This is a genomic window from Tychonema sp. LEGE 06208, assembly GCF_015207505.1.
Classification (GTDB): Bacteria; Cyanobacteriota; Cyanobacteriia; order Cyanobacteriales; family Microcoleaceae; genus Microcoleus.
This window is the reverse complement of record NZ_JADEWT010000005.1, coordinates 57,672-108,615: the sequence shown is the minus strand read 5'-3', so window position 1 is coordinate 108,615 and position 50,944 is coordinate 57,672. Positions and strand designations below refer to the sequence as shown.

Sequence of the window (50,944 nt, the reverse complement as noted above, 5' to 3'; positions counted from 1 at the left end):
TACCGAAAGCTCCGAGGCGACAGCACTGATGACGTTGGACTAATGACTGATGACGTTGGACTTCTTCCCTCGGACCTCTTCCCTCGGACTGATGACGTTGTACCGAAAGCTCCGAGGCGACAGCACTAATGACGTTGGACTAATGACTGATGACGTTGGACTTCTTCCCTCGGACCTCTTCCCTCGGACTGATGACGTTGTACCGAAAGCTCCGAGGCGACAGCACTGATGACGTTGGACTAATGACTGATGACGTTGGACTTCTTCCCTCTTCCTTCGTAAAGAAAAGTTGCTTTTTAAATGACATCCTGTTACATTTGTTTATATAAATTGGATAAAACAAAAATCGCAATAACTTCAGTGGGCTAAAACCGCTAAGGTATTGCGTAAAAATTGTCAACCTCCCAACACAGCAAGTTTAGCCAGCCGCTTGTCGGCTGTTTTTTTAGACTGGCAATTTTGCTGTGGGCGATGAATTCAGAAAAATGATTCAGATTGTTGTTTTCATCAAATTCGCCTGAAATATACCTAAATAGCTAGCTCTGTCACCCAGGTTGTGATACCTTTAAAGAATGGTCGGACGCTGCCGAGCCCGATTTAAGGGAGACCGGGTAAGCGAGCAGTTTTTAGGATTAGGAGCGAGATGAGGAGCGAGGTAAGATTACTGGGCCAAAAAATGTTAGCAATTTTATCCATCACTGTATTAAACTGAATACTGGCATTCCGATCGCTTGAAATGACATCCTTGGACATAAATTTCTACACGGCTCTGGCTACAAACATTCTGAATCAAAACCGCAAGCAAGAAATACAGAATAGCCAATAGCCTCAACATTTGAGTGATGACTAAAAGTTTACACAACAACCTGAGATTTCAAGGCTCTCTGCATCGGCGGTTAAGTTCCGGCCCGATCGGAATAAATCACCTTTTTTTTCTAAAAGGTGGGAGAATCTGTCAAGGTTGGTGGGAGGAATGTGCAAATTATGCGGTTATGCGGTCTTTCCCTGAAGTCAACATTCAGTTGACAGCAGGTAATTCGGTTCGAGCAAATTAATTAGAATCCTATTCTGGAGGAATTTTTCATGTCTATTCGTCTTTATGTTGGCAACCTACCCAAGGAACTCGATCGCCTAGAATTGCAAGAAGTTTTTGCACCCGAGGGCGAATCTGTTACCACAAAGGTAATTACAGACCGCAAAACAGGTAAATGTAGAGGATTTGGTTTTGTGACGGTGCTAACCGACGAACAAGCCGACCAAGTTATTGAGAAATATAACGGCTTGATGTTCAAAGAAAACCCGCTAAAAATAGAGAAGGCACTCCCCCGCTCTAAGGGTAAATCGGAGAAGGGCGAAGAAGATCAGCAGCAGTCATCGTCGCCTGCTTCACCGCAGTTGGCATCCGCATCAACAGCGATGCCGGTGCCCGCGCCGCAGCAACAGCAGCGCTCGGCTCCCCCAACTCAAGGTGGAGGCGGTTCTAGTAAAAGCAATCGCCGTCGGAGTGACAACAACAAGTCTCGCCGCAATCAGTCAACAACCACAGTGTCGAGCGCTGATTCTGGCTCGGTACAGCCAGATCCACGCTGGGCGAGCGCTCTGGAAGAACTTAAGCAACGATTGGTGGAAGCTCAAACGACTAATTAATCGAAAATGGCGGCGAATTGCTGCTGTCTTCCGACTGAGGTTGACTGACTCTGAAAGTGCGATCGAGAACCGACTACAAAGCCTGTTCTCGATCGCACTATTTTATTCCAACAACCTCTAATATCAATTCCGGCTGCACTCATACATGATGTTAACGGTTAACAGTCAACAGTCAACAGCCAACAGCTAACAGTGAATTTACAATTCCGATGAAGAGAGGATTTGATATAATATCTAGCACCCCGCTAAAATAATCGTCACCGTATCGTAGCGCTGTTAACTGCTTTAATATCCTGTCCCGTCAATTGACAACTATAAGATTGGATCGCAGAAGCTAAAAGTAGTGTTTATTTCTCCCCAGAGAATTGGATCGTCTGAATAAAATCAAAAATCTTATTCATAAGATTCTCAACCTCCGACTCAATAGAACCCAATTCCTCCTGCTTCTCATAAATTCGCTGACAACTCACCGTATAGCAAAAATCGTCAACGATCAAAGCCATAAATCCCCGGTAAGCATCCATCAAAGTAAGTTGACCGTCATTTTGTGGTACGCTGACATTAGCACTCCCAGGCAAATCGGTCACTACAAAATAAGCATTTTCCTCTTCTAAATATTCACTGTAAAGTAACTGAGAATTAGCAAATTTAGCCAAAACCGTGTCATCAATAAACTTGTTAAGAAACAAAGTAAGATAAGCCCATTCCCCCGCTGATTCGATTAATTTTTTCACATCACCAGAAAGCGGGAAATAATCAATTTTCAGCAAAACACCAAAATCGTCAGAAAAAGCAACAAAGCTTTTGTCATCCTCAATTTTACCGCCTCGTTGCCTCTCAACAGGAATCGAAACCACAAAATTGCCTAGAGCAGAAAAATACAACGCCTCATCTGTCTCGATATCGTAATCTTCGAGTTTTAGTTCCGAGTATCCAGCAATTACATCCTCAATAATTGCCTTAGCTTCCTTATCGCCTACACCTAATACTTCTTGAAATTCCTTGAGAAAAGCCCGATGCTTCTGAGACACTTCGCCCTCTGCGACAAACATTGCTGCGGTAATCGTAAAAGTATCCAACACCAACTCATTTGGGAGTGATTCACAAGCCGTATTAAATAATCCTCCTAAACCGTCTTTGGCAAGAATACCCGCGAGTTTTTGAAGAGTTGCTGACATATCATCCTCCGAGTATTCAGCAAATATTTCTGAATCCCAAATTCTGCTTATCAAGATATCGGCACTCACATCAGGGTAATTTGCCTCCGCTGCGACAAGTGCTACCGCCGCGACGGATTCCTCTACACGCAACTGCATTGATGATTTATCTTTGGACTTGAATATTTTAGTAAAATTGCCCACAGGTTTTGCTCCATTACAGTAGTTGGCAAAGAACAGTTTATAACTCAATACGGTTCACTTAAGACGATCTCCCTGGCACACCCCTTAAAAAGGGGGGGATCAGAATGCCCTCAAAGTCCCCCGACTATCCGGGGGATTTAGGGGGAGCTCCGGGGCATAAATATGTTAAGTGAACCGTATTGTTCTATATATAGCGGTTCTCACAAAAGTGAGGATAGCCCTATTCCCCATACCCTATTCCCTATGCCCCATACCCTATTCCCTATGCCCTATTCCCTATTCCCTATCCCGGATAGTACCTCATACCAGAGCACAGAAAGGCTATAGCAATCCTAAATGATTTGTAGAACTACTCGTTACAAGTTCGAGCGAAAGTACGCTTCTGGGGCGAACCAATCTTATTGTTAAAATTAGATGCGCGCCAGTTTATTACCAAGGACTGCCAACCATTGTAAATCCTGCCCAAAATTTTGGATGAGATAAATCTGAATTTGCTATTTGTTCGACTTTGGTAAGATCGATCGCCCTTTGAGTTCCCACCAACTTACCATCTTTAAATACTACCTGTTTGCGAATCATCGCCAGTTGAGCTTGTCTCAGGGCTTCAGCTTTAATCGGAGCCGATCGCAAATTAGCATAAAACTCCGTCATCAGCGCCAAAGTCGTAACATCCTTAACCTTCCACAAACTCGCCAAAGCTGATTTTACACCGCTGCCGACTGCCAGCCCAGCAAAACCCATTTCCGCTGTCGGATCGCCGATCGCAGTTTCGCACGCACTCAGCACCAATAACTGTACTTGTCGGGGATAGTACCACTTAGCCAACCGAAATTCATCCAGCGGCAAAGAGCGCTTCCAAAAATCAATTTCAGCTTCCCTGCGCCCGTATTGATTTTGCGGAAAACTCGCGTGAGTAGCCAAGTGAATAATATCAAAAGATTCTTGCTGGCGCTGTTTTATGAGATTTTCTACCGTAAAATCTTGATTGAGAAAAAAGCGGCCAGGCCACAAGGGCAATTCCGCAGGATTTTGCCCCTTACCGATTGTACCGGCGATCGCAGCTAATTCGATCGGCACTGCCGGCAAAGCAAGTTTATCGATAAATACCGAAGCACCCATTGCCAAAACTTTCGCGTTTTTCAAACTTTGATAACTCGTGCTAGTCAAGCTAACACTGGGAATTGAGCCGAGGCTGTACTTTTCTACTAAAAATTGCTTGCCGTCGTGCAAAGCAGCTAGCGGCAACTGGCGCAAACCCGCATCGAAAGAAAACACTAACGTATCGACATTTAACGCTTCTATATCTGAACTAATCGGCGCAATTAACCACTGGTAAAGTTTCTGAGCAATTGGCAAATATCTTGTATCTGCTGCATCATTTGGCTTAGCCAAAAAGTGGTGAAACTCTTTCACTGTTTTTAGCAAAGTTTCGCTGTTGACAGGAATTTTTTTGATAATCGGAGGGCCGTCGGGAACTACTAATACTAGCCACAATGCTTCAAAACGGACTAGCGCGTAAACAATAACCGCTTGCTTCCCGGTTTCCTCTTTGATTGTTTTGAGAGTTTCTTTCAGATATTCAATAGTTACTTGTTGGTCGGTCAAATCTTCGCCATAATAATTTTCATAATCTTGTTCAAACAGTTTATCAATTAGACCAACAGCATCATTACCATTACCTTGGTCTAATGTTTGTTCGACGCTCAACCTGCTAATTTCTAAGGGAAAAAGATTAGGGATGGCTGCGGGTGCGGTTGTTGGTGCGGGTGCGGGAGTTGGGGCGGGTGTTGGTGCGGGCGCGGGAGTTGGCACGGGTGCGGGTGCGGGAGTTGGTGCTGGAGTTGGTGCGGGGGCGGGAGTTGGCGCGGGTGCTGGAGTTGGTGCGGGAGTTGGCGAAAAAGTGATTTGGGGAATGTTGGCCAACCAATCAGGCTCTATTTGAGCAACTGGCGGCTCAATAGGCGCAGGATCGGGAGTTGAGACTATCCATCCGTCCGGTTGTTCTGTAGCAGAAGAACCAAGTTCTGGCGGATTTTCTGGCGGCTTTTCCGAAGGCGGTATAAAAGTAAGATTGGGTGCTTTCTCAAGGGGCGGTGGTGTGAGCGAAAAGTTGTTCTTTGAGTCAGAAAATGCCCATTCAAAAGTGTTGCCTCCGGTTTCAGGATTTGGGGTGATGGTGGTTTTTGCTGCTAATAAATCGCCAATTAACAAGCCTAATTGCTGTTGCGGAGTTTGGCTTTGAGTGGGTGCGAGAATCGGTGCGGGAATCGGTGCGGGAACGGGTGAAACAGAAGGTGCAGGTACGGGTTGAATTTGTCCTACAGGCGGGTTGTAAGGGGCTTGAAGGGTTGCGGAGGCTGGATTTTGCCCGATCGCACTTGGAGAAGCGATCGCACTTGGAGGAGCGATCGCACTTGGAGAAGCGACGGGGGCGGTGAGTTGGGCGATCGAGGGAATTGTCGGCGTGACGGATATTCGGGCGGCTGCGCCCGGTGTGGTTGGTGTAGAAGGCTGGGTGGGAAGCCTGCGGGGCGGCAGTGTAAAGAAATTGGTGTTTAGCAATTCTTCGAGTTCGGGAAAATTCTCGAATACGGGCGCGGGTGCGGGTGTTGGTGAAGGAGTGGAAGATGGAGTTTGGTCGATCGGGCGATCGGGTATTGGGGATGCAGTCGCCGTCGGTGAGGCCGTTTCAGTTGCCGGCGACGGCGACGCAACAGCCGTCGGTGCGGTTCTTGTAGCTAGGGTTATTGGCGACGGAACAGCCCTCGGCGCGGGTGTGGCGGCGGCTGTTGGAGATGGAGTCGCTGTCGGTGCGGGTGTGGCGGCGGCTGTTGGAGATGGAGTCGCTGTCGGTGCGGGTGTGGCGGCGGCTGTTGGAGATGGAGTCGCCGTCGGTGCGGGTGTGGCGGCGGGTGTGGCGGCGACTGTTGGAGATGGAGTCGCCGTCGGCGCGGGTGTTGGTACGGGCGTAATGGGTGAGGGAACCGAGTTAATTTGAATGCGCTCGCGATTGGATGCGAGACTGGGGTCTTGTCTGTGAGTGTAGGGATAACCGATCTCGGGCAAAATCGTTTGTTTGGGATTGCTATTTCCTCTAGTAATTGCACCAGCAGTTCCATTTTTCTCGGAATTGCCGACAATAAAAGGCGTGATTCCCGCGCCCCCGTGGTTGATAATTATGAAGCCGCCGCGATCGTCTCCTGGACTGGCGGCCGTAGAGATGCTAGCATTGATGCTGTTTCTGTCTGAGAACGAATTGGGCGATCGAAAAAACCTTTGAGTCAAAATCACAACATCTCCGCCCCTACCGCTTTCCATACTTTCAGCGTTAATTAAACTCAGAACAATGTCGCCCGCGCTGCTGCGGTTAATGGCGCTGACATTGCCAGCATTTCCATTGGCCGAAGAGTCAACTTCTCCAGCATTAATATTACCATTGGCATCGAGAAATATATTGCCGCCATTACCAGCGGCCGAAGTGTTGATATTGCCTGCTGTGATATTAGTTCCCGCATTCAAATCAATATTGCTGCCATTATTTTGGGAAGTCGAGTCAAGATTTCCTGTTTTAATTTCTCCCTGTTCGCTATACAAAGAAATCCCGGCTTCCGAAGTAATTTTTTGAGCGGTAATGTTATTAGTTGCAGTAATATCGACCTTCACCGTATTGCTGGGAATATCATCTTGAATATTGACGCTGTTGAGAGGAGTCAGGCTGCCGATCGCACCGCCAAACTGAACAACTCCCGCATTTGGCTTGACCGCGAGATTGTACGGCCCGTCAATTGTAGAATTAAAAGTAATGTCGCCCATCTCCAGAATGTTAACAGAGAGGTTCTCAGACAATGTTACCGGAGCAGCAAATGTAATATTGTTGCGGTTAGTTTCGATAATTCCGCCCGCAGTAATACTATTTGCCTGAATATCTATATTGCCGCCATTCACAGTGGTGCTGGGAGCAAAAGTGCGGGAATTAATACTAGATGTCGCCACATTTTCTTTAGCATTTATGACAACATTTCCGCCTTTGCCATTGGCCGCGGCAGTAATCAGCGGGCCAGCAGTTGTGTCAATATTACCGCCGCTTTGAATGCGAAGATTGCCGCTATTTGCATTGAAGCCACTCAATAATAGGGCGCTACCAATTCCTGCTGTACTGATGTTGGTTCCAGCTTCTAGGGAAATATTGCCGCCGCTGTTGCCGCCGATCGCGTTGAGAAGTCCTGCCCTAGTATCGATCGCCCCGCCGCTTTTGAAGGTAATCGAACCGCCGTCTAGTATTCCGATCGCGCGGATGTCGCTGGTAGTAATATTTCCCCCAGCATTTAAATTAACAGTGCCGCCTGTGTTAGTTTTTTGATTGGCAGATAAACCGTCATAACTTGTCAGTAGCTGACCTGTTGTAATGTTGCCGCTGCTATTAGTAAAATTGAGATTTCCTCCCCGAATTCCCGATACTAATACATTGCCTGTATTAATGTCACCGCTAGTGGTAGATAAAGTAATGTTGCTGCCATTCCCCTTAACGGAATTACCTGCGATTGCAGTTCCTTCTGTCGGGGTTTTGATGCCGGTGCTGGCTTGAATGGTAATATTGCCAGCCGCGCGATCGCCCGTGGTGTCGATCGCCCCGGTATCTATGGAACCGGCGGTGCTCGTAAGGGCGATCGGGCCGCCGTCTTGATTTGCCATTACGCTGAGATTGCCCGTCGTAATATTGCGATCGGCTTTTAAAGTAATTGATCCACCATTTTCTGGGTTAAAAATAGTAGCATTTCCTGAATCCTGAGAGCTAGTTGCATTTAATTTTCCAGTAGTGATACTGCCATTCGTGCTAGTAAAATTAATGCTACCACCTCGCAATATCCCGTAGTTTAATACGTTACCTGTTCTAATATTCCCACTGGTAGAGATGGTAACATTGCCACCCTTACCGCCATCTGAAGAATTATTTATATCGCCAAGCTGAATATTGCCATTGATGCTCGTAATATTGATATTTGCACCATCTACTGTAGATTCACCTAGGCTCTCTGCACCTATATAAGCTACGTTAATGTTACGATTTGCCTGTAACGTTACAGAACCAGGACTGCTCGACAAAGCGCTATTTCCAGTGGTTATATGTACGCCGCTGGGAGGAAAAATAATAGATCCTTGTTCGCTGATGATGGTAACATTACCACTACTGCCAGTAGGTATTACGTCAGTAACTCCTCCTGCAAAACTCTCTATGCAAAAACTAGGGGAATCACAGTCTAAAGTAATATCGTTTTTTGCTTTGAGAGTAATATCACCCGCTCCACGGGTTCCGAAAGAATGTATATCGGCAGTAGTAATGCTGCCACCTGCATTCACATTAATATCACCGCCACTGCCATTGGCATTTGTATTTATAGTAGTAAGTCTGCCTGTAAAAATGTTGCCCCCAGCAGTCAAAGATATATAACCAGAATTACCCCCAAAAGAGTCTGCGACAATCATACCCGTTTGAATGTTGCCTGCGGCTTGCATAATTACCGGGCCTACGTTATTAGAATTACTTCCATAAGTATCTATTTTTCCTGTTTGAATGTTGCCACCCGATCGCAAAATTACCGATCGCGAAGTACGCAGAATAAATTCATCAGTACCGACAGCAGCATTAACAAGCATTGGATCGGGTTCTGTACTTGTAATTATTATATCTCCAGTAAAAGTAATATTTCCCGTCCCCGAAGTTGTATCTACCTTGAGGGATGCACCTGTATGTCCTCCAGAACTATAGTCACCAGACTGTGTATATATTGGGTCGTACAAGCTGATCGAATTAGCAGGTCTACCCAATAAATCGACGATCGACGTATTACTGCCACTGCGAAAATGAGAATCTGTAGATATGATGCCATCACTCGCCAAAGTCAAATTTCCACCGCTAATAAACGGCGTTTCCAAAAGATGATTCAGCGCCAAAATATCAATACTTTTATTACCTTGAATATAAAGATTGCCGCCAGCATTCGCCACAAACGGATTCGCCACACTGTCGCGCACCCGCACCGTATCGTCAGCCAGCAAACTCAAATCACCAGTTGTACGCAACAGACTTTCAACTAACGTCAAATTGCCATTAGCTGACAGAGTTGCATTCTCGGCAGTTACTTCTTTAGCAACAACATCTCCATTCTCAACCTGCACGCCACCAGTTAATTCTACTTGCCCTTGAGCATTCACTATCACCCCCGTTGCACTTCCCCCACCACCAGTCAACAACTGCGGCAAAGATGCAACTGGTAACACCCAACTTTGCGGCAAACTACCAGCCACAGATTGCGGTTGAATCTCCAAACTCAATAAATTTCCCGGCTGACTAATTCTAACTAAACTTTGACCCGGAACCGCCGCCACCATAATATTTCCTCCAGGTGCAGCAAGTTGTCCCGCACTCAAAACCGTGCCGCCCAACAAACTAATATTTTGTCCCTGATTCACCGCCAAATTACCAAGATTGATAATTCCTCCCGGCTGTAGATTTGTAAAAGCAAAAGTATTCGGATTTCCGACTAAATCTGTATAATTATTCGTACCAACCGCACTAAACCAATTGTTGCCGAAACCGATTCCTGTTGCAGTAGTCGCCGTGAAAGAACCGGGAATATTCAAACTAGAATTTGCACCAAACACAATCCCCGCCGGATTCATTAAAAATAAATTAACATTGCCGCCAGTAACTTGAATTATGCCGTTAATCAGCGAAGCATCACCGCCGACAACTCGCCCTAAAATATTGCGGATATTGGGATTTGAGATAAAATTGGCAGTTTGTCCTTGAGTTAAACCAAATTGCTGGAAACTGTGAAACAAATTAGTGCCATCGCCGGATTTTTGGCCGCCTTGGATGTTGAATTGATTGCCATTCGGTGTGATTTGAGTATTTGTGCCGTCAGCAGCGGGAGTAATTTGGGCCGTGGCTGTTTGGGATGGGGTGAAAAGTCCGATTTCCCCAGTTACTAAGCTGGTAAAGGAGAGGAATGTTAAGATAAATATATTTTTTGTATGGGCTACTTTCATGATGTTTATTATTAAATTAGATTGCGATAATAAATTTCTCAATAATACATAATATCACAATCCCGTAGGGGTTCCCCTCGCCCAAATATTTGACACCCAACGACGAATCGTATAGGGAGCATTTCACTTTTGCCGCCAAGCTATAAATTGGAGGTAGGAGGCAGGAGACAGGAGACAGGAGGAAAGAGGAAGAAAGAAGGAGTCAAAAAAAGTATTTTTACAAATATGAGATGCTCCCATCGTATAAACTCGCCCCACCACAAGATTAATTCAAATATACCAATCCCGTAGATACTGTTAACTGTTAACTGTTAACAGCTAACATCATGAGGAGTGCAAGCGGAATTGGTACGATCTGTGCTTGTTGTTTGAGGTACTCCAAATGTTATTGAGTAAGTCCAGCCACAGTCGCTGTGGCTGTTTCTCAACGGTTTTGTTCTGCTGTCGTCATTTTTTGTAAGGAATCGAGTCGCTGCAATAGGGCTTGTAATATCGTTTCCCATAGCATCGGAATTATATATTTTAATCATAGTGCGAGCATCCCCGAAGAGCGAAGTCGATCGCTCTTCGGGGACGCTCGCACTATAATTTCTAGCGAAACTTGTACCAAGCTTTGACACTTTTCTGGTTTCTTTAGATTTGCGTTGCTAGCGATGCGATCGCCTGTTTCTTTTAATATACAAGGGGTGGGTTCACCACAATCTCTGACACCCAACCACAAACTATCTAAACCCGCCGTTCCCCACCCAAATATTACGTCAGGATTTAGGTCATTTCGCGGTATTGGGGCGGGTTTACAGAATTTTGGGTTTGTTGCCTCAAAATGTTGATTAACCCGCCCCTATCGGCTCTATCAATCCACTAAGGTAAATCCGTCTCACCCATCAAATAAAGGTCGCACTCGCGGGCCACACCGCGCCCTTCATTAATCGCCCAAACAATCAAACTTTGTCCCCGGCGACAGTCACCAGCCGCGAAAACTCCCGGAATGCTGGTGGTATATTTTTCGTGCTCGGCTTTTATATTGCTGCGCGCGTCGCGTTCCAATCCCAAGTCATCCAGCAAGGGCTGTTCCGGGCCCAGGAAGCCCATCGCCAGCAAGACAAGCTGCGCCGGTAGGACTTTTTCGGTGCCGGGAATTTGCTTCGGAATGAACTGCCCTTTCTCGTTTTTCGCCCACTCCACCTCAACGGTGTGCACGGCTTTGACGTTGCCGTTTTCGTCGCCCTCGAACCTTGTCGCCGTGGTGAGATAGCCGCGGGGGTCATCGCCGAATTTGGCTGCGGCTTCTTCTTGGCCGTAGTCGAGGCGGTAGACTTTCGGCCATTCGGGCCAGGGATTGTTGGCCGCCCGTTCCGAGGGCGGTTTGGGCAGGATTTCTAGCTGTACCAGGCTTTTGCAGCCGTGGCGGATGGAGGTGCCCACGCAGTCGGTGCCTGTGTCGCCACCGCCGATGATAACGATATCTTTGCCTTCGGCGGAGATGAAATTGCCGTTGGTGCTCTTGTCGAGAACTGCTTTGGTGTTCGCTGTCAAAAAGTCCATTGCGAAATGGATGCCTTTTAATTCCCGCCCTTCGATTCCTAAGTCGCGGGGTTTTGTCGCGCCGGTACAGAGGACAACGGAGTCGTATTCTTTTAGCAGTTGTTCGGCTGGTAAGTCTTTCCCAACTTCGGTGTTGCAAACGAATGTCACGCCTTCGTCTTCGAGAACTTTGAGGCGGCGCATCACGACTTGTTCTTTGTCTAGCTTCATGTTGGGGATGCCGTACATTAGCAGGCCTCCCGGTCGATCTGCTCTTTCGTATACTGTTACCAAATGACCTGCTTTGTTCAGTTGCGCCGCAGCCGACAAACCGGCGGGCCCGGAACCGATGACGGCGATTTTTTTGCCGGTGCGTTTGGCGGGCACTTCAGCGGTAATCCAGCCTTCATCCCAGCCTTTATCGATAATTGCGACTTCGATATTTTTAATCGTGACTGGCGGGTTGTTGATGCCGAGCACGCAAGCGCCTTCGCAGGGGGCGGGACAGACTCTGCCGGTGAATTCGGGGAAGTTGTTGGTTTTGTGGAGTCTGTCAAGGGCTTCTTTCCAGAGTCCGCGATATACTAGGTCGTTCCATTCGGGGATGAGGTTGTTGATCGGGCAGCCGCTGGCCATGCCGCTAATCAGGGAACCCGTGTGGCAAAATGGAATGCCGCAGTCCATGCAGCGCGCGCCTTGGCTGCGGAGTTTGTCTTCCTCCATCGGTAGGTGAAATTCGTCCCAGTTGTGGACTCTCTCGACTGGTGAGAGTTCGGAGGGCAATTCGCGCAAGAATTCGATAAAGCCTGTTGGTTTTCCCATAGTGGTGTTTTGGTTAGAATTTACTATTCTGATAGTTTCTCAAAGGTGAAGCATTGTAGGCTTCTGAATTAACTATTATCATCTCAATTGCGGGCGATCGCAGCTCAGATTGAGCAATTCCTACCTGAAATTTTCAATATCGCCGGGAGTCGGGGAATTGTCGGCCGCCGTCAAATTATAGATAGACAGCAAAGAAACCCGGTTTTTGAGCGGGATTAAAGATTTTAAAGGTTTTGATGCAGTATTTTCGTCGATCGAGCCGGGTTTTTGCGTATTTTCAGCATTGCTGATTCTCGGACGATCGCCCGCGGACGATCGTCCCACCTCTCGAAACCCTCGCGGGTTAACTCTTCCGACTCTTAGCCTCAACTTTCAAGCGCCGTCCCCATCAGGAGGGCTGGAAATACAATACAAAAAGTTACAGACCTTGCAAAATATTATTTTCAGGATATACTACTGTAAATCTGTCAAGTAAGTGGGGTTTTCCTTGTTAACTCCTAAAATAAGTAAATAAACTCATGAGCATTAAAGTTCAGAACGTATCGAAGCACTTCGGCTCCTTTCACGCCATTGACAACGTGAATTTGGAAATTAAAAGTGGCTCTTTAGTCGCGCTGTTGGGGCCTTCCGGTTCCGGGAAATCGACTCTGCTGAGGATGATTGCGGGACTCGAACCGCCGGATACTGGTTCTATTTACCTGATCGGCGAGGATGCTACCCAGCAGTCTGTGCAGGAACGGCATATCGGTTTTGTGTTTCAGCACTACGCTTTGTTCAAACACATGACTATTAAGAAAAATATTGCTTTTGCGATGGAAATTCGCAAAGTTGCTAAAAACTCAATTAGCAGGCGGGTTGATGAACTTTTGGATTTAGTGCAGTTGACAGGTTTGGGCGATCGCTATCCTTCGCAACTTTCCGGCGGCCAGCGGCAGCGCGTGGCTTTGGCGAGAGCTCTAGCAGTTCAACCAAAAGTGCTGCTGTTAGACGAACCTTTTGGAGCCTTAGATGCTAAAGTCCGCAAAGAATTGCGATCGTGGCTGCACAACCTTCACAAAGAAGTTAACATCACCACAGTTTTTGTGACCCACGACCAAGAAGAAGCTATGGAAGTAGCCGATGAAATTGTGGTGATGAACAAAGGTAAAGTCGAACAAGTTGGCACTCCTGCTGAAATTTACGACAAACCCGCATCAGCTTTTGTGATGAGTTTTATTGGGCCTGTAAATGTGCTGCCAAATACTGCGGGTTTGTTCGCCAGTAACGGTACAACAGCTCACAATCATGGAGCCGCCCATTCTGATTTAGTGTTTTTGCGCCCCCACGATGTGGAAATTCAAACTAATCCGCAGTCTGGTTTTGCCTTAGCAAAAGTCAGCCGCATCATTCATTTAGGACGGGAAATTCAAACCGAATTAGTGTTAGAATCCGATCAGGTAGTAACAGCTTACGTAAGTCGCGAGCGCTTCGATCATCTACAGTTAACGCGAGATCAGCAGGTTTATGTCAAGCCCAAACACGCGATGACTTTTCCAGCTTATTCAATTTAAAATCAGCGGCTGGATCTTGCTCAAAATACTATCGGGGAGCTTCTACAAAACACTGCTGCGACATATCATTACCAGGCTGGTGCTTGGTAATGATATGTTGTAGCTCCAAATCGGAGGAGCTTGCTCCTGAAAGTAATTCCCAGGCTGTGACTGGGAACGATTGAAAAAAAGTGAGCGAAGAATATGAATGTTAACAAATTGTTGAATTTAGCAACTAGCACTTTAGTTAGTTATCGCCACTACATCCAGGCAGGATTAACACTTTGTGCAGGATTGGGAATGTCTGCGATCGCCTCTTCAGTCGCGTACAATTGGGAATACAAATTCATGCAAGCAGGACTGCAAGAGCAACTGGACCAAATAGCTACAGACATTCAAAGAGATGTTAGCGGGAATTTAGAAATAATTCGGGCAGCGGGAGCATTTTACAGCGTATTTGACGGCGTTAAAAACCCAGAAATTAATACATTTGTTGGTAGTGCCCTGTACCGCCATCCGAGCCTCAAGGCGATCGCTTGGCTGCCCAGTGTTTCTGACTCGCCACAATTCCTGACTGATAAAATAGATTTAGGTTTAAATTTGAATTCCAATCGGCTAGCCTTAGAAACAGCCACAAAAAGACAAGAAATTATCGCGACTGACCGCCAAAAATGGTCTTCACCAAATCAACCGAGCGTCCTCGTATTTATGCCAATTTTTGGTCAAGTTTCTGCGGGTGATGCCGCAGCAATGCAGCCCAATTTTTCGGCGGGGGAACCAGAAAAATTGAAAGGTTTTACTCTCGGAGTTTTGCTGGTAGATGCTATAGTTAAATCGGCTTTGCAGGAAACCAAACTGAACTTTATTAACGTGTATATTCAAGATGCTATGGCTCCTGAAGTCGGAAAATTTCTCGCTTTTTACGAAGCGAAGACTAAAAGGATCGTCACCGACGAAAATATTAAAAATAAACTCGAAATTGGGGAAATAGCTTACTGCCCGGACGGCAGCAGTTGCACCCGCATTCTCAATATTGAAAATCGCAGGTGGTTGCTGCAACTGCGGCTAACGCCAGAGTACATTAATCCTCTCAGATTTTGGCGTTCTTTGACTGTTTTAATTTTGGGAACCATCTTAACTTTGGCGGCAACACTTTATCTAATGAGCTTGTGGAATTATACCGCTCGAATTGAAAGAGTAGCAGCAGAACGCACGGCTAAATCTCAACAGCTAGAGCAAACGTTGCAAGAGTTGCAGCAAACTCAAACTCAACTGATTCAGCAGGAAAAAATGTCTAGTTTGGGTTTATTAGTTGCTGGTGTCGCCCACGAAGTTAACAATCCTATTAATTTTATTTACGGCAACATCCATCACGCCACGGCATATACTAGCGATTTGTTAGAGTTGGTAAAACTCTACCAAAAACAATATTTACACCCTCCCTCGGAAATTTCTGAGTATTTAAAAAATATTGACTTGGACTTTCTCAGCAAAGATTTGCCACAACTGCTGTCTTCGATGAAAATAGGAGCAGATCGCATTGTTCAAATTGTTAAATCTTTGCGGAATTTCTCTCGTTTAGACGAAAGCGAAATGAAACCTGTCAATATCCATGAAGGCATTGACAGCACTCTGCTAATTCTGCAAGGTCGCCTGAAAGCTACAGCCGATCGCCCACCGATCGAGATTGTTAAAAACTACAGCAATTTACCTTTAGTAGAGTGCTATGCCGGACAATTAAATCAGGTGTTTATGAATATTCTGGCTAATGCGATCGACGCCCTTGAGAGTTACCACCTCGATCGCGGGCCCGCAGCAGCGAAAGCCAATCCGATCGCGATCGCCATCACCACAGAATATTCAAGCCCCGATCGCATAATTGTGCGGATATCCGACAACGGCCCCGGCATGGCAGAAAATGTCAAAAAACGGCTGTTTGACCCGTTCTTTACGACGAAACCGGTCGGAAAAGGGACAGGATTGGGACTGTCAATCAGCTATAAAATTGTCGTAGAAAAGCACAAGGGTACGCTGCGCTGCGATTCGACACCGGGATTGGGCACGGAATTCTCGATCGAGATTCCGCTGCGGCAAGAAGTCAGACAAGCAGTACCGTTTGTTTCACGGAAAATATCGGAGGCAGCTTAGAAAAGGCTGGGGAAAATTTTTTTCCCATTAACTACTGTAATTAGGTCGGATTACAGTATTATGTGTAATAATGCCACAATCCAGACTGCTTTAGGCAGCTTAAACCGTCGGCACTGCCGATAATGTATAACCAAAACACGGTGAGACTAAATATGTTCACTGACTTGCAAATTATTTACGAACGTGACCCAGCGGCCCGCAACTGGCTGGAAGTATTATTTTGCTATCCCGGACTCCAAGCACTTTTTTTGCACCGGACAGCACACTGGCTTTATTCCGCTGGCCTGCCGTTTGTACCGCGCTTGATTTCCCAACTCAGTCGCTTTTTAACAGGTATTGAGATCCACCCAGGAGCAAAAATTGGTAGGGGCGTGTTTATCGACCACGGTATGGGGGTGGTAATTGGCGAAACTGCGATCGTTGGAGATTATGCTGTAATTTATCAAGGAGTAACCCTTGGCGGCACGGGTAAAGATATAGGAAAACGGCATCCGACGCTGGGAGAAAATGTAGTGGTGGGAGCCGGTGCTAAAGTTTTAGGCAATATCCAAATTGGCAATAATGTTCGGATTGGTGCGGGTTCGGTAGTGCTGCGGGAAGTCCCTAGCGATTGCACAGTTGTGGGAATTCCCGGCCGCATCATTCCTCGCAAAAAGCAGGTAGAAGATGCTCAAAATTCTCAATACCTACCGGATTTGGAAGCTCAAGCGATTCGAGCTTTGTTCGATCGAATTAAGGATTTAGAAGACCAGGTTAATTTTTTAAATTCTCAACTCTCTCCGCTGAGACCAACTGAATCAGAACAAAAAGAGGCAGAAAAACATGAATTATTCATGTATTCTAATTTATTCATTACAGATTTTTTAGACGGTGCAGGAATCTAGGAAAGCTTAAATTTATATAGATTTCTGCGACCAACACTATCCTGCAGCATTGTACGAACTAACTTGAATTCCTTCAGTAACTGGCTATGACTATTGCTTCTCTTTCCACTAAAACTTTTGATGAAACGAGCAGACATATATTTTCTCGCCGATCGCACTTGCCGAACAGAAGCAATGCTTTGTGGCAAATTGAGACTGGCATAGTGCGAACTGTAACGTGGCTGGAAGATGGCACAATTATCACCTTGGGATTGTGGGGGCCTGGTGATACGATCGGCAAACCAATATCAAAATGCGATCCTTTTCAAATTGAATGCCTCACTAAAGTCGAGGCAGTTCTATTATCGGTCGAGCGCTGGCTAAATAGAGATATTTTGCTCAATCACATTCAGCAAGCTGAAGATTTTATGATAATGCGAGGTTACAAAAGGGTTGACTTTATGCTCTATAAACTATTAACTTGGCTGGCTAAGAGATTTGGTTCTGAGGTAGATCGAGGACATCAGATCGATATGATTTTAACACATCAGGACATTGCAGAAATCATCGGTACAAGTCGCGTAACTGTCACTCGCACCCTCGGTATTTTTCAACAGCAAGGTTTGATTGAGCGTCTGCCGCTCCACCGGATTATTCTGCAACCTTCAGATGTGTGGCACTACGAAATTTGACACTCCCCTGCCTAAAGGCGAGGGGATTCTTGATTCGCAGAATCGACTTGCCGATGCAGAATTACTTCAACATCGGTAGCGGTCAATTCTCCACAAGCGTTCGGATCTAAAATCCAAGTTCCGGTGTGCCCCACCGTACTCAATCCCCGACTTAGAATATTTTTAGCGGCATTCCAATCACGATCTAATACGCATCCACACCGACAAGCATGGGTTCGCGTTGATAGAGTTTTCTTAACAATTGTTCCGCAGTTAGAGCATTCTTGACTTGTTCCATTGGCTGCCACGGCAATCGTAATTCTTCCGAATACTTTGCCGAAATATTCCAACCACACTCGGAACATATACCAAGATGCGTCGTTAATCGATTTCGCTAGACAGTGATTCTTCACCATATTTTTAATCCTCAAATCTTCGTAGGCTACACAGTCGCTAGACTGGATCACGCATCTTGCCAATTTCACGGCAAAATCTTTACGCTGCCTACTTATTTTGAGGTGGCGCTTTCCTAAAATCACTCTAGCCTTTTTTCTATTTTGCGAACCCTTGACTCGTTTGGCAACTCGTCTTTGGGCTTTTTTTAACCTGCGATCGGACTTGCGGAGAAATCGCGGATTTTCGACTGCAACACCATTGGAATCTGTGTAGAACTCTTTTAGTCCCACGTCTAATCCAATGGCGTTGCCAGTAATTTCAATCTTCTCAGAGCGGTCAACTTGAATGCAGAACTGGACGTAATATCCGTCTGCTCGCTAACCCGAGCGCACTCGCTTGATTTGACTGCGTTGGTAGAAATGCAAGTCGCGCGTTCCTTTTAATTTGAGTTTCCCGATTCCTTTCTTATCGGTAAAAGTAATAGATTTCCGGTCATCTGCCAGACGCCAGCCAGTAGTCTTGTATTCGACCGAGCGGTTGTCTTTCTGGAATTGCGGAAATCCTTTTTTTCCTGGGACTTTCTTTTTACAGTTGTCATAGAATCGGGAGATCGCCGACCACGCTCTTTCTGAGCTAGATTGGCGAGCCATGCTGTTTAAGTCATCGCAAAACGGGAATTCTTTAGCTAGAACAGCGCTGTACTTGTTTAAGCCGTATTTATCGACTTTTGTGTTTTCCATCCAAAAGCGCAATGCTTTGTTGCGGATGAACTGCACCGTTCTAATTGCTTCGTCTACAGCGTCAAATTGCTGTTTTTTACCGAATGCTTTGAACTCAAAAACTAGCATGACTTCGACCTCATCACGATATCTTTATGCTAGCGGGGCTGGCTTAATATTGCCGAATTATTCACAAAAATATACAAAGAAAAGTACGGGCGTATCCCTAAATTAAGAGAAAGCCGTCCTAAAAGGACGGGGTTTTAAACCTAGTTTTGTGAGAATTTGCATTTATTAAATTTTCTCCTCGAATGCTCAATAAGTTCAAAAGCAAGGGTGACGATCGCACTTGCTTTTCTCTTTCTCCTGATTTCTTTCTTCTCACAGCCAACAGATGCGGTATGTCGCACCTTTTGACTGCCGTTAAGTAGGTGAGTAGGAATAAACTTAACGATGAGAAAGCATATATCCGCCTACCTACTTAGCAGTTACTTTAAGGCGGGGGTATTGCCTGTAAAATACTCGCTTCCTCCAACATTTGAGACTTTCGGGATCTAGCCACTTCTGGGTGTTCCCAAGACTGTGCAAAGGGCGGAACCACAAACGGACAAGCTTTCCACCCACCCTGTACCGCCACGCCGAGCATCTGGCAGGTTCCGCCCCTGTGTCCGTGCTGCTCGTAATACCGACAGTGCCGACAGCTTAAATTGCCTACATTTACGTTGCTCACGGGATTTCTCCAACCGTTTTTGTAATAAAAATATAATAACACCTGTACATCTACCGGAATTATGTACTATAATATATTCTACAATTTAAACTCGATCGCCAATGGGGAATCTGGAACTATCTTCTAGAGTAGAATATGCTCTGTTAGCGCTCTTGGAACTGGCGAGTCAGCACCCGAAGGATTCGCCCCTAACAGTGAACGAAATTACGGCTTCTCAAGAAATACCGGAACGCTATCTAGACCAAATTCTTGCCGTGCTGCGGCGTGCGAGTATCGTCCAGAGTCTGCGGGGTGCTAAAGGCGGTTATTTGCTGGCGAAAGAGCCTTGGCAGATTACTTTGCTAGAGGTGTTTTCGACTCTCGAAGGCGGCGACCGGGGCCCGTTCCAAAAAGTTTCGGAATCTGCAACAATAGAAAAAACTGCGGTGCTAGAAATCTGGCAGGAAGCGAGACAGGCATCTTGGGCGGTGTTGGGAAAATACACATTACAAGATTTGTGCGAACAGCGGGATGTTCGCAAACAAGCAAATCCCATGTACTACATTTAACTGGAGAGAAAATAAGCCATGAAAATTGCTAGAGATGTTACAGAAATAATTGGTAGAACTCCTTTAGTTCAGCTCAATAAAATTCCCCAAGCGGAAGGAGTAGTTGCTCAAATTGTGGTAAAATTGGAAGGAATGAATCCGGCTGCTTCGGTGAAAGATCGGATTGCGGCGAGCATGATTCATGCGGCAGAAGATGCGGGGTTAATTCAACCGGGGAAAACTATTTTAGTAGAACCGACTTCAGGAAATACTGGAATTGCTTTGGCAATGATTGCGGCGGCGAAAGGCTACAGTCTGATTTTAACGATGCCGGATACGATGAGTTTAGAGCGCCGATCGATGTTAAAAGCTTACGGAGCTCAGTTGGAATTAACTCCGGGACATGAAGGGATGTTAAGCGCGATCGCCCGTGCGGAAGAAATTGCAGAAGAAACCCCCAATGCTTTCCTGCTGCAACAGTTTCGCAATCCTGCTAATCCGAAAATTCACCGGGAAACCACGGCCGAGGAAATTTGGGAAGATACAGACGGTAAAGTAGATTTTTTTGTGGCTGGAGTTGGCACCGGCGGTACGATGACTGGAGTTGCTGAGGTAATTAAACAGCGGAAACCGAGTTTTAGGGCGATCGCAGTTGAACCCGCCAGCAGCCCGGTGCTCTCTGGAGGCAAATCTGGTGCTCACAAAATTCAAGGGATTGGCGCAGGATTCATCCCGGAAGTGTTGAAACCAGAGTTAATTGATGAAGTAATTGCAGTTAGCGACGAAGATGCGATCGCCTACAGTCGGCGGCTAGCCAGAGAAGAAGGATTGTTGTCAGGCATCTCAGCAGGTGCGGCTTTGTTTGCCGCAATTCAAGTCGGGAAGCGTCCCGAAAATGCTGGAAAATTGATAGTTTTTGTGCAGCCTTCCTATGGCGAACGCTATCTCAGTACAGTCTTGTTCAAAGACTTAGAAATTCCGACCGTCAGCCAACTTGAAGCATTAATTAGCTATTAAGTAAATCAACCTAATTCAACGTAAAACCATCTCGATCGAGGAGGACACGGCAGTGCCGTGTCCCTACCCAGATTAATTGTAGGGACACGGCACTGCCGTGTCCTGATTGTGGGTAACATTAAGATCAAATCTGTTAGCATCGGAATAGTAAATTCACTGTTAACTGTTAACTGTTAACATCATGTATGAGTGCAACCGGAATTGATATAACTCCGATGCTACCGGATTTGAGATAAAATCCAAAATTGATTGATTTTTCACACTTGGTACAACTTCCAACTCGCCATCGCCAACATTCCGTAAATCGCCAACTTAAGCGGGCGTTGAGGCATAATTTGGCAGAATTTAGCACCTACTAAAACTCCCGGCACCGAACCCAACCAAATTGGCAAAACTAAACTCCAGTTTACTGTTCCGAGGCTGAGGTGTCCCAGAGAAGTAAACATCAACAAAATTGCCGCCTGCGAAATATCCGTACCCACCAATTTTGAAGAATCCAGGCGGAAAAAAGCAATCAGCAACAGTGCAAACATAGCACCCGAAGACACGCTAGTGATTCCCACTAGACATCCTAAAATTGCTGCCGCACTCACAGTACAAATACGACCAGAATTAGTATTTAAATCCCACTCTGGCGGCTGTGGTAATTTCAAATTCGGGACAAATATCTTGAGCAGTAATTGGGTCAGCGATAAAGCGACAATTAGGGCGATCGCTACTCCGAGAAAGCGCAGCAATATGCCATCTAAGTTCTGATTTTCGCTGGATTTGATGTAGTGTAAAATTCCCACGCCCGCCAGCGAACCGGGTACGCTCCCCAAAGCCAGCCACTTAACTACTTGCAAGTCGAGGGTTTTTTGCTGCCAGTGTTTGAAGCCACCAACAACTTTCATTAATGTGGCAGCTACGACATCAGAGCTAATAGCAATTGATGCGGGAACTTGGAAGACAAAAATTAACATTGGGGTGATTAGCGACGCTCCGCCAACTCCGGTCAAACCAACGATAATCCCCACGAAAAAACTGAGAAACGATAGTAATAAGTAGTTCACGGTTATGCCCAAAAACTATGTATTTAAGCGCTGCCAACAACAAATAGATAAATAATCTGGGTGGCTAATGCAACACAGCAACACAGGCAAAAGATAGCTCGCATTTCAATATTTGCCACTATAATCTTTGCTTTTCAATGCTTAAGAATTTCAGCGTAGTTAGCTAGAGAATCCTTGGCAAGACTAAGGAAATGCAAATAAATAAAGCCACAAAAATTGTAGTGTAAAAGCTCCCTGATTATCTTAAATTTACCTGTGTAACTGATTTAAAATTCTCGATTAATTGATGGTTTAGATTCTGCTTTCTACCTTGAATTTACGAGCGTCACAGGTAAAACAGAGCTGAGTTTAACCGACTGCTGGCTGGAAAAAAAATCGGGAGTATCGAGAACATTAAAATGAATCAATACCACAACGACAATAGTGAAGGCGGTTGAGGAAACTAAACCCGTCAATAACTCTTTTTTGAGGTTTTTTTCCTTGGGTTTGTCTGCAAAAACATCTACAGCCCCGAATTGCATTAACAGAATTCCAGCAATATTGGAAAGCCAGTAGCCGACAATTGTGCAAGGAAACAGTAAATCTGGGGAAAGCCCACTACAGATATACCCAAAGGTGTAGGCAATTGGCAGATTGAAAAATATGTCGTTCCACCAACACAGCGGTGATAGCAAATATCCAATTCCCAGAAGTAACCCGCCTCTGATTTTTTTCAACCAGACTTCCTGAAAGCCCTTAGCTGCTGGCAACTGTTGGGTCAGTTGTCCTGCAAGCTGGTACTCTTGACTGACTTTTTTAGGGTTTTCCACGTTAATATCTCATAACTCGATCGACTTACCGTAGTTTAGCAGCCAAACTGAGTTATGTCTAGTAAGTCAATCGAGTTGCCGTAGTTTATTGCCGATCGCCTAAATCTACTTTGTTTCCGGTACAAAAATATCTATCCGGGAGAGGTTGTTGAGAATACTGGCTGGTGTGTGTTTAGGCTGCGATCGAGAAATTGAAAGCTTCTGGCAAATGCTTGACAGTTTGCAAAAGATATGCGGTATCGATCCCCCAGTAAAATTGCAGGTAAACCAGCAAAAGCCCGATCGCGACTGTCACGCCGAGCAATTTAGGGACTATTTTCGCGACAGTCTCCAGCACTAGGAATGCTGCCCAGATAGCAGCAGCTAAGATGAGAATGGAAGCGATCGCGGCAACTGTATCGCTGTTCATGGTTAACTCCTGTTGACAATCAATCGGGTATTACAAAACTACTTGGGATCAGGGCGGTTGCCAAAATCGAATAAATTACTCCAATTCCCAATAAGCCCACAGCGAAACTGAAAAATAAAACCATGCCGTCTGGTGGCTCGTAGGTATCGTGGTCAATTTGGTGGCGAACGGTGAAGTAGTGCACAGTTGAGATGAAGACTGTCGTCAAACCTACTAGAGAGAAGATTAAACCCAACTTCCACCCCATCGCGTGACGGTACTGTACGGGGAGTTGGACGACGCGAAGTCGGACGATGACGACGCCAAAACCCATGAGTGCGATCGCTACCCGCATCCATGCTAAGAAGGTGCGTTCGTTTGCCGATCGGTCGATCGCCCGCGACAGATTGGGCTGCTTTGGTTTCTCATCATCTACTTGCATCGGTTGGAACGATAATTGCACGCGATCGAACTCTTTAATATTCATCTTAAACGACCACCATTATTCAGGTGCCATCAAACCTTCTAAGCTAGAAGGAACGGTGAACATATAATAAATTACCCCAGTCCCTAGGATGGCGATCGCTAAGCTGAAAAGAATTACCCAGCGATCCGTAGGTTCATAACTATCGTAATCGATATCGTGGCGGACACCGAAGTAGTGCTTAGTTGAGAATAACACCGTCAGCAAACCCACTGCTGAAAAGAGCAAACCCAACTTCCAACCATTGCCGGGAGTTGGCAGCAGAGGGGCATGGAAGGCGCGAATACGCACAATAACTACGCCAAAACCCATCAGCGATATTGCTGTCCGCATCCAGGCTAAATAAGTACGCTCGTTTGCCAAGTGATCCCGCACCCGCGACGGATTTGGTCGCCTAATCTTTTCTGTATTTAATTTCGTAGATTTCCAATTTAATAGCATAGATTAACCTTTTAATATTAACTCCAAATATGAACGCCAACTGATATATTTTACCTGGGAGGATTATCCGCCGGGATAGATACCCGGCGGGTTCTTGCATTCCAACAGGCTTTAAACAACTGATCGCACTACAACTTCACCAAAACTAATCATTTTCCTCAGTAGGTGCGTTGGGAACCTGCGTATCTATGTAAGCCTGAGTCACGTCAGGAACAAACCAATTCGCATCCCCAGACTTGAAAACTTTAGCAGTAGGAACGTTGAATTCTACAGCCGCCGTATCGGGATTAGCTGTCGCTACAAATTGAGTTCCGTCAACTATCTTAATAGCTACACCGCCGGTCAATGCTTCTGAAGGTTGATCTGTAGTTCTTAAATCGGTTGCTTTGATATCGCTGGGTAGATAAATTCCATCGCAATCCCATTTATGTTCAGTTGTTTGGCCGTCAGCTAGAAAATAAAGGGCATTATCGTAAGTAGAAGAAGCGGCTTTTTTGCCTTTCGGGCCGTAGACAGCCAGGGTTTTTCCTGTCTCGTTGCGGCACTGACCCCAAGGTTTTCCCGTTTCTAAAGTGTATTTTTGAAACTCCAATTGAGCGATTTTTTGCTGAAGTTGCTCAGGGGTATAAGTCTGGGCGGTATCGGGTGCATCTTTCGCTGTCCTGAGAGTGTTTAGAGCTTGAGTCACCTCTATGTAGTCGGGATTGCTCGCATATTTCGGCGTTTTTGGAGCGCCCGCCCAGGAGGGGGAAACGAATACTAAATTGGCGGTCATTACCAAGAGCACTAAAACAAATTTGAAGATTTTCACAATTTTTGTCCTTTTCTAGATTGTCAGGTTTTTTTCAACTTTCTGTTTGCTTGCTATCTTAAGACTTAGGCAAAAACGAACTCTCTTTAACTGGTGAGCCTGAGAAACCAAATTTGGCAGAATCGAAAAATCTGGTTTTTTAGGATTAGACCTATTGTCAAAGTCTATCGGCGTGGGGTAGTGGCAAAGTGTTCGGGCGATATTTTAAGGATTCCTCCTCAAGTTTTTAGCTGAGTTGGATTCACCACTACATAATTTATTGAAAAGACAGGTATATTCTTGCCTAAGTCTGGCAACTTGCTAGCTCACAAAATGGCTTGAAATTTCGTAAAAATTCGAGGCTAAATTAGTTTGAAGCTGCTTTTAGCTCGGTTAATTAGTTCATTATTAACTTAGCATATTTGGTGATATATGGCAAGTGATTTAGACACCATTTTAAGAAAACAATTGGTAAGGTAAAAATGATGAGTTGTAAATTATGAACATCGGAAAAATTATCTACCTAGAGAGGGATGTAAGTAGCGGAACCGAGGCTAATTCTTAGTTAGATTGAAATGGCGGGAGCAGCCGATAACTACCGCTTTCAATCAGGATGAATATTCCCAAGCCAATCAATACAAAAGGGACAGCAGCCTTGGTATAGCGAGTCAAAATAGGGGCGATCGCCCTGTGGCGAGTTAACCGGTAAGCGGCATAAGACCAAACACCTACCATCACCGAGAAAACCGCCAAAATCACCACCAAGCTCGGCAAATCGCTGCTAGCAAACAGCGGCAAATAAATGCCGATGTTGTCTCCCCCGTTGGCGACAGTAACAGCAGCCACATTCAAAGTTTGGGGGTTGAAAAGAGTTGCTAGTTTTGACACAGGTGAATTAGATTTGCGGTTAAATTCACCCGATACCGCTTGTATATCATTTTCCTGATTTTCTCTCTTGACTAAGTGAGTGATGCCGATCGCGATCGGAACCAAACCCAGCAAGCCAATCCAAGCTTTCGGCACAATTAAGCCGCCAAAAAAACCGGGCAAACTAGCAGCGATGAGTGCTGCAAATCCGAGGTACTTACCAACAAAGATATGCCGGGGGCGGAAAGTATCATTTACCTGGGCGAAGAACAGCATCGAAATCACCATATCGTCGATATTGGTTGCGGCAAAAGATGTAATTCCGGCAATAATCGCTGCTGCAATCCAACTCATGTGCTGTCCCTTAAACTTTTCTAAACTTCGGGTTCGCTGGCGTTACTTCTGGTCATAGTTATCAGACAAAAGCCGCAACCAACTAAAGATATTATACTTAAAGTTGGACTAGCCAGAGTGCCGCTTTTCACCAGAATCGCCATGCCCAATCCGATCAAGACAAAAGGCACAAGCTGATTTCCGTAGCGAGTCAGAGTATCTGCGATCGCCTTCATCTGAATTAACCGATAAGCAGCATAGCACCAAACGCCCACCAGCGAGAAGAATACGCCGAGAATCACCGCTAGACTTTCTAAAGTATTGCTAGCAAACAGCGGCATATATATCCCGATATTGTCACCTCCATTTGCTACCGTTACCGCTGCTACGCTGTAAGTTTGAGGAGACAGAAAACTTCTCAAAAAAGAGTTATCAGATTGCTCTAATTCTGACTCAACTTCCGAATCGTCAGTTTCTGGATTCAGCAAGCGGCTAAGCCCGATCGCAATTGGCAGCAAACCCAGCATTCCAATCCAGTCTGGTGGAAAGATTAAGCTGCCAAAAAAACCCGGAAGGCTAACAAAAACCAGTGCTGTAAAGCCTAGATACTGACCCGCAACAATGTGTCGCCGCAGGAATGCTGCATTCACCTGCGAGAAAAACAGCAGCAGGATCAGAATATCGTCAAGGTTCGTAGCCGTAAAAGCCGTCACACCAGTGGAAATTGCTATCATTAATTCGTTCATTTCTATTCTTTCCTCAATTTATGTACTTTGTGTTTACTTCTGACTTATACATCTCTAGGCTTCAGAGGCCTTCTACCTTGGGAAAATAAACTAATCAAAGCCCTGATTGTCGATCGATACTGCATTCAATCGAACACCGCCGTAAATTGGATTTTCTTCGTCGAACTTGGAATGAATTGCGTCAATACCTTGCTCCATCGAACCCACAAGTTCAGGAGAGCGCAGTCGCTGCAAGATAAACCATCCGCAAGTAGCAACCAAATACATGAAGAACAAGTAAGGAAACGCATCGTAAGGAGCTTCTGGAACTGGGAACATAGTGCTACCGGGAATGCCCACGCTGCCGGCAATTGGAATCATCATAAATGCGATCGCCACAACCGAGCACACCACATCCTGCAGGCGCAATTTACGAATTTTGTGCAGGTAAACTGGAGCCGCGATCGAAATCAAGATGTACACCGTTAAAAATCCGTAGCTGCAAATTGCCCCCAAATAACCCATGCAATCGAACAGTTTGATGTGAAACATAGACATCACAGCAGGCACAAGAAATGTCAGAAATGTACACATCGTTACTGCAACATGGGGAGTTTTATTAGATGAATGCGCTACACCTAATGAAGAGTGAAACAAACCGTGGCGCGCCATCATATAAAACACTCTCGCCGCTGGATTGATGCTGCCGAGGACGCAAGCAAAAAAGCTAAATAAAGCGCCGAAAGCCACTAATTGTCCCAGCCAACCCATGCCCACTTGTTGCGCCAGAAAAGTTAGAGGTTCTTCAGTATTAGTGATTGAAACTCCAGTCCCGCTAAAACCCAAAATCTCAATGTAGGTCATTAAAATGAAGAATAACCCTGCCATGACAGCACTGCCCATGACAGCTCTGGGGATATTTTTTAGAGGTTTTTTCGCTTCGTCGCCCAGAGATGTAGCACTTTCAAAACCAGAGAAAGCAAACATTACTAATACAAGTCCCGTCGCTATGTTCCCCGGAGTTACGCCTTGCAAAGTTAATTGGGACATATCCAAAGCAAAACCTTTGTGCGCCCAGATGATAATTCCTAAAACTGAAATCATTAAAATGGAAACTCCCTCCAGCCACAGCATCGCCATAGCAGAGAGTTGGATATCTTTGTAACCTGCATACCAAGCAACCCCGGCCCCGATCGATAACAGCGTAATCGGTGACGGATGGATGCCTAAATGACCGATGAAAGTACCCGTAAAGTTGGCAAAACCACACAAAACGGCCATCGCAGTAAATAGATAAGCGAGTACCAAACTCCAGCCGCAAATTACGCCGGCAGTAGGGCCAAGTCCTTTAACAATGTAAGAATAAAGAGAACCAGCAGAAGCCGATCGACTCGCAAATTGGTTGATATTGATGCTGACAAATACTAGGCCGATCAAGCCGATGAGAAAACTCAGCCAAGCCCCGTTACCCGAAAGGGCGACAATTAAGCCTATATTAGATGCTGGTATAGTTGTAGGTGCAATGACGGCAAAGGATTGAGCTAAAACCTCACCGAAGGAGAGGCAGTCCGGCTTTAAGCCGTGGGCACTCTGATTTTTTTGCGTTTTCTTGGTCATTTATCTTCTCTCTTTTTGTCGATCGACTTTTGGCGATCGGCTTAAATTTGTCGGTTATGCTTCAGAGTCGGGCCCTGCTCTCGAAGCTTAATTAGAAGCGTAATCCCCTTTTCGGGTAGAATCAAATGTTGTTTTTTATTGAATTAATAAGTGCAAGTGATGCAGTGGCCCGGAAAAAGAACTGTTGGCGGTACGGGAGCGATCGGCCGCCAACAGCTCAAACCCTTGAGGTTAAAAGGAATATTCAATTAACTGCTGACAACCGTTATTTTTTGGGAATTCCAACCTGTACAATAGAGTCGATCGACAAGTTCTGGTCAAAGTTTAGCGGCAATAGATTTTAGTCTCAAAAAATAACTGTATTTACTAAAGAGGGAAGGAAGAATGGCCGGAATGACGCTAGACCAACTGCGAGTTTTTCTAGCTGTAGCGGAACACCTGCACTTCAGCCGGGCTGCGGAGGAACTTTACATTACCCAACCCGCTGTCAGCGCCGCAATTCAAAACTTAGAGGAGCAGTACGGAGTAAAATTTTTTCACCGCATCGGTCGCCGCATCGAAATCACAGAAGCTGGGAAGTTGCTGCAAATCGAAACGCAGAAAATTCTCGACCAAGTTGCTTTGACTGAGAGAGGATTGCGAGAATTAAACGACTTGCAGCGAGGAGATTTTAATTTGGGATCCAGTTTGACAATTGGCAACTACTGGTTGCCAGAAAAACTTTGCTATTTTAAACAAAAGTACCCCGGTATAACTGTAAATTGTACCCTCGCCAATGCAGATGAGATTTGCATGGGGACGGCGACAGGAATTTTTGATTTAGGTTTGGTGACGGGAGACATTAAACCCGCGCTTGGGATTACTCTAGAACAAGAAATTGTAGGTAGCGAGCGCTTGCTGATTGTGGTTGGCAAATCCCACCCTTGGTTTGAGCGAGTCAAAATTAGTTTAACTGAAATTGCGACAACTGATTGGGTGATGCGAGAACCAGGTTCGGGAACTCAGCAAATGTTTGAACAATCTTTGCAAAGTTGGGGCATAAATCCTACTGACTTGAATGCTATTTTAGTTTTGAACAGTAGCGAAATGGTAAAAGCCGTGGTAGAAAGTGGCGCTGCGGCAGCCGCTATTCCTGAATTAATGGTAAAGAAAGAACTACAGTTGGCGACACTGCGATCTCTTCAACTTGTAGATTTTAGAGAAATTTCTCAGCCGACTGTGGAAATAGTTAAACCAGTTTTAAAAGTGAAGCACAGGCAACGTTTTCAAACTGGAATTAGTAAAGCCTTTGAACGGATATTAACTGAATTTGCTAGTAATTGGTAAGATCCCCGTAGGGACACCGCACGGTGTCCTTCTTCGTGTCAACTTAAGCCGAAAGCCTTGATAAATCTCGTTTTTACCCCAGTCTAGATCCCCCTAAATCCCCCGGATAGTCGGGGGACTTTGAGAATACTCCTGTCCCCCCCCGACTATCCGGGGGGCTAGGGGGGATCTTGGCCTAATCGTCAGACAGTAGACTGGTACTACATTTGATGTTAAATTGACACCTATGGACACTCCAAAAGCCGTGTCCTTACAGCACTTAATTACGGCTGTTCAATAGTTTGCTCAAATCCAATATATTTTTACTGCCATCACCAACTATCAGCGGCAATTTCCCATTCCATTTTTCGATAGCTTGTCTTTCCAACAATTCCGCAGTCAAATTGTCCCGCAGCAACCTTTGCACTTCGGCTTCTCCCTTGGCTAAATTCACCTTAGCCTCCGCCTCTTTTACTGCCTTCAGCGCTAAAAACTCTCCTCTTTTTGCTTCCTGTTCGGCAATTTGTTTCGCTTCGACTGCATCGCTAAACCGCTCAGAAAAGTGAACGTGTACTAAAGAAATATCGTCAACGGCAATGTGATATGTAACCAGTCTCAAGGTCAAAAAATTATCTACTGCGGCTTTAACTTCTCCCCGTTTAGTAATAATTTCTTCAGCCGTGTATTTTGCCATGACTGCTTTTAAGACTTCTTCAACTGCCGGATATATAATGCGATCTACCACTGCTTTTTCGTCACCTATTTGTTGAAAAATTGCATTGGCTTCGGCTGGGATAATGTGCCAGTTGAGCGCTACATCCGTGAAAACATCTTGTAAATCTTTTGAAGAAGCTTCAGCGGAACTTTCCTGTTTCTGCACTCGCACGCTCAACTTTTCTACAGTATAAACTATGGGGACTATTACGTGAATTCCTTCTCCGAGTACCTGTTCTTGCACTTTACCAAACTGCATCATCACGCCGCGTTCTCCAGCGTTGACTATGACAAAAAACTTGGACATAATAGCTAAAAATATTATTACTATAGTTAGTTGGATAGCTAAGTAAACATCCTTATCTCTTTTATCCTTATCTTTTTTATTTTTTGATTTGAGTGAGTTAACTTTTTTGCTGGATTTGACAACCATATTCCACCCCCATCGTACTTGATTATAGGACAAAGATTGACAACACCGCTGCTCTATTTGCCTGCCTCCAGCAACTTTTCAAAATCCGCAGCCGGCACAGGAGGACTGAATAAATATCCTTGCATGGCATCGCACTCGTAGCGCCACAGAAAATCTTTTTCGGCTTCAGTTTCAACTCCTTCGGCAATTACCTCAAGACAGAGGCTGTGCGCCATTTCAATAATAGCTTTGACAATCGCTGCATTTGTGCAACCGTCGGCGATATTGCTGATGAAACAGCGATCGATCTTTAAAACATCAAAGGGGTATTGCGTCAGATAGCTTAAAGAAGAATAGCCAGTGCCGAAATCGTCAATAGAGATAGAAACTCCCAAATCTTTCAATTGTTGCAAAGTGGCGATCGCACCTTCGGCATCCTCCACCATCAAACTTTCGGTCAGCTCTAATTCCAAACTGCTCGGTGCTAAACCAATTTCTGCTAAAATTTCGGCAACTCTGCTGCTGAGTTCTGGTTGGTGAAATTGGGCGGGCGACAGATTCACCGCTACCTGCTGCAAGGAAAAACCAGCATTTTGCCAAACCTGTATTTGTCTGCAAGCTGTCTGCAAAACCCACTCGCCCAACTGTACGATGAAGCCAGTTGCTTCGGCATCAGGAATAAATTCGGCGGGCGAAATCAACCCTTTTTCGGGATGCAGCCAGCGCACCAAAGCTTCGGCGCTGATAATTTTTCCAGTCTGAACATTGACCTGCGGCTGATAGTAAACTTGGAATTCTTCTCGTTCCAAGGCTGCACGCAAACTTGTTTCTATCCGATCTAATTTGTCGGAGGCATCTGGGAGTAATGGGTTGCTTTGCGATCGCAAATTATGCTGCTGTTCGGCAAAAGCTGCTTGTTTTTTCAAGCGGCTGGATATCGCACCCACAAGCTCAGCTTTAGTAAAAGGTTTTGTGAGGTAATCATCTGCTCCCAATTCCATACCTTGCCGCATTTCAGAACGTTCGGCTTTACCTGTCAGGAAAACAAAAGGTACTGTAGCAGTAACAGGGTGCGATCGCAAGGCCACCAGCACCCCGTACCCGTCAAGTTCCGGCATCATCACATCGCAAAGAATCACGTCGGGAAGACTTGACACCGCGGCATTTAAACCCAGCGCCCCATTTTCTGCACCCGTCACGTCGAAACCTTCGGCTTTGAGGAGTTTGAGAATATTCTCTCGAATTACTCGATCGTCCTCAATCACTAGAATTTTTTTCATATGTCATTCCCTGAAAGCGATATAATTGAACGGCGTGGCTTCGCGCGATCGCCGTGGCAATAACTGAAAATGCACAGCTCGATCGGCACAGCCGAATATTTTCCGACATAAATAGCAGACGCCCCTGAAAAACACTAATTTTTAAAGGACAACTAGATTGATGTTTCTCTGGTTACTTAGCGCCGTCCGTATTATTACGAGGTAAAGCAAGAAATCTCTCAACTAATTCTAGGCGATCGACAGTTAGCATCGCTCTAAATAACTGCTAAACTGGTTGTGCTGCAGGAGCGATCGGCTGCAAACAATCTCAGCCTATAGCAGTTGCCCAAACAAACGCAACTGCAAGCAACTAGAAAACCCTTGCAGAGTAAGTATTGCCTCATTATTTAGTGTAAAATCTAGAATCTCAAACTTGTACGATCGCAAAGCCGAAGTATCTAAAATCTCAAATCTAAAATGACATTACCTAGTGGATTCCCTCAGCCGGCACAGATTGGTGTCATAGAAGTTAAGCAATATCCTCAGTACCGCGCTGTCACCTACACCCACGCAGGCGATTTGCGACAAGCTACAGGAATCGCCTTCAATCCCTTGTTTGAACACATCAGCAACAATCAAATTGCGATGACAACGCCAGTAGAAGCACGCTACACGGAAACTTCCGAGCAAATCGATACAGTTCCGGTTGCAGAAGTTTCCTTCCTCTACCCGGCACCAAATATCGCCCCCAGCAGCGTTAACTCTGCTGTGGAAGTCACCGATACTTCACCGATGACAGTTGTCAGCATCGGCGCGCGGGGGGCTTACACTTGGGAAAGTTACGAAAATAACCTCCAGAAACTCAAAGATTGGCTTCAAGAACATCCCGAATACGAAATAGTCGGGCCACCGCGCCGCTTTTTTTACAATTCCCCGATGACGGCCGAAGCCACTAAAATCAGCGAGGTGCAAATTCCGATCCAACGCCGCTGACGTGAACGACCAATTCGCGAATGTTACCGCGCTGGCGGTGTTCCCAGAGATAAATTCCCTGCCAAGTTCCTAACAATAATCTACCGCGCGCGATCGGGATTTGTTCAGAAGTATGAGTCAGCGCAGTGCGAATGTGCGCCGGCATATCGTCTGGGCCTTCCGCATCGTGAATGTAACTCGCGCCCTCCGGTACAAGTTTAGCCAAAAAGTTAGCCAAATCCTTAAGTACATCCGGGTCAGCATTTTCTTGAATCACCAAGCTAGCAGAAGTATGGCGCAAAAACAAGCTACAAATTCCTGTTGCAATACCCGAATTCGCCACCGCATCTTCTATCTTAGGAGTGATGTTGCACAGAGACTTCCCTGTAGTTTGAATTCTGAGTATTTGTTGGTGATGAAGCATTCGATTTTAGATTTTAGATTTTAGATTTTAGACCAAATTAGACTTGCATTGCATTCAATCGCTTTCGGCTCAGGAAAATATCTGCGTTAATCTGCCTTAATCTGCGGTGGAATCAATCAAAGATGTATCCATTGGGATTTGAGATCGTAAATCAGCATCATCCTAATCCCGATCTTTAAAATAGTCTACAACAGCTTGGGCGAGATCCTCAGTACCATTTTTATCCAACTTATCCGACAAACGCGGCGGATGCAGCGGCTGTCGCAAAAACTCCCAATCCCCCTCAAAAAACTCCGCCGCCGTCACCACTTGATGTTCCGCATAATTTTTCAGCCACTCCAACAACACCTGAGCTTCCGCAAAACCTTCTCTCATAATAGAAACAACAGGTATTTCTAAGCGCAAAGCTTCCGAAAAAGTGCTGTATCCCGGTTTAGAAACCAAGCGCCCGCAGACAGGCATCAGATCCACCGGACGCGGTAAAATCGGGAAAGATTGTGCAAATTCTGAATTTTTGACTTTAATCAAATTCGGCAAATTGGGAGCCGCCGCATCAAAAGTAATAAATTGCCAATCGCTAAATAACTGTAAATTTTGATAAGGAATTGCTTCTAAACCCAAGCCACCAAAAGTCAGCAATACAGTTTTTTCCAGCGGTGATTTAATGCCGAATACTTCCCGAATTTCATCGTTACTGTAGCGAGGATTGCCGCCCGTCAAGCCGACATCTTGAATATTCGGGAAAGCTGGCATCGGTTCGTGCAAAGGCAGGCGAAAAAGCCGATCGCACTTTCCGAAACATTCACCAATCCAATCAGCCATTTCTACAAACTCCCCGCCCCAATCTCGATAGATAAAATCCCAGCCAAAATTGCTCATCATCCAGCAAGGAACCCCAGCAGATGCCGCCATTCGCGCAGCCAAAGGAGGAATATCTGCCAACACCAAACCCACCCGATTTTGCTTGATAAAATTAACTTCGCCCGCAATTATCGAATTTTGGTTTTTCCGAATTTCCCGCAACTTTTCCAGCGTGGCCTCTTTGTCCATATGCAAACTATCAGCTTGCACAACTCCCACATCAAAAGCGCGGGGACGGAGGATAAAGTCGCCAGTAATGTAACATTCTAGCAGCCACCGAGGTGCGGTTGTGGTGATAATTAGTAAAATATCTGGATTTAATTCTTGAATTTTTGCAGCTACGGAGGAAACTCGGACAGCGTGACCAAATCCGTGATTGGTGATGGCAATATATAATGTTGGTCGAGACATTGATAATAGGGAATAGGGAATAGGGAATGGGGCATCGCGCGTCGGGAACTGCGGTAGAGACTCGAAGGCAAAAAGGCCAAGCTTCAAGCGACGCACAACGAACAATGATACAATTAAGCACTAATGACTAAGCTATTCTGCATTTAAATTGTATATTCCGGGCGGTGCTGCGGAGCAAGAACCCAGGAGAATTTTATTATTTCTTTAGATCCAATTTAAATGCTAAGTAGCTGATGTTACCGATTGATATGATGTCCGATAGTTGTATAGGCACTGAAAATGTAAAAACTCATCAATCGGACGCGCCATCAGACCAAACAGGCAATTGATTAATCTTATCCAGCGTAATATCTACATACTTTTCACCGTTACTTGCCCGATCTTCCCCAAAATATCCCTCATCGCCGTCGTGCTTTTGAGGGCCGCTGACAGCTTCTGCGTAGCGTCCTTGTAAACGAGCTTGATTGAACGGGGAAGTCGCGAACCAGTACCAGCGAGTCGGAAAAACTATGCCGCCAATATCCTCAATTGAATCGCGAGTGCCGCGCAAATGGAAAACGCGATCGGCTTCTGCAAAACCATTTTCTCCCGAAAACACGCCCCCAACTGAAATAACAGTAATTTCTGCTTTCAGCCATTCTTTAAGATAGGGAGTAGCACCCAAAGCAACTTGTGCGCCGCCGCTAGTGCCAATTAAAATAACTTGCAAAGGTTTTTGAGGATTAGCTGAAATCGGAGATTGAGCATTCATTCGCTCGATAATTGCATGAGCAATTCCCTGATTGTATGCAAAACCGTAGCGATAATCCAGAGAAATGGCAAACCTCCAAAGATTGCGAATTTTGATGAATATATCCGCCCCAATCGGCCCACTTTTTGCCTGTGCTGCAAACCGCCAAAAAGGAGCTAGCCAGCGCTGTCCGCCTAAACTTTTGTTAGAAGCTGAATAAGGAAAAATATCCCCCACGGCTACGCACTGCGGGTGACTTTCAACTAAATGTTTGAGAAAAAATGCTTCTCCCGGTGTTAGTTCGTCCCCCGAAAAATCGCCAACTCCCGGCAAAAAGATGATATAACAATTGCTCGGCGAAGACTTGCGCGCTTGCGGGCTGCTGTCGTTCGGGGGCAATATCTCCGGCGAATTTTTCTTGAAACCCAAAGTTTCGGCACTTTGACCCAGCCACCATATAACAGTTCCCACTGGCGAAAGAATCCCCCAAACTAGCAGGATTAGAGCTGCGATGAGCAACAAATTTAAACTTCCTCCACGCAGCCACGCAAATATCTGCAAAATCAATCTTAGCATTTAATAAAATCTGGTAGAATGCCTGTTAATTACCTAATTATGTAGAAATATTTTGGTGATTTTGCTGTATTAGAGCTTATTTTGTCCTAGTTGTCAACTATCTTGAGGAGCAGGAGTTAAAGGTGAGGGGAGAAGATTCAATTGCAGGTTTGCGAAGAACGCTTTGGAACGCACTTTCTTTGAACAGCAACTTTTACGAAAAAACTCCCTACACTGCCAGAACGAAGCGGATAGCTTTAACGATTGTAATTTTAGCAGCGGTGTCCCGCGTTTTTGGCAGTGCCGTCATTTTGTTAATCAATCGAACTGAGCTATCCGTGTTATTGTTAGCACTTTGGATAGATGCTTTGGCACTGGTGGGGGGTTATTATTTTTGGACTTTCACTATCTTTAAAATTGGGCAGTGGCTGAAACCAGGTCATGTAAGTTATGGGGAGTTGTTGGTTCCGATCGGATTTGCTTACGCCCCCCAAGTGCTGAATTTTTTAACGTTAATTCCCTTGCTGGGAGAAGGGATAGAGCGGATATTAGCTGTGTGGAGCTTGCTATCTGTAATTGTGGCGGTTCGCCAAGGTTTGGATATTAAAACTCGCTGGGCGGTGTTCATCGGTTTTGCGGGTTGGCCGCTGATTCAAATTGCGATCGGGCTTGTAAAAGTTATTAAACAGTTGCTTCCACAATGGCTTTAAAATCGGGAAATTGTCATGGGTGAAAGGCAAAAAATACCAGAAAATTTCACGGTTTTAAGTTTCGATCGCAGATTTTGCAAGTGGCGATTAATGGCAATTTCAAAATGCAGCTAATTTTACAAGAAAGGTAGAGGGCAGGAGGCAGAAGGCAGGAGGTAAAAACTATTAATTAAAACTTTAGTTGTGAGTTTAAAGCTCAGTAAAATAAATAATTATACTGAGAATGCTGGCAGCGAGGTGTACAATGTCCTTGTTTCAATCTCCCTCTTTTAAGGGTGAGTTCATAAAAGCCTCCTGCCTCCTTCCTTCTGCCTTCTGAAAATGGCGATCGCCCCTAAGCCCCTTAACCTGTTGATTCCTGCACGCACTAAGCCCAAAGAAACCGGGCTTTTTACCAAATCTACAGGCTGCAACGAAGGATTTTAGTTAAAAAAAACGGTTTTTGACCGCCAGCGGGCAAGTCAAACTGTTAAAATAAAATTGCTTTGGGGTGCAATACTTTTGCTCAAAGTATGTAATTTGAAACAAAAGCATTCCCCGATCGCCTCAAGCAACATTGTCGATAGCTCGCTTTAAGAGAATGCTTGACAGGGGAACGGCAACACAGTAGATTAGGAGATGAGTGATATGGTGATTGATAAGATTAATTTGCCTTGGCACAGTTCGATCGCACAACCAGACGGCAAACACACCCCAACTATTCGGCTCTCCCCACTGTCCGCCTCCTCTTAGTAGCGATACATTGAATAAAAGGAAATACACAAAAATTTACATATATAATTTGTGTAATGCTCCAAATCGCTCCTCACCAGCAGCGATACAACCCTCGCCAAGACAGTAGGATAGAAAAAATATGTTTGAACGCTTTACAGAACAAGCCATTAAAGCAATCATGCTAGCCCAAGAGGAAGCGCGGCGCCTCGGCCACAATTTTGTAGGCACCGAGCAAATTCTCTTAGGACTCGTCGGCGAAGGCACTGGCATCGCTGCAAAAGTATTACTGGATATGGGCCTCAACTTGAAAGAGGCGCGCAATGAAATCGAAAATATTATCGGTAGAGGTTCCGGGTTCCTCCCGCCGGAAATTCCGTTTACCCCCCGCGTCAAGCGCATTTTTGAGACGGCGCTGAACGAAGCGCGACAGTTAGGACACAATTACATCGGCACAGAGCACATCCTGCTGGGGCTGATCCAAGACGATGAAGGGGTGGCGGCGAAGGTGCTGCAAAACCTGGGAATCGATCGCCAGAGAGTCCGCACGCAGGTAATTCGTGCAGTGGGAGAAGTCGCGGCGGTATCTGGAGGCCGGGGGGATAGCGGCGATCGCAAAATCCCGACTTTAGAAGAATTCGGCACAAACTTAACCAAGCTAGCAGCCAGCGGCAAACTCGATCCCGTGGTGGGCCGCGAAAATGAAATCGAGCGCGTGATCCAAGTGCTCGGCCGCCGCACGAAGAACAATCCTGTGCTCGTAGGCGAACCGGGAGTAGGCAAAACAGCCCTCGCCGAAGGCCTCGCCCAGCGCATTGTGAACAGAAACGTCCCGGAAATTTTAGAAGACAAACAAGTAATCAGCCTCGATATGGGTTCGCTGATTGCTGGGACAAAATTCCGAGGCGAATTTGAAGAACGGCTGACGAAAATCATGGCCGAAATTCGCGCAGCAGGCAATATCATTCTGGTAATTGATGAAATTCATACCTTAGTTGGTGCAGGCGCGATTCAAGGTAGCATGGACGCTTCCAATATGCTCAAACCAGCCCTGGCGCGAGGCGAATTGCAGTGTGTGGGCGCGACAACCTTGGATGAATACCGCAAGCATATCGAGCGCGATGCAGCCCTAGAACGCCGCTTCCAACCGATTAAAATCGGCGAACCAAGCGTGGCTGAAACAATAGAAATATTGTACGGTTTGCGATCGGCCTACGAACAGCACCACAGACTGACAATTTCCGACGAAGCTTTAGAAGCAGCGGCTACACTGTCAGACAGGTATATTAACGATAGATTCTTGCCAGACAAGGCGATCGACTTAATTGACGAAGCAGGTTCCCGCGTCCGCGTGATGAACTCGCAAACCCCGCCCGAAGTTAAAGAACTCAAGAAACAACTGCCGGCGGTAACAAAAGAAAAAGATGCAGCAGTGCGCGAGCAAGACTTCGACAAAGCAGGCAAATTGCGCGATCGCGAATTAGAAATCGAAGCCGAAATCGCCGAAGCTACGATCAACAAAAGCCAGATCAAAACCTCTCCCACAGTCACCGAAGAAGACATCGCCCACATTGTGGCTAATTGGACGGGAGTACCTGTTAGCAAGCTGACCGAATCGGAATCGGAATTGCTGCTGCACATGGAAGACACCTTGCACCAGCGCTTGATCGGCCAAGAAGAAGCTGTCAGCGCAGTTTCTCGGGCGATCCGCCGCGCGCGGGTTGGCTTGAAAAATCCCAATCGCCCGATCGCCAGTTTCATCTTTTCTGGGCCCACAGGCGTAGGCAAAACCGAACTGACAAAAGCCTTAGCTTCCTATTTCTTCGGTTCCGAAGAAGCGATGATTCGGTTAGATATGTCCGAGTTTATGGAACGCCACACAGTTTCTAAACTCATCGGTTCGCCTCCGGGTTACGTCGGCTACGACGAAGGCGGCCAACTCACAGAAGCAGTGCGCCGCCGTCCTTACACAGTAGTCTTGTTCGACGAAATCGAAAAAGCTCACCCCGATGTCTTCAACATGATGCTGCAAATCTTGGAAGACGGCCGTTTGACAGATGCCAAAGGTCGGACAGTAGACTTCAAGAATACGCTGCTGATCATGACATCAAACATCGGTTCGAGGGTGATTGAAAAAGGCGGCGGCGGTCTCGGTTTCGAGTTTGCCGAAACGGCTTCAGACGCGCAGTACAACCGCGTTCGCAGCTTGGTAAACGAAGAATTGAAACAGTTCTTCCGTCCCGAATTTATCAACCGCTTGGATGAGATTATCGTCTTCCGCCAGTTGAACAAGGCAGAAGTCAAGCAGATTGCGGACATCATGTTGCAGCAAGTCTTCGGCCGCTTAACCGAACAGGGTATTACTTTGTCGGTGACAGACAAGTTCAAGGACTTGTTGGTTACAGAAGGCTACAATCCCAGCTACGGTGCTCGACCATTGCGCCGCGCCATCATGCGGTTGTTGGAAGATGTACTGGCTGAGGAAATGCTGTCTGGGAAGCTGAAAGAAGGCCAAAGTGCGATCGTAGATGTGGATGAAAACGGTCAGGTGAAGGTATTGCCGAGTGGCGAATCTGAACCCAGATTGCCGGAATTCGCTTTAAGCCATTAAGTGCGATGACACGCGGATAAATAACGTCTGATTAAAAACCCGGTTTCTTGGAGAAACCGGGTTTTTAATTAAATAATACCAGTTAAAAAAAAGAATGCAGCAACAGTAACTGTAGGGTGCGGATACATCAACAATCCTCAAAAAAAGCGACAATCTGATAGCGACGCACCTTATTTTTGTCAATGTGTCAACAAACAAATCCAACATTTCATTGCCAATAAAAAAGCTTGCTAAAAAAATTGGCTGGCTTTTTGATTCATTGAACCTACCAGGTGCGTCGCTATTAAATTAGCCGTCTTTCTTAAAGATTGTGGATAGCGACACACCCTAGGGAAGACTGCTGTATGAGTGTTGAAAATTGGCATTTACATCATATTAAATGAACAAACTAGGCGACACTTTAAAATAATCGCCGAGTGCCTTAGCTTGTGCTTTGCTAATTGCCCGCTTGCCATTAACAACCTCAGACACTACGCCACTCGATCCAATGATGCCCACTCTCGTCAGCTTGACGGGTGCCGCTGGCTTCCATGATGTGTTGCAAAATCTCGTGAGGTTCGGATTTGTCGATCGGATAATTTTGGGCCTCGTAAACTTCAATGAGCGTTACCAATAAGTTGTGTAAAGCTTTTTCTTCGGGAGTACGGTTTTTGGCGAACGTCAGCCCCTCTGCGACTGCTAGGAGGCGATCGTATTCTTCCTCGGTTTCGATCGCCCGTGGAGCGACTTCTGCCAGCAAATTGCTATAATTAGCTCGATCGAAAGTAAGGGTCATTTTTCGATTTGTCCTTGTCGTATAAAGATGTCATAGATTCCTGCTGCTAAATAAGTGGTTAAACGTTTAGTCATCGGAGATTTAGTTTTGTTTAAGCCGATCGCAGTTGATTGCGGGCTATGGGAGCATCCACTTTACTGCTGCCCCTGCTTCTCATCAGACAAAGACTGCTGTTTTAGCAGTTTCTCCTCATGGTCTACAAGAGTTTTCTCTAACAGGAATGCTGCGAAATTGCTAGTCGATCGACCTTCTTGTTTAGTCCATTCCTCAAGGCGAGTGTAAATTCCGTCTGCTAAATATTTTGATCGGCGTTTCGTCATCAGAGATTGAATTTCTGTCTAATTGCAAGTTTCCCGCCAATGATTTCGCACAAACTTTATTGTGAGTCCTGCTTTTCATTAGAGGGTGGCGGCTGTTTTTGGATCTTTTCTTGGTGCTCTCTCACAGCTTTCTCCAAAAGGAATGCTGCTAAGCCGCTGATTGAACGGCGTTCCTCGTTTGCCCAATCTTGAAGTTGGTCATAAATTCCATCTGCGATGGAGGTTGATAGGCGTTTCGTCATCAGAGGTTGATTTTTTCTTATCTAAGCCGATCGTCAGTGTGATATATTTACAGCGTTTTGTCGATTTTGCTACATATGTGCTGTAAATATGCTGCATATTGCGCTATACTCGGAAAAGTCAAAAGCCAGCGCGCGCCCTAGGAAAGTTCGTCGCTGGCTTGTGGCTCTAAAAATCAAAGAGAGCTATTACCATGATAAAACCTTCCAGCGACGGAAGCGAATTTTCTCGCGGCTACCAACAAGCTTTAGACGACTTCGGCATCACACAACTCCTATCCTGCATCCGCAGCTACTCTGACGCCGATTTCGACGCGCAGCGGGTGCTGTTGCAGGAAAAAGAGGTCAAAAGCTTAGCTGGCCATCTAATCGAACAGTTGGCGGCAAACCTCACGGGTAGTCTCATCGCCAGCTACCTCGACATTCTACGAAAAGCAGGTGCCCAGATAATTGCCGCACATTCTCCAAATCGGCAAGTAACTGCACAGCCAGAAGATAATCTGCAACTCACGAAAACGCCTGATTTATAAATAAACCCCTGAAAACCCTGTGACTTTAGTCCAGGGATGAAAGGTAGGAATAGACTTTAGTATACCAGTCAGACAAATGCGATACATGGTAAAATTAATCAATGGAGGTGAAACAAAATGTACGCAGTGCAAAAAGATGTTTGGCATTTAACGGAATTTGAAAAGCCTATTGTTGAGCAACTACTAAAATGGTCAAATAACCTGTTTAATGTTGGGACTTACGAAGGTAGGCAAAGATTCTTTAAAGACAAAAGTACGGTTAAATATCCTGACTTGTACAAAATTGCCAAAAATAACGAAAATTACGGGCTTCTCTACTCACAAGTCGCGCAACAATCTCTTAAATCTGTAGCTGAATCTTTTAGCTCTTTCCGAGCATTGTCCAAGTTAGCTTATAAAGGAAAACTCAGCCAAAAGCCGAGATTACCAAAATATAGAACCAAAGGAGGAATGTACCCAATTTCTTACCCCGGTCAAGCTTTAAAGGTGGTTGGGAATAAAATTAGACTGCCTTTAGGAAACAAAGGTAAAGAGCATTTTGGCACCGATGCACTTTTGGTTCCTTTACCCGAACGTATTAAAAGCTCTACCATTAAAGAGCTGAGACTAATTCCTAGAAATGGTCAAGTCTGGGTCGAGTACGTCCACGAATCTCTTGGCGAACAAGCCCTTAGTTGCGATTTAGAAGCGACTGGCATCCTGGGAATCGATCATGGCATCAATAACTGGCTGACCTGTGTCTCTAGTAATGGCCAGCCTTTTATTATTGATGGCCGTAAACTAAAATCTTGGAACCAATGGTTTAACAAACAGAAAGCAAAAGTTCAATCAGAACACGCCAAACATAAGCTACCTCAAGGTTTCTCATCACAACGATTACAGCAATTATCCGAAACTCGCGCCCGAAGAATGAGAGATGCTGTTAATAAAGCAGTGAGAATTATTGTTGATTATTGCCAGGATAATCTAATTAATGTCATAGTTTTTGGTTGGAATAAGGGACAAAAACAAGAAGTAAACATGGGCGGAGTGACCAACCAAAACTTTGTCCAAATACCGACCGCCAAAGTCAAAGAAAGGTTGCAACAAGAATGCGATTTAAAAGGGTGGAAATTTGTCGAACAAGATGAATCTTACACTTCAAAATCTAGCTTCCTAGACCGAGACATAATGCCCGTGAAAGTCGGTGAAAAACCCGACAATTGGCAGCCCTCGGGTAAGCGAATTAAACGAGGTTTGTACCGTTCTGCTCAGGGACTAATCTTAAATGCAGATGTTAATGGGGCAGCAAACATCATCAGAAAATCAAAGGTAGCCATAGACTCATTAATTGAGCGAGTGGGTAGTGGGTTATTGACTAACCCTTTAAGAATTAAACTTTGGGCGGATTCATCCCCCAAAGTTTGTCCTTAAGAATCCCCGTGTCTTTAGACCGGGGAGTGTCAATAAAGCCGGATTATGCCAAACCTTGGGTGATTGTGCGGGTTTTGCCTGATGCTCGAAATCACGCTGTTGCGCGTTTCTGCAATCGCCAAGATGCAGATGACCATTTAAGGGCTTTGTGCAAGTTTGTGCGATCGGGAATCTTTGAGATTGTGTTCGATCGACCTGGCGATCCAGAGTTAGATTAAACAATTAATAGCTCTGCTTTACGGTGGGTTTCTGCCCACCTTTGCCTATAATTGTTTGCTGATTCTTGTTAATTTAGACTCTCAAGTCGCGGCGCAAAAAAAGTGTTTTTACCTATTGATTTTAGTTGATTTTTAAGGTATTATTTAGATAATGGAAGTGGTGGCTTAAATTTGAAAATTGCTACCACTCCCATTATTATATAATACCTTTTTAAGCCGGGAATGTCAAGCCTTTGACCCCAAAAAAAAGGGCGTTTTTTTTACATTTTATCGGAAAAAATTATAGTTTTGGTAAACCCGCTCTTCCGGCGCAACAGGATTTGATTAGACGAGCAAGTGCATAAATCTTTGATTGATAGAGCAACCGCAGATGCCCTGCTGATCGACGCAGATTAACGCAGATACTTTGAAGAAGAGCGAGGGAATGAAACGAAGAGGTGTCTTGCGGAAAATTCAATCCCAAGATTGGAACTGTACAACCCAATGCTGCACAAAAGCAGAAATGCGATCGCGCCGAGTTTCAAAAGTAGCAGCAATCCAGATAAATACAATCCCAAAAGCCAAACCGATCGCCCATTTAATCAGTGGATAATCGAAAATCAGCACTACTAACTGATAGAAAACATTGATTAAGAAAATTCCTGTCCCCACAAACAAAAACGCCCGCACTCTCAGCGCCAAACCAGCCACAATCGCTAGCAAACTAAAAGCCCCCGCTACTAAACCGTGGCTTTGCTGAGTAAAAAGAGGTATCCCGCAAATCAGCGCCGTGGCGAGGATTCGCAGAGTGTGGCGCAGGGTTTTTTGGGCTGGTAGTTGCAAAGCGCGATTCCCTACGGGATAGCTACGCTTCACGAACTGAACAACATAAAGGAAAGAAAGCCCCAAAGGAGTAAAGTAGTATTCAGGCTGAGTCAATCCCATTTGTGCAAACCACTGCAACAATAGCCAGTCAATTATGGCCACACTCACGTAGGTAAAACGGACTTCCTGCTTTTCCCAAGCTAGGAAAATATAAAACGCGGCAGCTATCAACCAGCTAATCGGATAAAACTTAGCCGGAGATTCCAAAATAGCTACTGCGGGAATCAGAGAAGCAATTATCCGCCAAGGTTTTTTTGACCAACCCCAGTTATCCCAAGGTAAAATATAAATGAAATAGGCAAATAAAGAAGCGAAAGCAACTTTCCACGGCCCCAGCGGCCCGGAAATGTACTTGACTAAAGGCGTATTTATCCAATAAAGCCGGATGCCAAAGGCTTCTAGCCAGCCCAAGTAAATCCAAATTTCTGCCCACAGGCGATCGAGATTATTTCGCCCTTGCAAGAAAGCGTATTGCACTAATAAAGCACCGGTGACTAATCCTAAATTTATCCCAGATTTAATATCGTTGGTAGAAGCCAAAATCAGGAATACACTGCTCAAAACCCAGTGCAGGTGAGCAAATATTTTCAACCCCGCATTAGTTAAATGCAAATAGTTGCTGAGCCAAGGAGACAAAATACGATATATATAGGTTAAAGTTGTACCGAGGGTTGCCAGCACAATTAAACCGTCACCAAAAGAGCCTCCCGGTGTTTGCAAAAGTTGATAAATCACTGACTCGCCAGCAGAAACCGAGACACCAATTAATCCTAAATAAACCAGGGGTTTGAATTGTTGCTCGCGCCTACCAATGCCGATCGCAATTAAAGACGCACCACACACAGTTAAACCAGTCCAATTGGCAAAAGTTTGCGATCGCAAAATCAAACCCAACAACCCGTAAACCAAAGGTATAACGTGAATGCTGGGTAAAATTGTGCGATTGTCACAATTGCGCCGCCGCCACCAATCGCCCATCAATTGTGCAAACAACCCGATCGCAATATTCGCCACAGCCAAATTAATCGCAGTGCGATCTACAAAACTCAAACCGACTGCTGTCAGCAACTCCAAACTCCAAGCCAAAGCATAAATTGCCAGAGGCGAAAGTTGGTGGAAACTTCGGAAAACAATCGCAGCCATGATTACCAAAGTAGCAGCCAATACTTCAGCAGAGGCGGATAAATTGAAGGTAGGGCGTGCGTAAAGTTCAAAAGAATAAAAAGTAATAGTTGTTAACAGCAAGCTAGCGAGTAATACAGCCCAACCATCTAAAGCTCGATCGTAAATTTGAGCTAATCGAGAAGGCTGAGGGAAACGGCTGGAAACACGAACAATCGTGCTGCGAAACAACCAGAGACACAAAAGTGCGATCGCCCCAGCAATTCCCCAAGCCCAACCAGATACAAAACCTAATCGATCGATTACCGCAGCTACAAAACCCAAGTTAAATCCGACACAAATTGCAGCCGCCGGTACCTCTACCAAATAGTAAGTATTGACTAACATCAGCGCAGCAGCCAAACCCAAAGCGATTAACTGATATCCGGGGAAACTCAAAATGAGAAATTGCGCTAATATTAGGGCGATCGCGCTGCAGGTACTGGCGAGTTGTTTGTGGGGAAAATCAGTATATTTAGCAACAGCAGTCAAAGCCAAAGGTGCCACCATCCAAATCAAACCCCAGGGAGACTGCAAATTACTGTAGAGCAACATAAAGCTGAATCCCGCTAATCCTAAACCTAGATTCCAAGAACTTTGAAACCATGCAGGATGCCAGCGGAAAAAGGCAGAACTTTCTCGGATATTGGCGGCTTTCATCCAGACAAAAAATCCCCACTCAGCCGCCATAAACAGCAATAAAATTCCTGTCCAAATATGGGGTGTTTGGTTCGGCAAAAATAAGTCAATCGTCGAAGCGATCGCGCCTAAACCCAGAATGTGAGTCAGGTAAACTAAAAATGCCGGATTTCGCTGGCGATCGACTGCCGAATCTGGGATTGAGAATCGCCGGGAATTATCGGGGATGACGTATTTCCAAGCAATCCAAGCTAAAGTTAAAGTAGAAACCAATAAATTGATCGATCGCCAAAAAGGATTGACGAAACTAATAATAGTGAAAACACTGCCCAAACCGAGAGCAAGATTTTCACCAAAACGGGAAAGTTGAAATTTTCGCGATCGGTAGAGCCACTGCGCCACACCTGCGGTTAAAATTAAATAAGGCAAGAGCAAAACACCCCACAAAACCCAAGGAGTTTGCCCAGAGTTGGTAAGCTGAGTTAAAAATGTAGAAAATTGTGTTTTAATCCCTAAAGGAACAACTCGCCAAAACAGCCAAATCGTTTGAATTCCTGCAGCTTCAAGCATTAGCAAATCAAACTTTTGCCAAAATCGCACTAAGCGGCTATAAAAAAACCAAATAGCCAATCCGCTAACTGCGATCGCCTGTAGGGGAATTTCGCGAAAACAAACCAGCCAGCCTAAACCTAATAAAGCCCCTCCGGCTAATTGCCAGTTAAAAAAGCTGCCGGGATTTTGGTTGTCGGATATATTGTTTGTAATAGTCCGAGATGCGAGAGGGTGCTGCCAATCCAACCATGCTAAAAGCACGCCGCAAATCCCCAAAGCTAAACCCATTTGAGCGATATCTACGCCCTTGACAAATATCGCCCGACCTAGTAAAATTCCTAGAGAATAGGCTACTAAAGCAGCTTTTTTGTAAGTCAGAAAATCTGGGCTGGAAGTAAAAGCAGCGGCGATGGTTTCAGCGTTTTCCCCGCGTCGGACAGATTGTAAGCGTTGTTGTTGAACTTGATAAACACCAGCCGCCGTAGTTCCGACAGTACCCAAATAAACTGCTGCTAGGGAAAAGCCTACAAATCCCCAACCCCAGTGCAAATAACTCAATCCCAAATGATTTAGGGCGATCGAGCAAGTGACGTTTTTACCCGACAAGCTTTCATACTGAGATTTGATAATCCCGCGCGTTATCCAAGTCAAAATAAGTGCAGCGGCGATTGCTACGGCCCAATTCCAGGGATATTGCCACAATCCAAAAGTGTCCATCGCCCAAAAATTAATCGGCACCAGTAACAGCGTCACTTCTTGCAAAGTTTGAGCAGTCAAGTGCAAATTAGCCTGTTTTTTAGCCCAACTGCTAATCGCCCAAAATGTTAAAGTATAAGCTAACAAAACTCCATATTGTCCGGCAGCCGGAAATCTTTCCCACTGACTAGCAGCTAAGACTCCAGAGGAGACAACTACCATGAACACTCCTAAAAATAGCAGCCACACGACGCTAATTTCGGCTATGAACGAGTGCAAAATTTGAGCGACAAAATTAGGGGTGCGAGCTGTTTCTGCGCGCTCTACAACGTTTTTAGCGGTGCTGGGTAATGCTTTTTGTGTTGAGAGAGCGGGTATTTTTGATTGAGTAATTGGGGCGATCGTCTTTGAGGGTTCGGGCAGGGGACAAACTAAATATTGTCGGCACAATTGCTCAACCTCAGCGGGCTCGATCAAGCCCAGCCGCAGCCACGCATCTAAACCTGTCAACAACTCAGGGTGCGAGGCTAAGACGCTGAATTCAATTTTACTCGATCGACCTTTTGGAGACGACATCGGCTTAAACTGGTGCTAGCTACATTCCAGCTATAGTCTAGATTAATGCCGATCGAACATCGGAGTATTCCGCCCTGAGAATTGGCACAACGAGTGATATCGTGTCCCTGTTCGTAGTGCGGACGGTCGTCCGCACTACGAACGCTTTTTGTTATGGTAGTAGACCGGACATGATATGATTTATCGCCAAACATAAAAATAACCGCCTACACCTGCGTGTATCTGCGGTTAAAAACTTCAATAGTGTGCGGAAGCAGGGGTATTTAGAAAGCGGGTTTTTCAACCAAAGTATTAGGATAGGGTATGGCCGTCTTCTTGCTTGTCGAAATATTTCAGCAAAGTTTCCACACTAGCATTGTGGTCGATGAAAGAAAACAAATGTTTAAATAGCAGTTTTCCATCTCGATCCAAAACAAACTGAGCGGGCAAAGGAGCGCCCAACGCTTGACCGGTTTGATAAGTGCGAAACACTCTTACGCCGGGATCGGAAAGCAGGGGCATTTTCAAGCCTAAATCTTTAACCACAATTTCGCTTTGGCGATCGTCGGTGCTGGTGACCATCAATAATTCTATATTGCGATCGGCAAATTTTTCCCAGCTTTCATTCAAAGCCTTAATGTGAGGAAAACAGAAAGGGCAATATTGCTTTTCAGTAAAAATCCGCGTAAAAGCCAGAACTACCGGTCTATCGCCGCGGTAATTCGACAGTCGCACCAATTTACCATTATTAATATCCGGCAGTTCAAAATCAGGAGTTATTTGTCCCAGCTTCAAAACATTAGTGGCGGGAACAGGCAATAAATTTTGGAAAAACCGCTGATTTAACAAGCCGCTAAAATCTGTAGAAGTCAGCATATTTCCTAATTTGGGGATTGGTAATTGGTAATTGGTAATACCAGATATTTTAAGCCCGGACAGTTGGGAGTTTTGAATTAAAAACTTTTTAATTCAAAACTCGCTGACTCAAAAGTATGAAGTTAGACCGCAGCAAAGAATACTTTGGACTTAACCGGGTCGGGAGTCATAGTCTTGTCACCGGGCTGCCAGCCTGCGGGACAAACTTCATCGGGGTGAGACTGGACGTGTTGAATAGCTTGCAGCGTGCGGAGGGTTTCGTCTACGTTGCGGCCGAAGGCAAGATTGTTGATAGTAGAGTGTTGGATGATGCCTTCTTTGTCGATAATGAACAGACCTCTGAGGGCAATACCGGCTTCAGGGTCTAGGACGTTGTAGTCGGAACTAATTGTTTTTTTGAGGTCAGCAACTAAGGGATAGTTGATGTCGCCGATACCGCCTGATTTGCGGTCTGTTTGTATCCAAGCGAGGTGAGAGAATTCGCTGTCAACGGATACGCCGAGGATTTCGGTATCGATTTTCTTGAAGTCCTCATGGCGATCGCTAAATGCTGTAATCTCAGTCGGGCACACAAAGGTGAAGTCCAAGGGATAGAAGAACAGGACTACATACTTTTTGCCTTTATAGTCTGACAGTTTAACTGTCTTGAATTCCTGATCCACTACGGCTGTTGCTGCGAAATCCGGTGCAGCTTGACCAACCCGGAGGCATTCACTTGTCATAGATTTTGTTTCCTTTTTTACGAACTGTTACAAATATATCATAGTCATAACGACTACAAGTATGTTGTCAAAAAATCAAAAAAACACGCTCTCAAAATTGAGAGCGCGGTTTTTTCAATGAAATGATGGCTCAGGCGGGATTTGAACCTGCGACCTTGGGCTTATGAGTCCCCTGCGCTAACCACTGCGCCACTGAGCCAAATTCACTTCACGATTTACTATCGTAGCACGGTATGGCGAGCTATGGCTGCTTGCCATCCAACATTATTTCTAATAACTCCTAGTCAAAGTCATGAGTTTTGATAATGAGTCAAAACCCATAACTTCCGACCAGTTGTTACCTAGAAGCGCTAGAGCTATCGTCAGGCAGAAAAGCCATTGGATTGACGGCGCCCTGTCCGGCGGGATGGACTTCAAAATGCACGTGCGGCCCGGTACTGAAGCCGGTGCTGCCCATTTCTGAAATCTGTTCGCCTTGAGCGACCTTCTGACCCTTCTGCACCAAAATTCGGCTGTTGTGGGCGTAGATCGTCTCTGAGCCGTCTGCATGGGTAATTTCCACCAGATAGCCGTAGCCGCCATCGTTCCACTGTGCATAGGTAACCACCCCGTTGTCGGCGGCCATAACTGGCGTACCGATCGGCCCTGCAATATCAATTCCCTTGTGCATCCGTCCCCAACGCCAGCCGTAGCCAGAAGTGAGAACGCCCTTAGCCGGCCAAATAAACCCGTTGGCAGACCGTTGTTTGCCGTTAGGCAGATAAGTATCAGCGCCCGAAAGCGGAGGCAGTTCCGGAGAAACCATGCGTCCCAAAGACGGGTTGCTGAGGGGGTCGTAACCCTCGGAACCCAAAGGAGCCGTTGCTACCACAGGCCTATCCAGACTAGAGTTCGGCATCAGGTCGATCGGTTGGAGTTCCGCGGCGCGAGCTGGGTCAAAACGCTCTTGCTGCTGCTTCTGAACCTCGTCAGACCAAGCTCTCGAAGGCGGTCTGCTGATTTCGTTCTGCACCGCCCCAGCGTACTCGGGGGTGTAGAGGTCGGGATTGACACTTGGGAGTTCCTGAGACGGGTTGGTCGAGGCGAAAGTCGTCTCCTGCTCAGTTGGAGCTAGGGAGACTGCATTTGGGCCGATCGAATTGCGTTCGGCGCGATATTCCTCTCGCAGCCTGACAACTTCAGCCCTCAAGCGTTCGGCA

The 50,944-nt window shown here is 45.6% G+C and carries 41 protein-coding genes, 1 tRNA gene and 1 pseudogene (1 of these 43 running past the window's edge); 14 read left to right on the top strand and 29 right to left on the bottom strand.

Translation table 11 applies throughout. From position 1 onward, the window contains the following. Positions 1-1,083 precede the first annotated feature (1,083 nt). Complete coding sequence (locus IQ263_RS02665; RefSeq protein ID WP_194012650.1) at positions 1,084-1,647, top strand: RNA recognition motif domain-containing protein; 564 nt, start codon at positions 1,084-1,086, stop codon at positions 1,645-1,647. On the opposite strand, the gene IQ263_RS02660 is transcribed toward IQ263_RS02665, so the two are convergent. The 5 genes from IQ263_RS02660 to IQ263_RS02640 form a co-directional block, all read right to left on the bottom strand. Further along, on the bottom strand, positions 1,644-1,790 hold the full coding sequence (locus IQ263_RS02660; RefSeq protein ID WP_194066051.1) for a hypothetical protein: 147 nt from the start codon (positions 1,788-1,790) through the stop codon (positions 1,644-1,646). The two genes, IQ263_RS02665 and IQ263_RS02660, sit on opposite strands and share 4 nt — an antisense overlap. Positions 1,791-1,994: 204 nt before the next feature. Then, the gene (locus IQ263_RS02655; protein ID WP_194066050.1) at positions 1,995-3,008 is read right to left on the bottom strand and encodes a tellurite resistance TerB family protein; all 1,014 of its coding nucleotides are present in this window, start codon (positions 3,006-3,008) and stop codon (positions 1,995-1,997) included. Between the two features lie 429 nt (positions 3,009-3,437). Continuing rightward, positions 3,438-10,058, bottom strand: a complete 6,621-nt coding sequence (locus IQ263_RS02650) for a CHAT domain-containing protein (protein ID WP_194066049.1) — start codon at positions 10,056-10,058, stop codon at positions 3,438-3,440. An 861-nt stretch (positions 10,059-10,919) separates the two neighbouring features. Further along, positions 10,920-12,404, bottom strand: a complete 1,485-nt coding sequence (gene gltD, locus IQ263_RS02645) for a glutamate synthase small subunit (protein ID WP_194066048.1) — start codon at positions 12,402-12,404, stop codon at positions 10,920-10,922. 120 nt (positions 12,405-12,524) lie between these two features. Next, positions 12,525-12,728, bottom strand: a complete 204-nt coding sequence (locus IQ263_RS02640; protein ID WP_194066047.1) for a hypothetical protein — start codon at positions 12,726-12,728, stop codon at positions 12,525-12,527. A 194-nt stretch (positions 12,729-12,922) separates the two neighbouring features. Here IQ263_RS02640 and IQ263_RS02635 point away from each other — a divergent pair, with 194 nt between their 5' ends. The 4 genes from IQ263_RS02635 to IQ263_RS02620 all read left to right on the top strand — a co-directional run bounded on the left by IQ263_RS02635 (position 12,923) and on the right by IQ263_RS02620 (position 17,636). Then, entirely contained in the window at positions 12,923-13,954 is a 1,032-nt protein-coding gene (locus IQ263_RS02635) for a sulfate/molybdate ABC transporter ATP-binding protein (RefSeq protein WP_194066046.1), read from the top strand. Between the two features lie 183 nt (positions 13,955-14,137). Next, positions 14,138-16,081 (top strand): ATP-binding protein, encoded by a 1,944-nt coding sequence (locus IQ263_RS02630; RefSeq protein WP_194066045.1) that lies wholly within the window; start codon positions 14,138-14,140, stop codon positions 16,079-16,081. A gap of 122 nt (positions 16,082-16,203) precedes the next feature. Then, entirely contained in the window at positions 16,204-16,965 is a 762-nt protein-coding gene (gene cysE / locus IQ263_RS02625) for a serine O-acetyltransferase (RefSeq protein WP_194066044.1), read from the top strand. An 86-nt stretch (positions 16,966-17,051) separates the two neighbouring features. Then, positions 17,052-17,636 (top strand): Crp/Fnr family transcriptional regulator, encoded by a 585-nt coding sequence (locus IQ263_RS02620; protein ID WP_194066043.1) that lies wholly within the window; start codon positions 17,052-17,054, stop codon positions 17,634-17,636. A gap of 11 nt (positions 17,637-17,647) precedes the next feature. Here the strand turns inward: IQ263_RS02620 and IQ263_RS02615 are convergent. Both IQ263_RS02615 and IQ263_RS02610 read right to left on the bottom strand, forming a co-directional pair. Further along, positions 17,648-18,859: pseudogene (locus IQ263_RS02615) on the bottom strand (RNA-guided endonuclease InsQ/TnpB family protein). A 364-nt stretch (positions 18,860-19,223) separates the two neighbouring features. After that, positions 19,224-19,460, bottom strand: coding sequence for a hypothetical protein (locus IQ263_RS02610; protein ID WP_194066042.1), 237 nt, complete (start codon positions 19,458-19,460; stop codon positions 19,224-19,226). 101 nt (positions 19,461-19,561) lie between these two features. Here IQ263_RS02610 and IQ263_RS02605 point away from each other — a divergent pair, with 101 nt between their 5' ends. Next, the gene (locus tag IQ263_RS02605) at positions 19,562-20,008 is read left to right on the top strand and encodes an RrF2 family transcriptional regulator (RefSeq protein WP_194066041.1); all 447 of its coding nucleotides are present in this window, start codon (positions 19,562-19,564) and stop codon (positions 20,006-20,008) included. A gap of 18 nt (positions 20,009-20,026) precedes the next feature. Next, on the top strand, positions 20,027-21,004 hold the full coding sequence (cysK, locus tag IQ263_RS02600; RefSeq protein ID WP_194066040.1) for a cysteine synthase A: 978 nt from the start codon (positions 20,027-20,029) through the stop codon (positions 21,002-21,004). A gap of 257 nt (positions 21,005-21,261) precedes the next feature. Here cysK and IQ263_RS02595 read toward each other — a convergent pair whose 3' ends face one another. The 9 genes from IQ263_RS02595 to IQ263_RS02555 all read right to left on the bottom strand — a co-directional run bounded on the left by IQ263_RS02595 (position 21,262) and on the right by IQ263_RS02555 (position 28,510). Then, positions 21,262-22,056: a TSUP family transporter gene (locus IQ263_RS02595; RefSeq protein ID WP_194066039.1), complete on the bottom strand. Its 795-nt coding sequence runs from the start codon at positions 22,054-22,056 to the stop codon at positions 21,262-21,264. Positions 22,057-22,361: 305 nt separating this feature from the next. After that, positions 22,362-22,865, bottom strand: coding sequence for a DUF7980 family protein (locus tag IQ263_RS02590; RefSeq protein WP_194066038.1), 504 nt, complete (start codon positions 22,863-22,865; stop codon positions 22,362-22,364). Positions 22,866-23,037: 172 nt separating this feature from the next. Further along, positions 23,038-23,274, bottom strand: a complete 237-nt coding sequence (locus IQ263_RS02585) for a hypothetical protein (RefSeq protein ID WP_194066037.1) — start codon at positions 23,272-23,274, stop codon at positions 23,038-23,040. Between the two features lie 19 nt (positions 23,275-23,293). After that, complete coding sequence (locus IQ263_RS02580) at positions 23,294-23,740, bottom strand: YidH family protein (RefSeq protein ID WP_194066036.1); 447 nt, start codon at positions 23,738-23,740, stop codon at positions 23,294-23,296. A gap of 15 nt (positions 23,741-23,755) precedes the next feature. Beyond that, positions 23,756-24,178: a YidH family protein gene (locus IQ263_RS02575; RefSeq protein WP_194066035.1), complete on the bottom strand. Its 423-nt coding sequence runs from the start codon at positions 24,176-24,178 to the stop codon at positions 23,756-23,758. Between the two features lie 145 nt (positions 24,179-24,323). Next, on the bottom strand, positions 24,324-24,989 hold the full coding sequence (locus IQ263_RS02570; protein WP_194066034.1) for a hypothetical protein: 666 nt from the start codon (positions 24,987-24,989) through the stop codon (positions 24,324-24,326). 540 nt (positions 24,990-25,529) lie between these two features. Then, positions 25,530-26,189: a cadmium resistance transporter gene (locus IQ263_RS02565; protein WP_194066033.1), complete on the bottom strand. Its 660-nt coding sequence runs from the start codon at positions 26,187-26,189 to the stop codon at positions 25,530-25,532. A 20-nt stretch (positions 26,190-26,209) separates the two neighbouring features. Further along, positions 26,210-26,914: a cadmium resistance transporter gene (locus IQ263_RS02560; RefSeq protein ID WP_194066032.1), complete on the bottom strand. Its 705-nt coding sequence runs from the start codon at positions 26,912-26,914 to the stop codon at positions 26,210-26,212. A gap of 90 nt (positions 26,915-27,004) precedes the next feature. Then, positions 27,005-28,510 carry an APC family permease gene (locus tag IQ263_RS02555; protein WP_194066031.1) on the bottom strand — a complete coding sequence of 502 codons (1,506 nt, stop codon included), beginning with the start codon at positions 28,508-28,510 and terminating at the stop codon, positions 27,005-27,007. 384 nt (positions 28,511-28,894) lie between these two features. Between IQ263_RS02555 and IQ263_RS02550 the strand changes: the two genes are divergently transcribed. Then, complete coding sequence (locus IQ263_RS02550) at positions 28,895-29,836, top strand: LysR substrate-binding domain-containing protein (protein ID WP_194066030.1); 942 nt, start codon at positions 28,895-28,897, stop codon at positions 29,834-29,836. Between the two features lie 259 nt (positions 29,837-30,095). Here IQ263_RS02550 and IQ263_RS02545 read toward each other — a convergent pair whose 3' ends face one another. Both IQ263_RS02545 and IQ263_RS02540 read right to left on the bottom strand, forming a co-directional pair. Further along, positions 30,096-30,836, bottom strand: coding sequence for a prohibitin family protein (locus IQ263_RS02545; protein WP_333194893.1), 741 nt, complete (start codon positions 30,834-30,836; stop codon positions 30,096-30,098). Positions 30,837-31,015: 179 nt separating this feature from the next. Next, positions 31,016-32,221: an EAL domain-containing response regulator gene (locus IQ263_RS02540; protein ID WP_194066028.1), complete on the bottom strand. Its 1,206-nt coding sequence runs from the start codon at positions 32,219-32,221 to the stop codon at positions 31,016-31,018. A 456-nt stretch (positions 32,222-32,677) separates the two neighbouring features. Between IQ263_RS02540 and IQ263_RS02535 the strand changes: the two genes are divergently transcribed. Continuing rightward, on the top strand, positions 32,678-33,193 hold the full coding sequence (locus IQ263_RS02535) for a heme-binding protein (protein ID WP_194066027.1): 516 nt from the start codon (positions 32,678-32,680) through the stop codon (positions 33,191-33,193). Here IQ263_RS02535 and IQ263_RS02530 read toward each other — a convergent pair. The 3 genes from IQ263_RS02530 to IQ263_RS02520 all read right to left on the bottom strand — a co-directional run bounded on the left by IQ263_RS02530 (position 33,159) and on the right by IQ263_RS02520 (position 36,174). Continuing rightward, positions 33,159-33,596 carry a secondary thiamine-phosphate synthase enzyme YjbQ gene (locus IQ263_RS02530; RefSeq protein ID WP_194066026.1) on the bottom strand — a complete coding sequence of 146 codons (438 nt, stop codon included), beginning with the start codon at positions 33,594-33,596 and terminating at the stop codon, positions 33,159-33,161. The two genes, IQ263_RS02535 and IQ263_RS02530, sit on opposite strands and share 35 nt — an antisense overlap. Positions 33,597-33,758: 162 nt before the next feature. Continuing rightward, positions 33,759-34,868: a glycosyl transferase gene (locus tag IQ263_RS02525; protein ID WP_194066025.1), complete on the bottom strand. Its 1,110-nt coding sequence runs from the start codon at positions 34,866-34,868 to the stop codon at positions 33,759-33,761. 292 nt (positions 34,869-35,160) lie between these two features. Continuing rightward, complete coding sequence (locus tag IQ263_RS02520; protein ID WP_194066024.1) at positions 35,161-36,174, bottom strand: hypothetical protein; 1,014 nt, start codon at positions 36,172-36,174, stop codon at positions 35,161-35,163. 122 nt (positions 36,175-36,296) lie between these two features. On the opposite strand from IQ263_RS02520, the gene IQ263_RS02515 reads away from it, so the two are divergent. Beyond that, a complete protein-coding gene (locus tag IQ263_RS02515) occupies positions 36,297-36,863 on the top strand; it encodes a hypothetical protein (protein ID WP_194066023.1) in 567 nt (188 codons plus the stop codon). 853 nt (positions 36,864-37,716) lie between these two features. Further along, complete coding sequence (locus IQ263_RS02510) at positions 37,717-40,185, top strand: ATP-dependent Clp protease ATP-binding subunit (protein WP_194066022.1); 2,469 nt, start codon at positions 37,717-37,719, stop codon at positions 40,183-40,185. A 463-nt stretch (positions 40,186-40,648) separates the two neighbouring features. On the opposite strand, the gene IQ263_RS02505 is transcribed toward IQ263_RS02510, so the two are convergent. From IQ263_RS02505 to IQ263_RS02495, 3 genes are all read right to left on the bottom strand, one after another. Further along, complete coding sequence (locus IQ263_RS02505) at positions 40,649-40,960, bottom strand: helix-turn-helix domain-containing protein (RefSeq protein WP_228049743.1); 312 nt, start codon at positions 40,958-40,960, stop codon at positions 40,649-40,651. Positions 40,961-41,094: 134 nt separating this feature from the next. Beyond that, on the bottom strand, positions 41,095-41,280 hold the full coding sequence (locus IQ263_RS02500) for a ribbon-helix-helix domain-containing protein (RefSeq protein WP_194066021.1): 186 nt from the start codon (positions 41,278-41,280) through the stop codon (positions 41,095-41,097). Positions 41,281-41,336: 56 nt separating this feature from the next. Then, entirely contained in the window at positions 41,337-41,522 is a 186-nt protein-coding gene (locus IQ263_RS02495; protein WP_193975303.1) for a ribbon-helix-helix domain-containing protein, read from the bottom strand. A gap of 191 nt (positions 41,523-41,713) precedes the next feature. On the opposite strand from IQ263_RS02495, the gene IQ263_RS02490 reads away from it, so the two are divergent. The 3 genes from IQ263_RS02490 (at position 41,714) to IQ263_RS02480 (ending at position 43,680) form a co-directional block, all read left to right on the top strand. Then, the gene (locus tag IQ263_RS02490) at positions 41,714-42,049 is read left to right on the top strand and encodes a hypothetical protein (protein WP_194066020.1); all 336 of its coding nucleotides are present in this window, start codon (positions 41,714-41,716) and stop codon (positions 42,047-42,049) included. A gap of 117 nt (positions 42,050-42,166) precedes the next feature. Next, on the top strand, positions 42,167-43,462 hold the full coding sequence (locus tag IQ263_RS02485) for an RNA-guided endonuclease InsQ/TnpB family protein (RefSeq protein ID WP_194066019.1): 1,296 nt from the start codon (positions 42,167-42,169) through the stop codon (positions 43,460-43,462). A gap of 26 nt (positions 43,463-43,488) precedes the next feature. Continuing rightward, entirely contained in the window at positions 43,489-43,680 is a 192-nt protein-coding gene (locus IQ263_RS02480) for a hypothetical protein (RefSeq protein WP_194066018.1), read from the top strand. A 453-nt stretch (positions 43,681-44,133) separates the two neighbouring features. Here IQ263_RS02480 and IQ263_RS02475 read toward each other — a convergent pair whose 3' ends face one another. The 5 genes from IQ263_RS02475 to IQ263_RS02455 all read right to left on the bottom strand — a co-directional run. Further along, positions 44,134-48,168 carry a hypothetical protein gene (locus tag IQ263_RS02475; RefSeq protein ID WP_194066017.1) on the bottom strand — a complete coding sequence of 1,345 codons (4,035 nt, stop codon included), beginning with the start codon at positions 48,166-48,168 and terminating at the stop codon, positions 44,134-44,136. Positions 48,169-48,459: 291 nt separating this feature from the next. Then, entirely contained in the window at positions 48,460-49,023 is a 564-nt protein-coding gene (locus IQ263_RS02470) for a peroxiredoxin family protein (protein WP_194066016.1), read from the bottom strand. 122 nt (positions 49,024-49,145) lie between these two features. Continuing rightward, positions 49,146-49,745 carry a peroxiredoxin gene (locus tag IQ263_RS02465; protein ID WP_194010381.1) on the bottom strand — a complete coding sequence of 200 codons (600 nt, stop codon included), beginning with the start codon at positions 49,743-49,745 and terminating at the stop codon, positions 49,146-49,148. Between the two features lie 126 nt (positions 49,746-49,871). Continuing rightward, positions 49,872-49,944, bottom strand: a tRNA-Met gene (locus IQ263_RS02460). Positions 49,945-50,082: 138 nt separating this feature from the next. Further along, on the bottom strand, positions 50,083-50,944 hold the final stretch of the coding sequence (locus IQ263_RS02455) for a peptidoglycan DD-metalloendopeptidase family protein (protein ID WP_194066015.1). Its footprint extends 1,556 nt past the window's final position; 862 of the gene's 2,418 nt are visible here — the last part of the coding sequence; its start codon lies beyond the right edge, outside the window; it ends in the stop codon at positions 50,083-50,085.

Excerpts from the sequence above, each read along its gene's own strand:
- IQ263_RS02665 (WP_194012650.1), top strand. The coding sequence starts at position 1,084 with ATGTCTATTCGTCTTTATGTTGGCAACCTACCCAAGGAACTCGATCGC.
- IQ263_RS02660 (WP_194066051.1), bottom strand. The coding sequence starts at position 1,790 with ATGAGTGCAGCCGGAATTGATATTAGAGGTTGTTGGAATAAAATAGTG.
- IQ263_RS02650 (WP_194066049.1), bottom strand. The coding sequence starts at position 10,058 with ATGAAAGTAGCCCATACAAAAAATATATTTATCTTAACATTCCTCTCC.
- gltD (WP_194066048.1), bottom strand. The coding sequence starts at position 12,404 with ATGGGAAAACCAACAGGCTTTATCGAATTCTTGCGCGAATTGCCCTCC.
- IQ263_RS02635 (WP_194066046.1), top strand. The coding sequence starts at position 12,923 with ATGAGCATTAAAGTTCAGAACGTATCGAAGCACTTCGGCTCCTTTCAC.
- IQ263_RS02630 (WP_194066045.1), top strand. The coding sequence starts at position 14,138 with ATGAATGTTAACAAATTGTTGAATTTAGCAACTAGCACTTTAGTTAGT.
- cysE (WP_194066044.1), top strand. The coding sequence starts at position 16,204 with ATGTATAACCAAAACACGGTGAGACTAAATATGTTCACTGACTTGCAA.
- IQ263_RS02620 (WP_194066043.1), top strand. The coding sequence starts at position 17,052 with ATGACTATTGCTTCTCTTTCCACTAAAACTTTTGATGAAACGAGCAGA.
- IQ263_RS02605 (WP_194066041.1), top strand. The coding sequence starts at position 19,562 with ATGGGGAATCTGGAACTATCTTCTAGAGTAGAATATGCTCTGTTAGCG.
- cysK (WP_194066040.1), top strand. The coding sequence starts at position 20,027 with ATGAAAATTGCTAGAGATGTTACAGAAATAATTGGTAGAACTCCTTTA.
- IQ263_RS02585 (WP_194066037.1), bottom strand. The coding sequence starts at position 23,274 with ATGAACAGCGATACAGTTGCCGCGATCGCTTCCATTCTCATCTTAGCT.
- IQ263_RS02580 (WP_194066036.1), bottom strand. The coding sequence starts at position 23,740 with ATGAATATTAAAGAGTTCGATCGCGTGCAATTATCGTTCCAACCGATG.
- IQ263_RS02575 (WP_194066035.1), bottom strand. The coding sequence starts at position 24,178 with ATGCTATTAAATTGGAAATCTACGAAATTAAATACAGAAAAGATTAGG.
- IQ263_RS02565 (WP_194066033.1), bottom strand. The coding sequence starts at position 26,189 with ATGAGTTGGATTGCAGCAGCGATTATTGCCGGAATTACATCTTTTGCC.
- IQ263_RS02560 (WP_194066032.1), bottom strand. The coding sequence starts at position 26,914 with ATGAACGAATTAATGATAGCAATTTCCACTGGTGTGACGGCTTTTACG.
- IQ263_RS02555 (WP_194066031.1), bottom strand. The coding sequence starts at position 28,510 with ATGACCAAGAAAACGCAAAAAAATCAGAGTGCCCACGGCTTAAAGCCG.
- IQ263_RS02550 (WP_194066030.1), top strand. The coding sequence starts at position 28,895 with ATGGCCGGAATGACGCTAGACCAACTGCGAGTTTTTCTAGCTGTAGCG.
- IQ263_RS02545 (WP_333194893.1), bottom strand. The coding sequence starts at position 30,836 with ATGTCCAAGTTTTTTGTCATAGTCAACGCTGGAGAACGCGGCGTGATG.
- IQ263_RS02540 (WP_194066028.1), bottom strand. The coding sequence starts at position 32,221 with ATGAAAAAAATTCTAGTGATTGAGGACGATCGAGTAATTCGAGAGAAT.
- IQ263_RS02535 (WP_194066027.1), top strand. The coding sequence starts at position 32,678 with ATGACATTACCTAGTGGATTCCCTCAGCCGGCACAGATTGGTGTCATA.
- IQ263_RS02530 (WP_194066026.1), bottom strand. The coding sequence starts at position 33,596 with ATGCTTCATCACCAACAAATACTCAGAATTCAAACTACAGGGAAGTCT.
- IQ263_RS02525 (WP_194066025.1), bottom strand. The coding sequence starts at position 34,868 with ATGTCTCGACCAACATTATATATTGCCATCACCAATCACGGATTTGGT.
- IQ263_RS02520 (WP_194066024.1), bottom strand. The coding sequence starts at position 36,174 with ATGCTAAGATTGATTTTGCAGATATTTGCGTGGCTGCGTGGAGGAAGT.
- IQ263_RS02510 (WP_194066022.1), top strand. The coding sequence starts at position 37,717 with ATGTTTGAACGCTTTACAGAACAAGCCATTAAAGCAATCATGCTAGCC.
- IQ263_RS02505 (WP_228049743.1), bottom strand. The coding sequence starts at position 40,960 with ATGACCCTTACTTTCGATCGAGCTAATTATAGCAATTTGCTGGCAGAA.
- IQ263_RS02500 (WP_194066021.1), bottom strand. The coding sequence starts at position 41,280 with ATGACGAAACGCCGATCAAAATATTTAGCAGACGGAATTTACACTCGC.
- IQ263_RS02495 (WP_193975303.1), bottom strand. The coding sequence starts at position 41,522 with ATGACGAAACGCCTATCAACCTCCATCGCAGATGGAATTTATGACCAA.
- IQ263_RS02490 (WP_194066020.1), top strand. The coding sequence starts at position 41,714 with ATGATAAAACCTTCCAGCGACGGAAGCGAATTTTCTCGCGGCTACCAA.
- IQ263_RS02485 (WP_194066019.1), top strand. The coding sequence starts at position 42,167 with ATGTACGCAGTGCAAAAAGATGTTTGGCATTTAACGGAATTTGAAAAG.
- IQ263_RS02475 (WP_194066017.1), bottom strand. The coding sequence starts at position 48,168 with ATGTCGTCTCCAAAAGGTCGATCGAGTAAAATTGAATTCAGCGTCTTA.
- IQ263_RS02470 (WP_194066016.1), bottom strand. The coding sequence starts at position 49,023 with ATGCTGACTTCTACAGATTTTAGCGGCTTGTTAAATCAGCGGTTTTTC.
- IQ263_RS02465 (WP_194010381.1), bottom strand. The coding sequence starts at position 49,745 with ATGACAAGTGAATGCCTCCGGGTTGGTCAAGCTGCACCGGATTTCGCA.